Origin of the sequence: Pedobacter antarcticus (assembly GCF_900103515.1) — a bacterium.
GTDB classification, from domain to species: domain Bacteria; phylum Bacteroidota; class Bacteroidia; order Sphingobacteriales; family Sphingobacteriaceae; genus Pedobacter; species Pedobacter antarcticus.
Genome location: NZ_FNGZ01000003.1, coordinates 525,686 through 583,356, shown reverse-complemented (window position 1 = coordinate 583,356; position 57,671 = coordinate 525,686). Strand labels below are relative to the sequence as shown.

49 protein-coding genes (2 of these 49 running past the window's edge) are annotated in these 57,671 nt (G+C 40.9%); 24 read left to right on the top strand and 25 right to left on the bottom strand.

Annotation, left to right across the window (positions count from 1 at the left end; translation table 11 throughout):
- A protein-coding gene (locus BLR53_RS09825) for a glycoside hydrolase family 15 protein (RefSeq protein ID WP_037437951.1) crosses the window boundary here: on the top strand, positions 1 to 862 show its end. It extends 920 nt beyond the left edge of the window; 862 of the gene's 1,782 nt are visible here — the last part of the coding sequence; its start codon lies off the left edge, out of view; its stop codon occupies positions 860 to 862.
- Between the two features lie 84 nt (positions 863 to 946).
- On the opposite strand, the gene BLR53_RS09820 is transcribed toward BLR53_RS09825, so the two are convergent.
- Complete coding sequence (locus BLR53_RS09820) at positions 947 to 3,136, bottom strand: bifunctional alpha,alpha-trehalose-phosphate synthase (UDP-forming)/trehalose-phosphatase (protein WP_037437935.1); 2,190 nt, start codon at positions 3,134 to 3,136, stop codon at positions 947 to 949.
- Positions 3,137 to 3,349: 213 nt separating this feature from the next.
- On the opposite strand from BLR53_RS09820, the gene BLR53_RS09815 reads away from it, so the two are divergent.
- Entirely contained in the window at positions 3,350 to 3,823 is a 474-nt protein-coding gene (locus BLR53_RS09815) for a ribonuclease H-like YkuK family protein (RefSeq protein ID WP_037437934.1), read from the top strand.
- Positions 3,824 to 3,870: 47 nt separating this feature from the next.
- Here BLR53_RS09815 and BLR53_RS09810 read toward each other — a convergent pair whose 3' ends face one another.
- Entirely contained in the window at positions 3,871 to 4,914 is a 1,044-nt protein-coding gene (locus BLR53_RS09810) for a porin (protein ID WP_074589228.1), read from the bottom strand.
- Positions 4,915 to 4,968: 54 nt separating this feature from the next.
- Entirely contained in the window at positions 4,969 to 6,348 is a 1,380-nt protein-coding gene (locus BLR53_RS09805; protein ID WP_037437932.1) for an ammonium transporter, read from the bottom strand.
- Positions 6,349 to 6,669: 321 nt separating this feature from the next.
- On the opposite strand from BLR53_RS09805, the gene BLR53_RS09800 reads away from it, so the two are divergent.
- The gene (locus tag BLR53_RS09800; RefSeq protein ID WP_037437930.1) at positions 6,670 to 7,146 is read left to right on the top strand and encodes an SRPBCC family protein; all 477 of its coding nucleotides are present in this window, start codon (positions 6,670 to 6,672) and stop codon (positions 7,144 to 7,146) included.
- A 4-nt stretch (positions 7,147 to 7,150) separates the two neighbouring features.
- Here BLR53_RS09800 and mnmL read toward each other — a convergent pair whose 3' ends face one another.
- Positions 7,151 to 8,116, bottom strand: a complete 966-nt coding sequence (gene mnmL, locus BLR53_RS09795; protein ID WP_037437928.1) for a tRNA modification radical SAM protein MnmL/YtqA — start codon at positions 8,114 to 8,116, stop codon at positions 7,151 to 7,153.
- Between the two features lie 116 nt (positions 8,117 to 8,232).
- Complete coding sequence (locus tag BLR53_RS09790; protein WP_074589225.1) at positions 8,233 to 9,651, bottom strand: APC family permease; 1,419 nt, start codon at positions 9,649 to 9,651, stop codon at positions 8,233 to 8,235.
- A 153-nt stretch (positions 9,652 to 9,804) separates the two neighbouring features.
- Between BLR53_RS09790 and BLR53_RS09785 the strand changes: the two genes are divergently transcribed.
- The 3 genes from BLR53_RS09785 (at position 9,805) to BLR53_RS09775 (ending at position 14,332) form a co-directional block, all read left to right on the top strand.
- Positions 9,805 to 12,057 (top strand): sodium-translocating pyrophosphatase, encoded by a 2,253-nt coding sequence (locus tag BLR53_RS09785; protein ID WP_037437926.1) that lies wholly within the window; start codon positions 9,805 to 9,807, stop codon positions 12,055 to 12,057.
- 134 nt (positions 12,058 to 12,191) lie between these two features.
- Complete coding sequence (locus BLR53_RS09780) at positions 12,192 to 13,676, top strand: amino acid permease (protein WP_074589223.1); 1,485 nt, start codon at positions 12,192 to 12,194, stop codon at positions 13,674 to 13,676.
- Between the two features lie 89 nt (positions 13,677 to 13,765).
- Positions 13,766 to 14,332, top strand: a complete 567-nt coding sequence (locus BLR53_RS09775) for a MarC family protein (protein WP_037437922.1) — start codon at positions 13,766 to 13,768, stop codon at positions 14,330 to 14,332.
- Positions 14,333 to 14,355: 23 nt separating this feature from the next.
- On the opposite strand, the gene BLR53_RS09770 is transcribed toward BLR53_RS09775, so the two are convergent.
- Genes BLR53_RS09770 through BLR53_RS09755 form a run of 4 tightly spaced genes read right to left on the bottom strand, consistent with a single transcriptional unit; the run spans position 14,356 to position 18,659 of the window.
- Positions 14,356 to 15,519, bottom strand: a complete 1,164-nt coding sequence (locus BLR53_RS09770; RefSeq protein WP_074589220.1) for an RsmB/NOP family class I SAM-dependent RNA methyltransferase — start codon at positions 15,517 to 15,519, stop codon at positions 14,356 to 14,358.
- Positions 15,516 to 16,745 carry a type 1 periplasmic-binding domain-containing protein gene (locus tag BLR53_RS09765; RefSeq protein ID WP_074589218.1) on the bottom strand — a complete coding sequence of 410 codons (1,230 nt, stop codon included), beginning with the start codon at positions 16,743 to 16,745 and terminating at the stop codon, positions 15,516 to 15,518. The genes BLR53_RS09770 and BLR53_RS09765 overlap by 4 nt, the downstream gene beginning before the upstream one ends.
- A complete protein-coding gene (gene guaA / locus BLR53_RS09760) occupies positions 16,702 to 18,231 on the bottom strand; it encodes a glutamine-hydrolyzing GMP synthase (protein WP_037437919.1) in 1,530 nt (509 codons plus the stop codon). The genes BLR53_RS09765 and guaA overlap by 44 nt, the downstream gene beginning before the upstream one ends.
- Before the next feature lie 8 nt (positions 18,232 to 18,239).
- A complete protein-coding gene (locus tag BLR53_RS09755) occupies positions 18,240 to 18,659 on the bottom strand; it encodes a deoxycytidylate deaminase (protein WP_037437950.1) in 420 nt (139 codons plus the stop codon).
- A 250-nt stretch (positions 18,660 to 18,909) separates the two neighbouring features.
- On the opposite strand from BLR53_RS09755, the gene BLR53_RS09750 reads away from it, so the two are divergent.
- Positions 18,910 to 19,536: a LysE family translocator gene (locus BLR53_RS09750; RefSeq protein WP_037437918.1), complete on the top strand. Its 627-nt coding sequence runs from the start codon at positions 18,910 to 18,912 to the stop codon at positions 19,534 to 19,536.
- Between the two features lie 105 nt (positions 19,537 to 19,641).
- Here BLR53_RS09750 and BLR53_RS09745 read toward each other — a convergent pair whose 3' ends face one another.
- The 12 genes from BLR53_RS09745 to ubiE all read right to left on the bottom strand — a co-directional run bounded on the left by BLR53_RS09745 (position 19,642) and on the right by ubiE (position 32,117).
- The gene (locus BLR53_RS09745; RefSeq protein WP_074589216.1) at positions 19,642 to 21,543 is read right to left on the bottom strand and encodes an amidophosphoribosyltransferase; all 1,902 of its coding nucleotides are present in this window, start codon (positions 21,541 to 21,543) and stop codon (positions 19,642 to 19,644) included.
- 63 nt (positions 21,544 to 21,606) lie between these two features.
- Positions 21,607 to 22,437 carry a glutamate racemase gene (gene murI, locus BLR53_RS09740; RefSeq protein ID WP_074589213.1) on the bottom strand — a complete coding sequence of 277 codons (831 nt, stop codon included), beginning with the start codon at positions 22,435 to 22,437 and terminating at the stop codon, positions 21,607 to 21,609.
- Positions 22,438 to 22,520: 83 nt separating this feature from the next.
- On the bottom strand, positions 22,521 to 23,090 hold the full coding sequence (locus tag BLR53_RS09735; RefSeq protein WP_037439803.1) for an OmpH/Skp family outer membrane protein: 570 nt from the start codon (positions 23,088 to 23,090) through the stop codon (positions 22,521 to 22,523).
- A 44-nt stretch (positions 23,091 to 23,134) separates the two neighbouring features.
- Positions 23,135 to 23,665 carry an OmpH/Skp family outer membrane protein gene (locus tag BLR53_RS09730; RefSeq protein WP_037439804.1) on the bottom strand — a complete coding sequence of 177 codons (531 nt, stop codon included), beginning with the start codon at positions 23,663 to 23,665 and terminating at the stop codon, positions 23,135 to 23,137.
- Positions 23,666 to 23,829: 164 nt separating this feature from the next.
- Positions 23,830 to 26,382: an outer membrane protein assembly factor BamA gene (gene bamA, locus BLR53_RS09725; protein ID WP_074589211.1), complete on the bottom strand. Its 2,553-nt coding sequence runs from the start codon at positions 26,380 to 26,382 to the stop codon at positions 23,830 to 23,832.
- Positions 26,383 to 26,445: 63 nt separating this feature from the next.
- Complete coding sequence (locus tag BLR53_RS09720; protein WP_037439808.1) at positions 26,446 to 27,186, bottom strand: undecaprenyl pyrophosphate synthase; 741 nt, start codon at positions 27,184 to 27,186, stop codon at positions 26,446 to 26,448.
- Between the two features lie 315 nt (positions 27,187 to 27,501).
- Positions 27,502 to 28,383 (bottom strand): NAD kinase, encoded by an 882-nt coding sequence (locus BLR53_RS09715; protein WP_037439810.1) that lies wholly within the window; start codon positions 28,381 to 28,383, stop codon positions 27,502 to 27,504.
- 65 nt (positions 28,384 to 28,448) lie between these two features.
- The gene (locus BLR53_RS09710; RefSeq protein WP_074589208.1) at positions 28,449 to 29,105 is read right to left on the bottom strand and encodes a CBS domain-containing protein; all 657 of its coding nucleotides are present in this window, start codon (positions 29,103 to 29,105) and stop codon (positions 28,449 to 28,451) included.
- Positions 29,105 to 29,869, bottom strand: a complete 765-nt coding sequence (locus BLR53_RS09705; RefSeq protein WP_037439814.1) for an alpha/beta fold hydrolase — start codon at positions 29,867 to 29,869, stop codon at positions 29,105 to 29,107. Before BLR53_RS09705 ends, BLR53_RS09710 begins: the two co-directional genes overlap by 1 nt.
- 180 nt (positions 29,870 to 30,049) lie before the next feature.
- A complete protein-coding gene (locus tag BLR53_RS09700) occupies positions 30,050 to 30,496 on the bottom strand; it encodes a GatB/YqeY domain-containing protein (protein ID WP_037439815.1) in 447 nt (148 codons plus the stop codon).
- Between the two features lie 9 nt (positions 30,497 to 30,505).
- Positions 30,506 to 31,261, bottom strand: a complete 756-nt coding sequence (locus BLR53_RS09695; protein ID WP_074589206.1) for an SDR family NAD(P)-dependent oxidoreductase — start codon at positions 31,259 to 31,261, stop codon at positions 30,506 to 30,508.
- 121 nt (positions 31,262 to 31,382) lie between these two features.
- Positions 31,383 to 32,117: a bifunctional demethylmenaquinone methyltransferase/2-methoxy-6-polyprenyl-1,4-benzoquinol methylase UbiE gene (ubiE, locus tag BLR53_RS09690; protein WP_037439817.1), complete on the bottom strand. Its 735-nt coding sequence runs from the start codon at positions 32,115 to 32,117 to the stop codon at positions 31,383 to 31,385.
- 52 nt (positions 32,118 to 32,169) lie between these two features.
- On the opposite strand from ubiE, the gene yihA reads away from it, so the two are divergent.
- From yihA to BLR53_RS09660, 6 genes are all read left to right on the top strand, one after another.
- Positions 32,170 to 32,799, top strand: coding sequence for a ribosome biogenesis GTP-binding protein YihA/YsxC (gene yihA, locus BLR53_RS09685; RefSeq protein ID WP_074589204.1), 630 nt, complete (start codon positions 32,170 to 32,172; stop codon positions 32,797 to 32,799).
- A gap of 7 nt (positions 32,800 to 32,806) precedes the next feature.
- Positions 32,807 to 33,673, top strand: coding sequence for a UbiA-like polyprenyltransferase (locus BLR53_RS09680; RefSeq protein ID WP_037439821.1), 867 nt, complete (start codon positions 32,807 to 32,809; stop codon positions 33,671 to 33,673).
- A 3-nt stretch (positions 33,674 to 33,676) separates the two neighbouring features.
- On the top strand, positions 33,677 to 35,392 hold the full coding sequence (locus BLR53_RS09675; RefSeq protein WP_074589202.1) for a M3 family oligoendopeptidase: 1,716 nt from the start codon (positions 33,677 to 33,679) through the stop codon (positions 35,390 to 35,392).
- Positions 35,393 to 35,447: 55 nt separating this feature from the next.
- Complete coding sequence (locus BLR53_RS09670) at positions 35,448 to 37,409, top strand: amino acid permease (protein WP_037439825.1); 1,962 nt, start codon at positions 35,448 to 35,450, stop codon at positions 37,407 to 37,409.
- A 445-nt stretch (positions 37,410 to 37,854) separates the two neighbouring features.
- Positions 37,855 to 39,018, top strand: coding sequence for an ATP-binding protein (locus BLR53_RS09665; protein ID WP_051759780.1), 1,164 nt, complete (start codon positions 37,855 to 37,857; stop codon positions 39,016 to 39,018).
- A 134-nt stretch (positions 39,019 to 39,152) separates the two neighbouring features.
- Positions 39,153 to 40,028 (top strand): hypothetical protein, encoded by an 876-nt coding sequence (locus BLR53_RS09660; protein WP_037439827.1) that lies wholly within the window; start codon positions 39,153 to 39,155, stop codon positions 40,026 to 40,028.
- Positions 40,029 to 40,035: 7 nt separating this feature from the next.
- Here the strand turns inward: BLR53_RS09660 and BLR53_RS09655 are convergent, their stop codons facing one another.
- On the bottom strand, positions 40,036 to 41,988 hold the full coding sequence (locus BLR53_RS09655) for a KUP/HAK/KT family potassium transporter (RefSeq protein WP_037439829.1): 1,953 nt from the start codon (positions 41,986 to 41,988) through the stop codon (positions 40,036 to 40,038).
- Positions 41,989 to 42,272: 284 nt separating this feature from the next.
- On the opposite strand from BLR53_RS09655, the gene BLR53_RS09650 reads away from it, so the two are divergent.
- The 11 genes from BLR53_RS09650 (at position 42,273) to BLR53_RS09600 (ending at position 52,543) form a co-directional block, all read left to right on the top strand.
- Entirely contained in the window at positions 42,273 to 42,734 is a 462-nt protein-coding gene (locus tag BLR53_RS09650; RefSeq protein ID WP_074589200.1) for a T9SS type A sorting domain-containing protein, read from the top strand.
- Between the two features lie 91 nt (positions 42,735 to 42,825).
- The gene (locus BLR53_RS09645; protein ID WP_074589198.1) at positions 42,826 to 43,437 is read left to right on the top strand and encodes a fumarylacetoacetate hydrolase family protein; all 612 of its coding nucleotides are present in this window, start codon (positions 42,826 to 42,828) and stop codon (positions 43,435 to 43,437) included.
- 6 nt (positions 43,438 to 43,443) lie between these two features.
- A complete protein-coding gene (locus BLR53_RS09640; RefSeq protein ID WP_074589196.1) occupies positions 43,444 to 45,165 on the top strand; it encodes a M23 family metallopeptidase in 1,722 nt (573 codons plus the stop codon).
- An 86-nt stretch (positions 45,166 to 45,251) separates the two neighbouring features.
- Positions 45,252 to 45,728, top strand: coding sequence for a thioredoxin-dependent thiol peroxidase (gene bcp, locus BLR53_RS09635; protein ID WP_037439838.1), 477 nt, complete (start codon positions 45,252 to 45,254; stop codon positions 45,726 to 45,728).
- A gap of 28 nt (positions 45,729 to 45,756) precedes the next feature.
- A complete protein-coding gene (locus tag BLR53_RS09630) occupies positions 45,757 to 46,602 on the top strand; it encodes a transketolase (RefSeq protein WP_037439840.1) in 846 nt (281 codons plus the stop codon).
- Positions 46,603 to 46,705: 103 nt separating this feature from the next.
- Positions 46,706 to 47,662, top strand: a complete 957-nt coding sequence (locus tag BLR53_RS09625) for a transketolase family protein (RefSeq protein WP_037439863.1) — start codon at positions 46,706 to 46,708, stop codon at positions 47,660 to 47,662.
- A 3-nt stretch (positions 47,663 to 47,665) separates the two neighbouring features.
- Positions 47,666 to 48,226: an RNA polymerase sigma factor gene (locus BLR53_RS09620; protein ID WP_037439842.1), complete on the top strand. Its 561-nt coding sequence runs from the start codon at positions 47,666 to 47,668 to the stop codon at positions 48,224 to 48,226.
- Between the two features lie 111 nt (positions 48,227 to 48,337).
- Positions 48,338 to 49,036: a hypothetical protein gene (locus tag BLR53_RS09615; RefSeq protein WP_074589194.1), complete on the top strand. Its 699-nt coding sequence runs from the start codon at positions 48,338 to 48,340 to the stop codon at positions 49,034 to 49,036.
- A 52-nt stretch (positions 49,037 to 49,088) separates the two neighbouring features.
- Positions 49,089 to 49,535 carry a hypothetical protein gene (locus BLR53_RS09610; RefSeq protein ID WP_037439845.1) on the top strand — a complete coding sequence of 149 codons (447 nt, stop codon included), beginning with the start codon at positions 49,089 to 49,091 and terminating at the stop codon, positions 49,533 to 49,535.
- Positions 49,519 to 50,001 (top strand): hypothetical protein, encoded by a 483-nt coding sequence (locus BLR53_RS09605; RefSeq protein WP_037439847.1) that lies wholly within the window; start codon positions 49,519 to 49,521, stop codon positions 49,999 to 50,001. Before BLR53_RS09610 ends, BLR53_RS09605 begins: the two co-directional genes overlap by 17 nt.
- Positions 50,002 to 50,197: 196 nt before the next feature.
- A complete protein-coding gene (locus BLR53_RS09600) occupies positions 50,198 to 52,543 on the top strand; it encodes a glycoside hydrolase family 127 protein (protein ID WP_074589191.1) in 2,346 nt (781 codons plus the stop codon).
- Between the two features lie 63 nt (positions 52,544 to 52,606).
- Here the strand turns inward: BLR53_RS09600 and trxA are convergent, their stop codons facing one another.
- The 3 genes from trxA to BLR53_RS09585 form a co-directional block, all read right to left on the bottom strand.
- On the bottom strand, positions 52,607 to 52,924 hold the full coding sequence (trxA, locus tag BLR53_RS09595) for a thioredoxin (RefSeq protein WP_037439851.1): 318 nt from the start codon (positions 52,922 to 52,924) through the stop codon (positions 52,607 to 52,609).
- A gap of 71 nt (positions 52,925 to 52,995) precedes the next feature.
- Positions 52,996 to 57,429, bottom strand: a complete 4,434-nt coding sequence (dnaE, locus tag BLR53_RS09590; protein ID WP_074589189.1) for a DNA polymerase III subunit alpha — start codon at positions 57,427 to 57,429, stop codon at positions 52,996 to 52,998.
- Positions 57,430 to 57,579: 150 nt separating this feature from the next.
- On the bottom strand, positions 57,580 to 57,671 hold the final stretch of the coding sequence (locus tag BLR53_RS09585) for a lipocalin family protein (RefSeq protein WP_244889474.1). The gene runs 292 nt beyond the window's last position; the window shows 92 of its 384 coding nt (coding positions 293–384); its start codon lies off the right edge, out of view; it ends in the stop codon at positions 57,580 to 57,582.

Here is a 57,671-nt window from a genome sequence, read left to right as displayed (position 1 = left end):
AGGTGAAAGAGTACTGACTGAACATATTTTAAAACACCTTAAAGGTTATATGGGCAATCAACCGGTCCGTATCGGAAATCAGGCATTTGAACATATCCAAAATGACATCTATGGTCAGGTTTTAATTTCGATGTTACCGCTGTATACAGATAATCGCTTTATTTATTCAGAACGTAAAGACTCTGCGATCTGGCTGGATTATCTTCTTTCTAAAATTGAACGTACTATAGATGAGAAAGATGCGGGTATCTGGGAGTTCAGAAATCTAGCGAACAACCATTGTTATACAAACTTGTTTCAATGGGCAGGTGCTAAAGCGGCATTGAAGATGGCCACCAAAATCGGAAATGCGGAGTATGAAGAGCGGGCCAATATACTTATCGACAAAGCAGCAGCACATATAGAAGCGTGTTATGATCCTGAACGCAAAGTTTACAATCACGCAGTTGGCAGCGAGCATCTGGACGCAAGCACACTGCAGCTGATTCTTATGAATTATCTTGACCCTGAATCTGACCGTGCAAAGGATCATTTGATTGCCCTGGAAAAAGAACTTAAAGCAGCAAACGGCTTATTTTATAGATATCGCCATACTGATGATTTCGGGAAACCAAAAACAACTTTTTTAATTTGTGCTTTCTGGTATGTGGAGGCGCTGGCGATGGTTGGCAGGATCGATGATGCAGTTGAAGCATTTGAATCATTAACCGGTTATGGTAATCATCTAGATCTGTTTGCAGAAGATATTGACGAACACGATGGTAGTCAGTGGGGCAATTTCCCTCAGGCATACAGTCACGTCGGGTTGATGAATGCGGCGCACAGAATAGCCATAAAACTCGACAAACCTGGTTTTCTATAACCAAACCTTTCAAAATCAAAAGCGGCAATACCTATTATATAAGTATTGCCGCTTTTGATTTTGAATCGGTGTATCCGTTTATAACTAATGATCCGGCGTATGCAATGAAAGCGTATTCAGCAAATCTCTCACTTCCGTTGGATTGCGCAGATAATACCTTGCAGCAGATATATTACTACCCACTTTGATAGTGAATGCCTCCGGACTAAGCGCCTTGAAAATATCTTCATCGGTATGGTCATCTCCAAGTGCCAGAATAAAGTCCGGCTCCTCTTCATGCAACCAGCTTAACGTCGCTTTTCCTTTATTGACTTCGACATTTTTAAACTCTATCACTTTATTGCCAGGCATTAACTGAAGTCCCTTGTCGGCGATTGTCACTTTGAGGTGGTTAATAATCTCGTTTGCACGAAGCTCACCCAGTCCCTTTTCGACTTTGCGGTAATGCCATACCAGCGAATAGCTTTTGTCCTCTATGAAAGATCCTGGAGTACGGTCTGTATAGGTATCCAGTACCGTTCTAACCTCCTGCTTCCAGCGATCGGTAAGTAATGGTAAGGATTTCCAGTCTTGTTCAAAATGTTTATGCCAGGCGCCATGTTCTGCGATCAGATCCAGCTTCAGATGTCCGAACCATTTTTCAAGTGTTTCGTGCCTTCTGCCACTTACGATTACTATTTTATTTGAAGGATCTGCCGATAACCGCTCTAATAACTGATATAGCTCCGGATCTGGTGAAGCCTGATCTATATCGCCCTGAAAACCGACAAGCGTTCCGTCATAATCCAGAAATAAATATCTGTCTTTAGACCTCGTATAGGCATCTTCAATCTGTGTTCTTATTCCTTTAACTGCGTATTTAGTACGCAATGATTCTTGTAAAACTTTAACTTCTTCCAACTTCTCCATAAAATTCTTCACCCAAAGGTGTATATTAAACTTGCTGACGACAGCTCTCATTTGCTTCATCCTAAAGATCTGCTCTGTTTCAGGCATCTGAATAGCTTGCAAAATTGCCCGCATGACCTCTCCAATATTATTGGGGTTAACGATTATCGCATCATTCAATTCCTTTGAGGCACCTGCCATTTCACTAAGAATAAGCACACCGGTATCCTCTGTGCGGCTTGCGACGTATTCTTTACTAACCAGATTCATCCCGTCACGCATTGGGGTAACAAGACACACATCTGCAGTACGGTACAATGCGGAAAGGAATTCGATAGTAAAGGAACGGTAGAAATAATAAACAGGCTGCCAGCTCATTGTCCGGTAACTTGAATTTATATTTCCGACAAGCTGATCAATCTGATCCCGCAGCTCTTTGTATCTCGGAACGGTGTCCCTGGACGGCACGACAATCATATACAAAGAAATATGTCCGATTAGCTCGGGATGGGTTTGCAGCAGCAGTTCGTAAGCCTGTAACCTTTGCAAAATACCCTTACTGTAGTCAAGCCGGTCGATCGTCAGAATAACCTTCCTTTCTCCCATAGTCTTCCTGAACAAGCGCATATGCTCCCTCACCTGTGGTTCTGCAATTAACCCCTCAAATTTATCAGAATCTATTCCCATAGGGAATGACTCAACTACGATCTGCCTGTCTTTATAACTGACAATATTATCTGACACCTTAACCTGCGGTAAACGGGAGGCTGCGCTCAAAAAATGTCTTACGTCATCAAAAGTGTGGAAACCCAGCAAATCTGCGCCTAGCATTCCGGCAATGAGTTCATCTCTCCAGGGAATGAGCCTGAATATTTCATAAGATGGAAAAGGGATATGCTGAAAGAAACCGATCAGAACCTGAGGCTGTATTTCTCTGATCAATGCAGAGAGTAACAATAACTGATAGTCGTGTACCCATACTGTGTCGCCTTCTTGCAGGTGACTGGCTACGATATGACTGAATTTTTCATTAACCTGCTGATAGGAATCCCTGTAACTCTGGTCAAAATTTGCGTAAGTAACCATGTAATGGAATACCGGCCACAATACTTCATTAGAAAAGCCTTCGTAATAGAGATTAATTTCGTCGGCTGTAAGAAATACAGGGATAAGATTGAGTTCTGCAAGTTTTTCAGTAACCTCTGCCTGCCGCTCTTCGGGCACTTCAATTCCAGGCCAGCCGACCCAGATATTATCACCTTTTTTATATACTGAACCTAATCCTGTTGCCAGGCCGCCTTCACTTGGACTTAGGCGGTATTCCCCCTGATGCTCTACTATTTTTACGGGTAATCGATTTGATACTATAATTGTTTTGTTAACCATATTATGTATTAGACAACGTCTGCAATTACATATTGTTTTAATTTTCTTAGTTTAAAGAAAGGACATCGGCGATTAAAAGCGCTAAAAAAAAGACAAGTACATGTTTATAACAGATTGATTGTTAGTAAATAAACAACATTATTTTCACGTATATTTAACACTAACAACTTAATTTTAAGAAACCTGTTTCGGGTTGTGATAAATGAGAAGCTTATGACCTGGAAAAAATTCAATGGAGAGATCATCCATCAACCAATTCTTGATGAAGTCGAAAATGCAATTATCAGAGAAACCGAAAAAGGCTATCACTTGAAGGTGTGTATAGGGACAGATTCTCAGGTAAAAGGCCCTTACACAGATTTTGCGACGGTCATTGTACTGTTACGTGAGCAACATGGTGGCTTTATGTACATCCATCAGGAAAAAAGCCAGCAAATTATGAGCATTAAAGAAAGAATGCTGATCGAAGTACAAAAATCTATCGAGACCGCCTACGCTGTATGTGATTTACTGGACCTCTACGATGTAGACCTGGAAGTACATGCTGACATTAATACGAACCCTATGTTTAAATCAAACAAAGCACTCAATGAGGCAATGGGGTACATATTAAGTATGGGCTTTATTTTCAAAGCGAAACCTGAAGCATTTGCAAGTTCTACCTGTGCCGATAAAATGGTCCATTAAAACGGATTAAAATCAGGCTTTTCAAAAGAAAAGCCTGATTTTTAAATTTATTCCTCAAAAGCATATACCGCAGCCAGGGAGAACTGTGATGCCGTTTTTGTAGGGTCTAAGTTGTTTTTGACAAACCTTGAAGTGTTGCCGTTATCCAGACGGATTTCCGGAATAAATGTCAGTCCCCCGGATTTCAGGTTCGCAGACAAAGTTACTGAGCCCATTTTATATCCTTCCACATCCTCAGTAGCCTTAGACTCAAAATATTCAGTTCTCAGACCAAGCGACAAAGCTTCATTGAAAGCATGCAAGAAGTAAAGTGCCGCACCACTATAGCCTCCGCCATGGTTAGATACAGAGTAATCTGCAGCATTCAATCCGAGCTTAAACTTCTCCGTCAGCTGGTAGCTCGTCGTCAGATCATAAATCGACCCGGTTCCCGGCGCACCCACAGATTTTCCAGTTAACAGATTTAAATTCGCCGTCCATCCGGTAACAGGCGCTAAAGTTAATTGTGCTCCAAAATGCGAAACACCATTAACGTCTTTGTAAACGTTCCAGTCATCAAACAGACCGACCATTAAAGCTACCTTGTCTGAGAAGGTGTAATTCGCTTTAACTCCTGCATTTTGGAAAGGCCCGCTTGAAAACAAATAAGAGGTCGAATAATTCACATTGCCAACAGGAGAAATAACTTCATAACCAATAAAAGTACCCATGTATCCAGCAGTCATTGAAAATTTATCTGCAAAAGCATAGGTCACATAAAGATTCTGAATGTTAAAATTGTTATCGCCGTTAACTTCCGAACCATCACCATTTGGGAGGGAAGCGTATTGCCCTCTTGGCCCAAAAGAAACCTCTCCAACAAATGAAGCTTTACCCGTGGTTTTTTTTAATCCTATATCTATCATTCCCAACGACACTGAGTTTTGATCATTAGCAAAACTCGTTTGAATATTTGGCTTTCCGGAGAAATCGTATTTATAATAGGTGTCTACTGAACCGGTAATTTCCAGCTGATTGGATAATTTTACCTGCCCGTAAGTCGCAGAGCTTAATGTTAGTGCCGAGATAGTTAAGATAGAGCTGATTTTCATATGGATTAGTTTTATATGCCAGTAAAAAAGATTGCTCGTCTAATTTTTACCGGATCAGGCAGATATATGGTCTATTTCTATCCCTGATGATGCCACAATTAAAGTACCCTGCGAGTATTTTTCATTATGCTGACTAGCGTCCAGGCCTTCTTCTTCTTCTTGAGAAGTTACGCGGATCGGTTCAATTGCATTAACCAGTTTAAAAATCACATAAGAAACTGCGAAACTGAATACTGCTACTATTACAACCCCTTTTAGTTGTGTAAAGAAGAATTCAGGATTACCATAAAACAGACCATCCACGCCAGCCGCATTCACAGTTTTAGTAGCAAATACTCCGGTAAGCAACATACCAACTATACCACCAACTCCATGACAAGGAAATACATCCAGTGTATCATCCAGACTAGTTTTAGATTTCCAGACTACAGCAAGATTCGAAATAATCGCAGCAAAAGCACCTATAAAAATACTGTGAGGGATAGCTACAAAGCCGGCACCCGGTGTAATCGCTACCAATCCAACTACCGCCCCGATACAGAAACCGAGTACAGAAGGTTTTTTTCCTCTCAGGACGTCAAAAAACATCCATGACAGACCTGCTGCCCCCGCTGCGACGCTGGTTGTAGCCAATGCCGATACCGCAAGACTGTTAGCTCCCATTGCAGATCCGGCATTGAAACCAAACCAGCCAAACCATAATAAACCTGTTCCTATTAAAACGTAAGGAATATTGGCTGGAGGTATCTCTTGGTGATCAGCATGTACCTTTCTTCTTTTTAGAACTAATGCACCGGCCAAAGCAGCCATACCAGCCGAGATATGTACAACTGTACCACCTGCAAAATCGAGAACACCCATTTTAAACAGGATTCCCTCAGGATGCCAGGTCCAGTGCGCCAGCGGACTGTATACAAAAACCGCAAATAATACAATAAACAGAATATATGAAGTGAACCTGATTCTTTCTGCTACAGCACCTACAACCAGCCCGGGAGTAATAATAGCGAACATCAGTTGGAAGAATGCGAAAAGTGTTAAAGGTATTGTAGGTGCCATACTCCAGGGCTGACCAGAATTTACGCCCTGAAAAAACAGGAAAGTGCCGGGATTCCCGATAAAACCACCAATACTGTCCCCGAAAGCCAGGCTAAAACCAACTGTGACCCACAATACACTGATTACCCCTGCCGATACAATACTTTTGATCATTGTAGACAATACATTCTTACGATGTACCATACCACCGTAAAAGAAAGCCAGACCGGGGGTCATTAAGAAGACCAAAGCAGTTGCTGCAAGCATCCAGCCTACGTCTGCCGAATTGTATTTCCCTTCATCAAAATTAGCTTTAAGGGGAACAAATAAGGCAAGAACAGACACGATTGCCAGAATCGCGAACGGAAAGAACCGTTTTAACACTATTTTACTCATGATTGTAGATTTATTAGGTTAGATAAATATATTTTACTCGTTTTTTTACCTAAATTATTAAATAAATTCTAATTATATCATATAAATATTACAAACAATACTAAAATCACCAAAAACAAAAGACAAAAACACTAAAAAACAGGTTAAAATTTATAATTATAAAATATTAGAGCTGTTTTGATGTTTATTTTTTGATAAAAACCCATAAAAGAGAAAATATAATTGTCAAAAATGCATAAATGATAAATATTCATGTTTTTTTTTAATTCGTAATAAATGGACCTGATTTTGCCGTAACCAAAAGCAATCTTAAATTAAACCATGAAAGCTCATCAACTTCAATTCGTACAGAAAATGCCGGTTAGTCTTGAACAGGCTTGGGATTTTTTCTCATCTCCACTAAATCTCGCTAAAATCACCCCTGAAGAAATGGCTTTTAAAGTCACCTCGAACATAAACCCCATCGATAAAATGTATGCAGGGATGATCATCACGTATAAAGTTTCTCCGGTAGCGGGCATCAAATTAAACTGGATGACAGAAATTACACAGGTAGAAGAGCAGCGTTATTTTATTGATGAGCAAAGATTCGGTCCATATCAATTCTGGCACCATCAGCATCATTTCAAGAGTATACCAGGTGGTGTGGAAATGACAGATGTGCTTACCTACGGAATGCCCCTGGGTTTTTTGGGTACAATAGCAAACAGCCTGTTCGTGGCGAACAAGCTGCAGCAGATTTTTAAATACAGAAAAGAAAAGGTAGATGCTCTTTTCGGCAGTTATGAAATATTATAGGAATTTATACAGCCTGAGCATCTGCGACTACATAAGCGGAGCCTTGTACTACTCCCCTTTTTTCAATTTCTTTATCTATATAAGTCTGAATAGCGGATTTGTTTAACCCCCAGTTTGGAGCTATAAGTAAATCCCAGTCTGAAATACCGAATAAACGCTGAATAACAATATCCGGCCTGAGTAGCGGAATCAATTTACATAGCAGATCTGTATATTCTTCCAGACTGAATAAATGAAATGGTTCTTTTTTAAACTTGGCTCCCATAATCGAACCTTCTACGATATGCAGGTGGTGGAATTTAACGAATTTTATTTGCGGGAAACGGTTAATTTCATGAATGTAACCCAACATCATTTCTTCCGTTTCCCAGGGAAATCCAAAGATGGTATGTACGCAAAGATCTAACTTTGAATTTTCAAGCAATTTAACAGCTTCTACAAATTCTCCATGACTGCATCCACGGTTAATCTTTTCCAGGGTTTCATCATAAATAGATTCCATCCCCATCTCCAGATCCACATCAAACCGGTCTGAGTAGCTTTCCAGCAGCGCAACTTTCTCTGCATCTATACAATCTGGACGCGTACCCACTGAAAAACCAACAACGTCTTCAGGATTAATAGACAACGCTTCGTCATACATCATTTTCAGATAATGAACCGGAGCGTAAGTATTGGTATTAGGCTGGAAATAAACAATAAACTTATCGGCCTTATAAAAACCCTTACCTCTCTCCATACCCTGCTCCAGCTGCTCCCGAATAGTCGGCAGCTTCCTGGATAACTCAGGTGTAAAAGAATCGACATTACAATAAGTACAGCCACCATAGCCTTTACTTCCGTCCCTGTTAGGACAGGTAAAACCGCCATCAACGATAACTTTAAATACCCGCTGCCCTTTATACTTTTCCTTAAGGTGAGTACCGTAATTATTATAACCTTTTATTCCTGAATCTAGTGGAGTTCCCAATTGCTTTTTTTTTCACAAAAATACAGCTTTTAATTTATTCTTTTTGTCAGCAAAAATGCAGAAATGAAAAAGCCTGTACCCTGGTTAAGGATACAGGCATCAGCTAGAAATACTTTTTAATTTTCTGCTGCTGGTTTTGACAGGTAATAAACAGGAATACCCGCCAGCATAATTAACACTCCCCAGCCGCAGGTATCCAATCTGGTTAGTAATAAAGCAACACATATAGCACTGGCAAAGAGAATATATATCACTGGCAATACCGGATAACCGAAAGCTTTATAAGGCCGGACTGTGTCAGGTTGCTTCTTACGAAGAATGAAAATACCGGCTATTGTAAGTATGTAGAATATAATTACTATTATCATCACGTAGTCCAGCAGATCTCCATATTTACCTGTAAGACATAAAACAGAAGCCCATATGCATTGAAACCACAAGGCCCAGCCAGGAACACCCGAAGCATTCAGCCTGGATGCTTTTTTAAAGAACAAACCGTCCCCCGCCATCGTATAATACACTCTCGCTCCAGCCATAATCAGCCCGTTATTACAGGCAAATGTGGAAATCATAATCATTACGGCAATAATAATTGTTCCCGTATCCCCAAAAATATACTGTGCAGCGTCTACAGCTACCCTGTCGGACTTTGCAGTCGCAATCTCCTGCAGTGGCATCACCGCAACATACATCAGATTGGCCAGAATGTAAATTACACTCACGATAAACGTCCCCAGAAATAAACTTAATCCCACATTGCGCTCCGGCTTCCTGATCTCGCCCGCAATGAATGTAACGCCCACCCAGGCATCGCTGGAAAATAAAGACCCAACCATAGCCGCAGCTATTCCTGAGAGCAGCGCTGTACCGCCTATAGACATCCAGCTGCCGCTTGCCACATCAAACGCCCTGGTATTCCAGGCGTCAGACCAGTTTGCATCCCAGATCGCTGTATTAGCACCGAAAAAGAACCCACCCGCTACCAGTCCGAGCAAAGAGAGAATTTTCACTATCGTGAGAAAAGTCTGCAGAATCTTCCCATCTTTCACCCCCCTGCTATTTATATAAGTAAGTATAATAATGGTCACGATGGAAACTAGCTGGGCTGCATTTAGCTGAAAGCCCCCCAAATCCATCAGTATATTTTCATCACTGAATGGTTCATAGAGATATGCTGCGAACTTCGAAAATGCAACGCCCACTGCGGCTATAGTCCCGGTCTGAATAACCGCGAAGAAACTCCATCCGTACAAAAAGGCGATCAATTTATTATATGCCTCTTTCAGATAAACATACTGCCCCCCTGCCTTCGGGTACATTGCGCTCAGCTCACCGTAACTCACCGCAGCAATTACGGTGATTATCCCGGTAAGTACCCAGATCAGAATGAGCCAGCCAGCCGATCCAACCTGCCGGGCTATATCAGCCGATACGATAAAAATTCCTGATCCGATCATGGAGCCCACGACCAGCATGGTGCCATCTAATAAGCCAAGTTCCCTTCTGAAAGAGCCCTCTTCCTGTTCTTTATTCATATCGCTGGTTTTGGTGGGTTGTTTTTTACACTAATATAGGTTTTACATTCAGCAGAAACCAGGACATTAAATTTGGCAAAGTCGCAAACTCTCTTAAATTTGTATAGGAGCCCCTAATCTCCTGATGCTCAGCAACCAAATATCAAACCATATATGATTTTTTTACAGCAAAACCTAATCTATCTCATCCCCGTATTCGGGCTGATGGGAATTATTGTGATGGCGTTTCAACGTGCCTGGGTTAACCGGCAGGATGCCGGGGACAGCAAGATGTCAGAACTTGCAGGTTATATTGCAGATGGTGCAATGGCATTTCTTCGCGCCGAATGGAAAGTTCTAAGCTATTTTGTTATCATCGCCAGTATTCTGCTTGCCTGGTCCGGAACGTTAAAAGGAAGTCCGGAGAGCCCAATACATTCCAGTCCCGTAATCGCTATTGCTTTCATAATAGGGGCTGTATTCTCTGCTTTCGCCGGATTCATCGGTATGCGAATTGCAACCCGTGCCAACGTCAGAACCACACAGGCAGCAAGAACGAGTCTGCGCAAAGCGCTGCAAGTGGCCTTCACAGGAGGTACAGTAATGGGATTCGGCGTGGCTGGATTAGCAATTTTCGGATTGGGCAGTGTCTTTATTATACTATACCACAGCTTTGTTAACCCTGCGGGTCCCGATGCTTCAGCAGAATTAAAAAAGACAATCGAAGTACTGGCAGGATTTTCACTGGGAGCGGAGAGTATCGCTCTTTTTGCAAGAGTCGGAGGAGGCATTTATACTAAGGCAGCAGATGTCGGCGCCGATCTTGTAGGAAAGGTAGAAGCAGGTATTCCCGAAGACGACGTTAGAAACCCGGCCACCATAGCCGATAATGTAGGAGATAACGTTGGTGACGTAGCTGGTATGGGCGCAGATCTTTTCGGCTCATATGTGGCAACGATTCTTGCCACAATGGTTCTTGGACAGGAAATTGAATCTGCAGATGCATTTGGAGGAATGGCACCTGTACTTCTGCCAATGCTTATTGCGGGTCTCGGTTTGATCTTCTCTATGATATCTTCCGTATTTGTCAGGATTAAAACCGATAAAGACAGTGTACAGCAAGCCCTGAACATGGGAAACTGGATGTCTATCATGCTAACTGCTGTCGCTTCTTATTTTGCCGTACGCTGGTTATTGCCCCCGACCATGGTTATACGCGGGTTTGAATTTACACCTACCGCTGTCTATTACGCCATTCTTATCGGCCTGCTGGTTGGAACATTGATGAGCTTAATCACCGAGTACTATACCGCAATGGGCAAAAGACCCGTCAATTCGATCATACAGCAAAGTTCAACGGGACATGCTACCAACATAATCGGTGGACTCTCTGTCGGTATGGAATCAACAGTATTACCGATTCTTGTACTTGCAGGCGGAATTTACGGCTCCTATCATTTTGCAGGTTTTTATGGTGTGGCAATCGCAGCTGCAGGCATGATGGCCACTACTGCTATGCAACTGGCAATCGATGCCTTCGGTCCAATTGCCGATAATGCCGGAGGAATTGCAGAAATGAGCGGTTTACCTGCAGAAGTACGTGAACGGACGGACATACTTGATGCGGTTGGGAACACTACTGCTGCTACCGGAAAAGGATTCGCTATCGCATCTGCAGCACTTACTTCCCTGGCCCTTTTCGCAGCCTTCGCCGGAATTTCTGGAATTACAGCTATAGATATTTATAAAGCAGATGTACTTGCTGGTCTTTTCGTTGGCGGAATGATTCCTTTTATTTTTTCCGCCCTATGTATATCGGCCGTTGGAAGGGCTGCTATGGCTATGGTACGGGAAGTCAGACGGCAGTTTAAAGAGATCCCGGGCATTATGGAGTATAAAGCCAAGCCAGAATACGAGAAATGTGTGGCCATCTCGACGGAGGCTTCGATACGGGAAATGGTATTACCCGGTGCGATTGCTTTGCTCAGCCCTATAATCGTCGGCTTTATCTTCGGCCCTGAAGTGCTCGGCGGACTGCTGGCGGGTGTTACTGTATCTGGCGTACTGATGGGGATTTTTCAGTCTAATGCCGGTGGCGCCTGGGACAATGCGAAAAAATCATTTGAAAAAGGCGTGTTGATTAACGGAGAGATGGAATTCAAGGGATCTGACTCTCATAAAGCATCTGTAACAGGCGACACTGTTGGAGATCCGTTCAAAGACACCTCCGGACCGTCTATGAATATCCTTATTAAATTAATGTCTATTGTTTCTCTGGTCATTGCACCACATATTGCGGTACCTTTTGTGAAAAACGCAAAAACTGAGATCAGAAAAGAGATCCAAATTCAACAATCAACAGATTTAAACGGAGTAATCAAAAGAGACACTATCAAAAATGTTACCGATACATTGTTAATTCCATAAAAAATGGAATCAGTTTAGGGAATAAATGGTATTTCCAAAAAAAATCCCTTTTATTCTTAAATTTTTTTTAATTAGGTTTGAAACTGTATTAACCCACCAAGTAAATCAAAAAATTTAAACCATCAAATTAACTTATGTTATTTAAAAAATCTATTCCACAATTATTGGCTGAGGCTAATGAAAGTGGTGAGGGTACTTTACAACGCTCATTAACAAGTTTCAACCTCGTCGCGTTAGGCGTTGGTGCAATTATCGGAGCAGGGTTATTTTCCCTGACTGGGATAGCAGCGGCAGATAACGCTGGGCCGGCAGTAATCCTCTCCTTCATCATTGCAGCGATAGGATGTGGATTTGCTGGGCTATGTTACGCGGAATTTGCCTCCATGATTCCGGTAGCAGGAAGTGCCTACACCTACTCTTATGCTACAATGGGAGAATTTATGGCCTGGATTATTGGCTGGGATCTGGTCCTTGAGTATGCTTTAGGTGCTGCAACTGTAGCTGCCAGCTGGTCACAGTACTTTTCACAATTCCTTCTGGAGTTCGGTATCCATTTTCCACAACAGCTCCTGCATGGTCCCTGGGAGGGAGGCTTGATTAACCTGCCTGCTATAATAATTGTATGCTTGCTGTCAATGCTGTTAATCCGCGGTACTAAAGACTCCTCTACAGTTAATAACGTTCTTGTTATTGTAAAAGTAGCGGTTGTATTGATTTTTATTGCTTTAGGATGGAGCTTTATTGATCCGGCAAACCACACCCCGTTTATCCCGGCAAATGCTGGCGAAGAAGCTGTTAAAGCAGGTACTAAAGGATTCTTTGAATTCTTCGCAAGTGATGACTTTGGCCATTTCGGTATCAGCGGTGTTTTACGTGGAGCCGGAGTAGTTTTCTTTGCATTTATCGGTTTTGATGCCGTAAGTACTGCTGCACAGGAAGCAAAAAACCCACAAAAAGGTATGCCGATTGGTATTATCGGATCTTTGATCGTTTGTACATTACTTTACGTTCTGTTCTCTTATGTAATGACAGGATTAGAGAATTACACGAAATTTGCAGGTGACGCTAAACCAGTTGCAACTGCATTTGCACAGACCGGATACACCTTCCTTAATCGTTTCCTGATGGTTGCGATTCTTGCTGGTTACACTTCGGTAATCCTGGTTATGTTACTTGGACAAAGCCGTGTATTCTATAGTATGAGTAAAGATGGGTTGTTACCTAAAATCTTCTCTGACTTACACAAAACAAACCAGACGCCTTGGAAAACCAATCTGATGTTTATGGTCTTTGTAAGTATCTTCGCTGGTTTCGTACCGGTTTCTGACCTGGGTCATATGGTAAGTATAGGTACCCTGTTTGCCTTCTCACTGGTATGTATAGGTGTATTGATTCTTAGAAAAACTGATCCGGATCTGGTAAGACCTTTCCGTACACCATTAGTACCACTTGTACCTATTCTGGGTATTATTGTGTGCGTGCTGATGATGGCTTCCCTACCGATTGTAAGTTGGGAACGTTTAGGAATCTGGATGGCCTTAGGGGTCGCCATTTATTATGCGTATGGACGTAAACATAGTTATATCAGAAAAGCGCATCATGACTCATTGAAAAAATAAGTTATCCATTTTTATGAATAAATTAAAAAGCCACTTCACAGTGGCTTTTTAATTTTTAGAATTTCTACATTTACACAAAAAATGTTCTCATGGAATTCAAGTTCAGTCAAATTCTGTCTACCTCAATGGTCCTGTTTGCCATTATAGACATTCTAGGTTCCATCCCCGTAGTTATTCAGCTCCGCAAAAAAGCCGGTCATATCGAATCAGAGAAAGCGACATTGGTGGCTACAACGCTTATGATCATGTTTCTTTTTTTAGGCGAGTCCATGCTCAAGGTGATTGGACTAGATGTAGCATCATTTGCTATTGCCGGGTCTTTAGTAATTTTCTTTATTGCAATGGAGATGGTATTAGGACTGACAATATTTAAGGAAGAAGCACCCGAAACCATATCAATCGTACCACTTGCTTTCCCGCTTATTGCCGGAGCAGGTAGCATGACCACATTGCTTTCACTTAAAACAGAGTACGACACACAAAATATAGTCGTCGGAATCCTGATCAATATGTTATTTGTTTATTTCGTGCTGAAGAACACGGAGAGACTAGAAAAGCTATTTGGGAAATCTGGCCTGAATGTGATGCGGAAAGCATTTGGTGTGATCCTGCTCGCAATTGCCATTAAGCTGTTTAGAAACAATACCGGACTGTAAACACAATCCGGTATCGGTAATATTTATTTTTTAAGAAAGCGGGCCACAAACATACTGTCTGCTTTATGCTGGTATCCTGTAATTACACGCATTTCTACAAGTTCAAGCGGCAGTTCCTTTAAAAGAGCAGCGACAACATCTTCATTCTCCTTTCTGAAGACAGAACAAGTCATATAAATCAATGGCTTTCCTTTCTTCAGGTATTTTACAACATTTGTTGCAATACTTATCTGAAGGGCGGAGAAGTATGCTACTTTAGTTTCGTCGAACTGCACAAGCATTTCCGGGGTTCGGCCCCAAGTCCCTGATCCCGTACAAGGCGCATCCAGTAAAATACCGTCAAATGCATAATCATGTAAAACCTGATCATTATTTTGCAACAAATCCAGGGTTTTCTTCTGATATTTTTTGATACCTGCTGCCAGAAAGCGTTCATCCAGATTCCTAAGACTTGTTTCCCGGAGATCACTGACCATTAGCTGCACCTTAGGCTCCAATGCAGAAAGTAATAATGACTTTCCACCTGAAGCTGCACAGCAGTCCCACCAATAATCATAAGGCTGAGGTAAAAACAGCTCACCTGTAGCCTGCGAAGACAAATCCTGAACCTGATAATTCAGGCTTTCAGACAGTATATTCTCTAATTTGATTCCATTAGGCAGCGCTAGCGTCTCGTTACTTACATTCCTCACCGGAATCCCGGCTTCAGTAAGCTCTTCTGTAATCTTCAGATGATCCTTCTCCTGAATACGAATAAAAAGATCGGGTTGTACGAAAAAAGATTCAAGGAATGCCTGCTTATTAATTTCAGCAGAAAGCTCTTCACGGAACGCGAAAACATCTTCCAGCTTAAAATCAGGATAAGTATCCTCCACCAGTTTTATTTTGGCCTGAACAGGTAAAAGAAGATGTTCTGCCAGTTGTGGCAAATGTTCTGTGATCACCAGACTTCCGGACTGGCTGCAAAGAAAGTCTGCAACTGCCAACCTGGTAATCGTATCCCGTTGCGGAATTGCATTTCCCAAACGATAAAAACTATACAAATATCTGGAAGTCCATCTGCGATCTGCAGATCCCATCTGCTTATGTTGCTTATAATAAGTAACTAGATGCCGGTGCAGAGGGATTTTCCCTTCGTAGGAAGCTAAAACCTGTTCAAAAGAGCGGATCTGATAGATTAATTTCATTCAACAGGAGTTAAAGCGTAATTTTTGAATTCCAGCAGGAATAAACTGGTATTGATATAACCCAGTTTTTCATCTTTAATAAACTGAAATGAATTCTGTAATCCTTTATAGCTGGTTTTGGTTAGATACTTCAGATAAGATGATCCGTGCGAAGCGAAAAGCAGCCCGAAATAGTATCCTGTATCAAATCCTTTAAAGGCAAACTCGCCTGGTTCGAAATGGTTCAGCCTTCTGTAATTACGGACAAACCGGATCACATCCTGGCTTTTATAATCTACATAGTAAGAAGTCGTGATTCTTGTTTTCAAAGCCTGCAGCTTCTCCGTATTATAGTTTTGTTTACTCCAGTTCGGATGCCCAAAAAGCTCAAGCTGGCTTCCGTTCAGTTTCATCTTAGCAAGTTTATCAATCGTAGCTACAACGAATGCACGGTCGGCCGAAGTAACCAGTACCAGGTATTTCTTACCTTTAACCATTTGTGACTCCATACTAAATACAGAACTATATTCTGTAAAATGGAACAAATTACCGCGACCTTCAGTGAAATAATTTCTAATTGGCACCGCCAGTAATTCATCTGCCGGTTTTTTAGTACTAATCAGTACCACTTCCGTTCTGGAAGGTTCATAGTTTTTATTGATAAACTGTCCAATCTTTTCAGCGTGCAGATCTATGTTATTAACCAATGAGATCAGGTTAGGATTATTAAATTCAGCCGGCTGAGTAGCAGCCAGCGGAGAAACTACTGGCAGGTCATTCTTAATAGAATAGTCGGTCATGTACTTAAGCCCATCGGGAAACACAGGCCCTACGATAAGATTACTTCCTTTCAACTGATCTGAACCGATCAGATAACCAAGATGTTTGTCGTCGTCACGTGTATCTAGAACCGTTAACTTAAAATTCATTCCCTTTGCAGCGGCAGAATCAATTCCCATCTTAAATCCCTGATAAAAATCAAGGGACATCGCAGACTGTTCCAGGTCAGCTTTTGTTCCAGTTGTTGCCTTAACTGTATTCAGTTTTAAAGGCATCATCAGTGTAATTCCGGCTTCGGTAAATTTCTTTTCTTCTTTTTTATCCTGCGTAGTTTCCTTGGCAGGTTTCTTAGGTGATTTACCTGTTCTTACCCGCGGCGAACAAGCCGACAGACAAAAACAGGCAAATATTAAACACCAAAGTTTATTCCCACTCAATAGTCGCAGGTGGTTTTGAACTAATATCATACACTACCCTGTTTATACCTTTTACTTTATTAATAATTTCATTGGAAATTTTGGCGAGTACAGGATAAGGTAAATGGCACCAATCGGCAGTCATTCCATCTACAGATTCCACAGCACGAAGACAGATAACGTTTTCGTAAGTACGCTCGTCTCCCATTACTCCAACCGACTGAACCGGAAGGAAAATTGCTCCAGCCTGCCAAACCTGATCATATAACCCTGCTTCTCTCAGATTGTTTATATAAATAGCATCCGCTTCCTGCAGGATGGCTACTTTTTCCGCGGTAACATCGCCTAATATACGGATAGCAAGCCCTGGTCCGGGGAAAGGATGACGACCTAAAATAAAACTATCCAGCCCCAGTGTCTTCCCTACACGTCTCACTTCATCTTTAAACAATGTTTTTAAAGGCTCAACAACCTTTAACTTCATAAAGTCGGGTAGTCCACCCACATTATGATGAGATTTAATTGTTGCAGACGGACCGTTCACGGAGATTGATTCAATCACATCCGGATATATAGTACCCTGCGCAAGCCATTTTACATCCTGCACTTCATGCGCTGCATCATCAAACACCTCAATGAAAACACGTCCTATAGCTTTACGCTTCAATTCCGGATCTTTAAGCCCAGCCAGCTGACTTAAGAAACGTTCTTTAGCATCCACGCCTTTAATATTCAGACCAAGATGTTTATACTGTTCCAGAACAGCTTCATATTCATCCTTACGCAATAATCCATTATCAACGAAGATACAATGCAGATTAGCACCGATTGCTTTATGAAGCAGAATTGCTGCAACGCTAGAATCTACACCGCCTGAAAGGCCAAGTACCACTTTATCATTACCTAACTTTTCTTTCAGTTCAGCGATTGTACTGTCTACGAAAGCATCTGACGTCCAGCTCTGGCTTAACCCGCAGATATCAACCAGGAAATTCTCCAGTAATTGTTTTCCATCTGTACTATGTGTTACTTCCGGGTGAAACTGAATCGCATACGTATCAGAATCTTTCACGTGGTAAGCGGCAACGCGTACGTTGTCGGTACTTGCTATAATTTCAAAATTATCAGGTACCACAGTAATGGTATCACCATGTGACATCCACACCTGTGAATTTGTATTGATATTTTTAAATAACTTATTTTCGGAAACAACAAAATTCAGGTTTGCACGGCCATATTCTCTGGTAGAGGAAGGCTGCACATCGCCGCCGGAATACTGCGCAATATATTGTGCACCATAACAAACTGCCAGTACAGGATATTTCTGATGGAATTTAGCTAAGTCTATTTGAGGTGCATCTTCCTGGCGTACAGAGTATGGACTTCCTGAAAAGATGATACCTTTAACGTCTGAAGAGATTTCAGGAATATTATTAAATGGATGTATTTCGCAATACACATTTAATTCCCGAACCCTACGGGCTATCAACTGTGTATATTGAGATCCAAAATCGATAATGATGATTTTTTCTAGCATGGCCAAAGTTAGTATTTATTCACTTCAACACCGAATCTTTTTAAGAAATCAACGCCCTCATCACTCGGCAGCCCTTTATATGCCGCATAAGAATCTTTAAAGTATACAACCTTAATCCCGGAAGAAAGAATCAGTCTGGCACAGGCAATGCAGGGTGACAATGTGGTATAGAGGGTGGCGCCTTCTATCCTCGCCCCATTTCTGGAAGCATAAAGTATTGCATTCTCTTCTGCGTGTAAAGCTAGTGAACAACTTCCTCTGGAATCTCTGCTGCAACCTTGCCCGGGCCACTCTTCATCACAATTGTGAGTACCGGAAGGAGGTCCGTTATAGCCGATAGAGATAATTCGTGTTTCTTTGGTGAGTACTGCACCGACTTGTGCCCGTACACAATGAGATCTGCCAGCGAGCTTAACAGCCAGATCCATATAAATATCGTCAAATCCCGGTCTGGTATCCGGGGATTCCGGCTGGCCGGTACTTAGTTGTTCATTTACCATAACAATTTTTAATTCCTTATAATATGCCCCGATCCGAGCCCGGAAAAACAATAACAGGGTATAAACTTAAATAAAAATTGCGCCTTGCCGACAATCCCATACAATAAATGAAGCAAAAAAAAATATGGAGGTTTCCCCATTAAAATCGGATATTAGCAGCTTTATACAAACTGTTTGAATGATTGAAGCAATATTACACGGGATCGGTGCAGGTATTTTATTTTCATTCCTGACTGGCCCTGTTTTTTTCTCGATGATAAAAACCAGTATAGAAAAGGGATTCAAGGCTGGTTTTTCCCTGGCTGTAGGCGTAATTCTGGGTGACATTATTTTAATTAGTCTGACTATATTCAGCTCCCAGTTCGTGAACTACAATCCTAAATACAACACCTATATAGGCCTCATCGGAGGCCTGTTTTTATTAGGAGTAGGTATATTCTATCTGGTAAATAAAGTTAAAATGCATTATGAAACTAAGAAAATTGAAAAAGTTAGAAAAAGAGGATATGTCATAAAAGGATTTCTAATGTGTCTGCTTTCCCCCACAACTCTCATGTTCTGGATTATGGTTGGCGGCATAATTAGTGCACAATTGCATTATACGATGGATGAGAAGATTCTTTTCTTCATAGTGGCCATGTCCACTCAACTTTCCGTTGATTGCATGAAAACATTCTACGCTGCCAAACTACGCGAAAAGATTCAGGCAAAGAATCTTATTCTTTTAAACAGAGTCGCCGGGGCGGTAATCATTATTTTTGCAATCAGGCTATTTATTGAAGTATTCACGCAGAATTTTCATTAGTGTTTCAAAACCTGGCAATAGTCGGTCAGCCTATATTTATAACATAAAAAAAGGATAGCTTTCGCTATCCTTTTTTTATGTTATAAATGATCAAAAAAATCTTCTTTAATAAGCTCTCTGATCGCTTCCTTCTCTCCAGTTTACAAAAGCCTTGTTCACTACTCTATTACCGCCTGGTGTTGGATAGTTTCCTGAGAAATACCAATCACCTGTATGTTCAGGACAAGCAATATGCAGATTATCTAATGTCTGATAAATCACTTCGACTTCTGCAATTGTATCTTTTGGTGTAATGATCTTGGTAATCTGCGCTGAGATTTCCTCTTGCGTAAATGGTCTGTAGATATCCTTTACGTGATTAATAATCTCTTCCTTAGGTAACAGTAATGAAGCTTTACATTTAACATAAACCTCATCAATTATATTTTCCATACCACGCGCCTTCAACAACTGAATTGCAGCCTCAAATGCCACGAACTGTCCAAGTTTAGACATGTCAATACCATAACAATCCGGATAGCGAATCTGCGGCGCTGAAGAAACAATAATAATTTTCTTAGGGTGCAGCCTGTCTATGATTTTAATAATACTTTGTTTTAGCGTGGTTCCTCTTACAATAGAATCATCTACAGCAACAAGTGTATCAACATCATTTTTGATAACTACATAAGTGGTGTCATAAACATGGGCAACCATTTCTTTACGATCAGCGTCGGCGGTAATGAAAGTACGAAGCTTAACATCTTTAATAGCGAGCTTTTCTACTCTCGGAGCCATAGATAATAATTCATCTAGTTCCTGGTCAGATAACGCATCTTTCCGGCCAATTAAAGTGTCTTTCTGTACCTTTTTGATATACTTATGCAGCCCTTCTACCAAACCATAAAAAGAGATTTCTGCGGTATTAGGTATAAATGAGAATACTGTATTTTTCAGATCTGAGTTCACAGATTTAAGAATTTGGTCAATCAGCAAACGGCCTAATTGTTTTCTTTCCCTGTAAATTGCAGCGTCACTACCACGTGAGAAATAAATTCTTTCGAAAGAGCATGCTCTTTTTTCCTGAGGCTCGCGGAAAATTTCCTGAGTTACAGTTCCGTTCTTTTTAACAATCAGTGCATGACCAGGCTTAATTTCCTGCACCTCATTAAACCCAACATTAAAAGCAGTTTGAATAGCCGGTCTTTCGGAAGCAGCTACTACGATCTCGTCATCCTGATAAAAATATGCCGGGCGGATGCCAGAAGGATCACGCAGTACAAAAGCATCACCATTACCAACGATGCCAGAAATTGCATAACCTCCGTCCCAGGTTTTAGCCGAGCGGCGCAGGATATGCGCAATATTAAGATTTTCAGATATTTTGTGAGTAATCTCTACATTCGACAAACCTTCCTTTTTGTAAGTATCAAAAAGCTCCTGGTTTTCATCATCAAGGAAATGACCGATTTTCTCTAACACAGTAACAGTGTCCGCCTGTTCTTTAGGATGTTGCCCAAGCTCATACAACTGCTCCAGTAATTCATCAACATTAGTCATGTTAAAGTTCCCCGCAATAACAAGATTTCTGGTCATCCAGTTATTTTGGCGAAGGAATGGATGGCAATTTTCAATACTGTTTTTTCCGTGTGTACCATAACGCAGGTGTCCAAGGAGTACTTCGCCAATAAAGCTGACATTTTGTTTTAACCATTCCGCATCCTGCATTAGTTCCGGCGTATCATTCTGGATGTCCACAAATTTATTGTGAACGTAACCGAAGATATCAGCAACTGCATTCTGCGCCATTGACCTGTAACGGCTAATGTAGCGGTGGCCTGGTTTAACATCTAATTTAATGGTTGCAATCCCTGCTCCGTCCTGCCCTCTATTGTGCTGTTTTTCCATCAAAAGATAGAGTTTATTCAGTCCGTAAAGTGCTGTACCGTATTTTTCCTGGTAGTATGAGAGAGGTTTTAAAAGACGGATAAAAGCAATTCCGCATTCGTGTTTTATCTGGTCACTCATTATGTGTGGTTTGAGCCGCAAATTTACCTTTTATAATAGTTAGAACCTAGAAAGAAATATAAATCATGACAACAAACTGATTTGTTTTGCAACAACAGGCGCCTCGAAGAACAGAGAGCCGTTTCTGCAAAAAATACTGGCATCGCCCGTCGTGTAAAATTGCTTTTCACCGTCCCTGGCTAGCAATTGCTCCATTTCAGAATGGCGGGATAAATAAGCTTTCAAGCTCCCGGCGACAATATCTCCCTGTGAAACCAATCGTATTCCTTCAGATAACTGCGCTTCAATCTTTGGAATAAGTAATGGATAATGTGTACAGGCCAGCAATATGGTATCGATCTGGTCAGACTGTTCAAGCAGCGCCTGAATATATTTTGACACAAAGTAGTCCGCTCCCGGGCTCAGATGTTCATTGTTTTCTATTAACGGAACCCACATGGGGCAACTTTGCTGAACGACCTCCAACTCCGGATAAAAGTTATGGATCTCAATCGGATACGAACCGGATTTTACGGTTCCCCTGGTACCCATTACTCCGATGGTACCTGTGCGCGTATACTCACCGATCAGCTCTGCAGTAGGGCGAATCACCCCGAGCACTCTTTTTCCAGGATATTTAACAGGGAGAATACGCTGCTGAATTGACCGGAGCGCTTTGGCGGAGGCCGTATTACAAGCCAGGATAATTAATTCACAGCCTTGCGCAAACAACCATTCGACGCATTCCAGCGTATACTTATAGACGGTCTCAAAACTATGGTCGCCATAAGGAGAACGGGCGTTATCTCCAAGATAGATATAGTTATATTGCGGCAGCTCTGCTGCAATGGAACGGAAGACGGTAAGGCCACCATAACCCGAATCGAAAACACCAATAGATTTTGTCTGCTGCATAGACAAAACTAGCAAGAAAAAGCGGTCAAAAAAAAAGTGGAACCCGATAATCCGGATTCCACTTTTTATAAAATTTCTAAAAATTATTTCTTAGCAGCAGGCGCTGAAGCAGCGATGCCTAATTTAGCTTTTACAAGATCAGTAACATCTTCTCCACCTTCCCATGCAAGCATGTTATTTGCACCTTGTTGTGCAGAACTGTCAAAGACATAAGCAATACCTTTGTCTTTCGCTACAGCTTTAACTGCATTCTGAAATTTAGTGTTTAATGGTGCTAACAGTTCTCCTTGTTTAGTAGCAATATCCTGTTGTGCTTTTTGAGTTGCATCATTGATACGTTTCTCCATATCCTGTAACTCAACACCCATCTGCTGTAATTCTTTACCTACAGTTTCTTTGTTTGCTTCGCTCAGTGTTTTGTTTTTAGCAACTGCAGCCTCATACTTAGTAGTATATTCAGTCCTCATTTTTTCAATTTCGGCCTGTTTTTGTTTTTGAAGTGTTTCTAAAGTAGCAGTAGCAGTTTTAGCTTCAGGCATACTTGCGAAAACGACTTCAGAATCAAGGTGTCCAATTTTTTGCTGAGCATTGGCAACAGAAGCAGTAAACACTAAGCCAGCTGCTACAAAAAATACGTTAATTAACTTTCTCATTTCTATTGTTCTTAATAATTGTTTTTTAAAATTTATTTTGTGTGTTATTTTGCGAGGGTTCCAGGTTTGTAGCCAAGTTTAGTGACAACATCATTACTCAGATTATAATCGGGACCAGCGTAGATCATCGTAGTGGATTCGCTGCTTTTATCAAAGATAAAATCTAATGATTTTGACTTAGCCACATCATTTATCGCACCTGTTACTTTATCCTGAATAGGTTTCAATAATTTAGACCTGGTCTGAAAAAGTTCGCCTTCCGGGCCAAACTTCTGACGTTGGAAATCTTTAGCTGCCTTTTCTTTTTCTATAATATCATTTTCGCGGCGCTTGCGCATATCATCTGTTAATAATACCTGATCAGCCTGGTAAGCTTTATACATCTTGTCAATAGCCACAAAGTCCGCGTCGACCTCTTTCTGCCATTGCTGGGTAAGAACATTAAGCTGATTTTGTGAAGACTTATATTCTGGCAAATGTTTCAGAATATACTCTGTGTCCACATACGCGAATTTTTGTGCAAACGCACCAAATCCTGCAAAAACTAAAAATCCGATTAAAATAAACTTTTTCATGATCTCGCTCTCTTTATTAATCTTTAGACATAACCAAATGCAGATTTCCGGTCTTCTTAAACCATAAATCTGCATTTGTTGGGTGAATATATGTTTTATCCTTTATAACGTACATATTAGATTTTCATTTTACCTGAAATATATTTCGATTTCAAGAAGGAGAATTAATTGAATCCACCTAACTGCTGTGCGATACTAAACATAAACCTTTGTCTACCAAAATCCTGCACACCAGGGATCTTATCAAACGGAATACCATAATCAATTCCAAGCATACCAAATATCGGTAAAAAGATTCTTGCGCCAATACCAGCCGATCTTCTTACGTTAAACGGATTATAATCAGAAAACTTATTCCAGGTATTACCACCTTCAGCAAAACCAACAATAAACGCAGTTGCCTGCTGACTTGCAATAACCGGGTAACGCAGCTCCATTACGTATTTCGTATAGATAGGGCTACCTGACTGCTGTGCGATACTAACCTGACCAGCAGTTGTCGCTGAACTTGGAACAACTGCATTGTTAGCATAACCGCGCATCGTAATCAATTCAGATCCTTGCAGGAAGTCAAATCCCTGCATACCGTCACCACCTAATTTAAATCTTTCAAAAGCCGATTGTCCTACTGCCTCATTGTATGATCCCAGGAAGCCAAACTGTGCCTGTGCTTTAACCACAAGTTTACCTGCCAAACGCTGGAACCACTGTCCCTCGAATTTCCATTTATGGTATTCTGTAAAGGTATAACGTTTCTTATCAGAGGCAGTTTCATAATTCACATTATTCAATAACGAGTAAGGAGGAGTTGCCTGAATTGTAAACTTGAAGAATGAACCTTCTGTCGGGAAAATAGGCGAATTTCTTGAGTCCCTGCTTATTTCCTGAGTTAAGTTAAAGTTGTATGAAGTACCTGTTGAGAACAGATAACCTGAGTAATTATTCAGAATATATTGTTGTGCGTTGATCGAGTGCGTTAACTGGAAATAGTTATCCGGCCATTTTAACATACGACCCAAACTTACCGTTACACCATTCAAACGTATCTTTTGCAGATTGGCACTTCCGGCGCTTAATCCGTTGGAAGAAAGCGAAGTAAATGCACTAACACCAAAACTCACCGGCTTTTTACCACCTAACCATGGCTCAGAAAAACTGAAACTATAAGACTGGTAATATTTTGCATTAGTTTGTCCACGAATACTCAGTTTCTGACCATCTCCTTTAGGTAATGGTTTATAGGCTTTAGGATTCAGAATATTCCTTAAAGAGAAGTTATTAAAAGTTAAACCGATAGTACCGATTACACGGCCACCACCAAAACCTCCGGAAAGCTCCACCTGGTCGGAAGGTTTCTCTTCTACCGCATACTCAATATCTACGGTTCCGTCAGCAGGATTAGGCTTAGGTGTAGGGACAGTTTTCGATTCATCAAAATTACCCAGCTGACCGATATCACGTACCGTACGTATTAATTGTTCTTTAGAGAACTTATCACCTGGTCTTGTTCTAACCTGACGGAGTACAACACGGTCATTTGTGATGGTATTACCTTTAACAGTAATCCTGTTATTGGTATACTGCGGTCCTTCATAAATTCTGATCTCCAGATCGACAGTGTCATTATAAATTTTGGTTTGAACCGGCTCCACATTGAACGTCAGATAACCATCATTCAGGTAGATACTGGAAACGTCTTCACTTTCCGCGCCATTACCATGTAATTTTACACCCAGTTTTTCTTCACTGAAAATATCACCTTTTTCAATTCCCAATACTTTCGTCAAATCCTTGGTTGCATATTTGGCATTACCTGCCCAGGTAATGTTACCTACGTAATACTTAGGACCTTCATAAATATCAATATCAATCCCTACCGTCTTATCGCTGTTACGGTATACTGAATCTCTCAGAATAACCGCATCACGATAACCCTTGTCCTGCATTTTAGCGATCAGTTTCTCTTTATCTTCCTTGAATTTTTCCTGGCTGTATTTACCTGGTCCGAATATTTTATAGAAAGCGCGTTGCTTAGTCTTTTTCAAATATTTGCGTAACTGTGCAGCTTTAAATTCTTTGTTTCCCGTGAAATTAATTTTCTGGACTTTAACCTTTCTGCCACGCTCTACAAAAACCTGCAGTACCACACCATTTTCCATATTTGGATCTGGTTTGGTTTTGTAATCTATCTTAGTAAAGAAATAACCTTTTTCTGCCAGATATTTATCAATAACCGCTGTTGTACTATTATAAGTGTTCTCGTTTATAATTGTCTTTCCTGATTTCGAATTTAACTTCTCTGTAATGTCTGTTTTTTGAGATTTAGATAAGCCATTCAATTCAAATGAACTCAAACGCGGACGCTCGACCACTTTAATATCAAAATAAACCGTATCGTCTGTCAATTTGGAAATATTCAATTCGATATCATCAAAAAGTCCCTGCGACCAGAGTGTTTTAATTGCCGTTGAAGTAGCCTCACTAGGAAGCAAAATTGTTTCACCTTTAATTAATTTGGACAAAGTGATAATTACCTCCTTATCAATAAAACTGGCACCAGTCAGCGTTGTACCTCCAATGATATATTCCTTCGGCTGGAAATAGTCCAGGTCAGTGCCCTGAACCTTCAGACTTGGTGTAGCCTGCGGACGTGTTACTTGTGCCATTGCCGGTAAGCCGACAAAAAGCAATACTATAAGTTGGTATATTCTTTTCATTTACAATCTAAAAAACGTTGCTAAGTTAATTTAAACACATGTTAAAAAGTGTTAAATGTAAAATTAGTTCAACTGTTCACTAATTTTACCGAAACGACGTTCGCGCTTTTGGTAATCAACAATGGCTTCAAAAAGGTCCTCTCTTCTGAAATCAGGCCATAAGGTTTCTGTGAAATATAACTCTGTATAAGCGATCTGCCAAAGCAAAAAATTGCTCACCCGATGCTCTCCGCTTGTGCGGATAAGTAGCTCCGGATCGGGCATCCCGAAGGTCGTTAACTGAGACGAAAACTGAGCTTCCGTAATATCATCAGCCTGGAGCTGATTATCTGCGACCTGCGCAGCAAGTTTTTTAGCAGCTTGAAGAATCTCCCATTTTGCACTATAGCTTAAAGCAAGCGTTAGTGTACAGGAAGTATTACCAGCTGTTTTTTCCATCGCACTTTTCAAATCATCAATACATTTCTGAGGAAGAGAAGCTATATCTCCGATTGCATTAAGTCTGATATTGTTTTTATTAAGTCTGTCAGTTTCATTATTAATGGTCGCAATGAGCAGTTCCATTAATGCAGTGACTTCTTCTGGAGGTCTGTTCCAGTTCTCAGTTGAAAACGCATAAATAGTCAGGTATTTCACCCCTATATCTGCACAACCCTCCACTATATCCTTCACAGATAACACACCGCTTTCATGTCCGAAAGATCTGAATTTACCTTGATTTTTTGCCCATCTGCCATTGCCGTCCATTATAATTGCAATGTGTTCCGGCAGTCGGGTCGTATCGATTTGTTCTTTAAATCCCATTTATGTAAGCAAATATGGCTAAAATGTATAACATACAGAAGAATCAGGCTGCCATATTGCAGATATGCCTTTATGTAATACCCCCCAATGAATGCTAAACAAATCATTTTCAGGTACCTTCTGAATGAAGATGCCAAAGTTATAAGATATTTTGTTTATTTCTATCAATTTTAGAAGCTGAAACAATTTTCCGTTAGAAATACGCAAAATCTTTGTACCGGCATCATCTGCACTGTACCTCGTTTGGATTGCCGAAAGCTTAACGCACTCATTTGGTTAGGATAACGCAGATTTGATCCGGGCAGTATATTTGCACTAATAATTGCGTGTATCAATTCCCCAAAGAAGTTTATTACGCAAAGTAGTCAGATAACTTTCTTTATGAAGCCGAATAAGATTGACATGAAATTCTGCCTTTTTAACAGTGATCTTTACAGATCTGTCTACGGTTGCCGTTCTGGAATCACAAGAAACTAAAAACTTAGTACTTCTCGCTTCAACTTCAAAACGAAGTGTCACATTATCAGGAATTATAACCGGTCTGACATTCAGGTTGTGCGGCGCTATAGGCGTAATTACAAAATTCTGCGCGCTGGGAAATATGATCGGACCACCGCAGCTCAGGGAGTAGGCTGTTGAACCAGTCGGAGTCGCAATAATGAGACCGTCCGCCCAGTAGGAGTTGATAAACTCATCATCCATATAAGCATGAATAATCATCATCGCAGAATTGTCGCGGCGATGGATGGTAATATCATTCAATGCGAAATTTTCATCTCCAAAAAGATTGTATTTAGACTCAACATGTAATAATGTCCTTTGATCGAGGGAATAATCCTTTTGCATTAACGCCGCAATAGCTGCCTTAATATTGTCTTTATTAATACTAGCCAGGAAGCCCAGACGCCCGAAATTAATTCCGATAACCGGAATTGCTGAATCCCTTACTAAAGCCAGCGTATCCAGTAAAGTGCCGTCTCCACCCAAACTGATCAATACATCTGCTTGCTGACAAAGATCCTGATGTCCGGTAAAAGTCGATAGTCCCTCAGGAAGCCGCACTTTTTCTGCTATAAATTCGAAATAATCGCGGAAAACAAGGATTTCTATCCCATAAAATTCAAGGGCATCAAACACATCCTGAACATAGGGTAAGACTGTATTGTTAAATTCCCTTCCGTATATGGCAAACTTCATTGAAAAAAAATAATTGAGGGTGGGTAACCGGAATGTTTCTATTAAACTTATGCAGCAAAGGCTGTTTACACATTCAGATAACTCATTAATAAGTTATATCTGTCTGCCGTCCCATTGTCTGCAACAGTTCCATTATAAACAGCTTTGACCAAATAATTATATCTTTCAAAGGAAGCGATAATTCCGGATAGTTCTGTCTTGTTTATTTTAAGTATGACCTCCATCCTGGTAGAATCAGGAAAATCCTGCACATAGGAGGAGAGAATCTGCGCATTGTCGGCTTCCACAATCTGCGCCATATGAGCGAGGGAATTATTACGATTGCTGATCTCCAGCACGATAATACCCCCCGGATCGCGTAAAGCGAACATAGCTGAGACTGCAGGCAACAATTCTTGAAAGGAAACCACACCAAGATATTGCTGATTCATGTCGAGCACAGGCAACAGATCAACCTGGAGTTTATTCATGAGCATAATCAACTCATAAATATGCACCCCTTCGGAAACAAAGACCTGAAGCAGTTCTTTGTCCAGTGTAGTTAGCTGGTCGCCGGCAGGATGAAGAAGCTGTTCTTCTCTAATTAACCCGCAAAACTGACCTTCCCGCAACACAGGAAGCTGAGTTACTTTGAACTCAGTCATCCTTTCCTGAGCAGACTGAACCGTGTCAGTAATCTGCAAAGGGAGTATAAGGTGTGATATGAGTTCAGCTGCTGTCATTACTTCAATAATATGCGGTCCAGAAATGTATTCAGATATTTATTGAACTCCTCAGGGTGTTCCATCATTGGGGCATGCCCGCAATGATCTACCCAGTTAAGCTCTGCATTCGGTAGTAAATTATAGAACTCTTCGGCCACCTCAGGCGGCGTGACTTTGTCTTGTTTACCCCAGATCAGTGAAACAGGAATTGTAATCTTAGACAATTCCTTTGACATATTATGCCTGATCGCAGACTTAGCCAGCGCAAGGATACGGATTACCCTGGATCTCTCATTGACCGTTTTATAAACCTCGTCAACCAGTTCCTTGGTTGCCGTTTTTGGGTCGTAGAAAGTAAACTCAACCTTTTCGCGGATATAGTCATAGCTTTCACGTCTGGGAAAAGAACCACCGAAAGCGTTTTCATAGAGGCCTGAACTACCTGTCAGTACCAGTGCTTTAACACTTTCCTGATGTGCGCCCGTAACGACCAGACCAACATGTCCTCCCAAAGAGTTCCCAATAAGGACTACCTGCCCCAGTTTTTTATATTTAATAAATTTATGCACATATTTTGCCAGACTTTTTACGCCCAGTGTTAAAAGGGGAAGTTCATAAATAGGCAAAATAGGAACCAGTACATGGTAACGGTCCTTAAAATAGTCTATCACTGGCTCCCAATTACTCAGTTCGCCCATCAGGCCATGAAGTAATACCAGGGTTTCGCCTTTACCGGCTTCTATAAAATTAAACCCATCTTCTTCTATTACTTCGTATTTCATTGCGTCTTTTTTAATTGATATGTACCGGTTATCCTTACCAGCAGGAGCAGAAAAACATGCCGGAATTTCCGTCCATGTATACCCTGCTTTAGGCTACTAAGTTAGTAGCCTAAATTTAATTTTAAACATTATCCTTTATTAAATTTGAAAATAATGTTCTGTAAAAGGCAACTACACAATTTATGCCAATTGAGCTTTCACGATCTCCGCAATCAGTTTACCGTCTGCTTTACCAGCTAAATCTTTATTGGCCAGTCCCATCACTTTTCCCATATCCTTTACAGAAGTCGCCCCTGCCCCTGCTATAATGTCCGCTATCAATTTTTCAACTGCCTCACGATCCAGCTGTGCCGGCATAAATTGAGCAATCACTGCAATTTCTTCTTCTTCGACAACCGCAAGATCCTGTCTGCCCTGCTGGTTGTAAATATCAGCAGACTCTTTACGCTGCTTAACGAGACGTTGTAAAATTTTCAATTCTCCGTCAGCTGTAATTTCTTCAGCCTGCCCCTTTTCAGTTCTTGCCAGTAACAAAGCTGCTTTAATAGCACGCAAACCACGTAACCTGGCCTGGTCTTTGGCTAACATAGCTTGTTTAATTTCCTGATCTATAGTATTTGATATCATAATTTTTTTTTATTTTCTGTTAACCAGAGTTCCCGACGCCTGGGCAGTCGGCATAATTAACATATCGTTGATGTTTACATGTTTTGGACGGCTTACTGCGTACCAGATTGCATCAGCAATATCATCAGCAAAAAGCGGTGTCATCCCTTCATAAACCTGTTCCGCTCTGGATGCATCTCCTTTAAAACGAACCAACGAAAATTCTGTCTCGACCATTCCCGGGTTTATTGCTGTGACTTTGATACCATGCGGCAGCAGATCCATACGCATTCCTTTATTTAGCGCATCTACTGCGTGTTTTGTAGCACAATATACATTTCCATTCGGATATACTTCTTTTCCCGCGATAGAGCCGATATTTATGATATGTCCTTCACCAGCTGAAACCATCCAGCCCGAAACAATCTTGGTTACATATAAAAGACCTTTAATATTAGTGTCAATCATGGCGTCCCAATCGCTAAAGCTACCTTCATTAATTGGATCCAATCCCTGACTAAGACCGGCATTATTAACCAGGACGTCTACTTTTTTCCATTCTTGAGGCAGACTGTTCAATATATCCGTTACTGCATTCTGGTCTCTCACGTCCGCAACCAGGGTTTTCACCTCAACAGCATATTTATCACTTAAATGGTGTGCGGCATCTGCCAATTTTTGCGCCCTTCTTGCGATTAAAATCAAACGGTAACCTTCTTTGGCGAACTGATGGGCGCAGGCTGCTCCGATACCAGAGGTTGCACCTGTAATTAATGCAGTTTTCATAAATGTAAGTTTATCTTTCAGAACTGAATTAGCCGTTAAAGCTTAACAGTCACTCCACAAAGCTAAAATATTTTACATGGCATACCCTATTCAAAGCATAAACTGAATATCACATGACGTATTAAGCTTTCCTACCTGTATATATAGACGAAATACCGAAAGTCAGTGAACGGTGCGTTGTTTCTCCATATCCTACTTTATCCATTAGCGTGATAAAATCTTTTCCATCCGGAAAGGCAACTACCGATTCGTTAAGGTAAGTATAAGCCCTTGCATCCTTAGAGAAAATTCTCCCAAAAACCGGGAGGAGATATTTAAAGTAAAAATTGTAACCCTGTTTAACCGGAAATACTGTTGGCTTGGAGAACTCAAGAATAACGATCTTTCCACCCGGCTTTAATACCCGAAGCATATCTGCCAGTCCTTTTTCCAGATGTTCGTAATTCCTTACGCCAAAAGCAACAGTGATCGCATCAAAATAGTTATCATCAAAATGCAGTCCCTCTGAATCTCCGGTCTGTACACTAAAAACATGCTCCATTTTTCGCTCTGCAATTTTCTTTCTCGCTACATCGAGCATGCCGACAGAAATATCAACACCGATTATTTTTTTCGGTTTCAGAATTTTTATAGCCTCGAATGCAAAATCACCTGTACCGGTTGCCACATCAAGCATCAGTTGTGGTTTCAAGTCAGACAATTCACGAATTGCCTTTTTGCGCCAGATAATATCAATTCCGGCAGATAAAAAATGATTAAGGAAATCATACGTGCCGGATATATTATTGAACATATTGGCCACTTGATCCTTCTTGGTAACCTCGGCTGACTGGTATGGTGTGATTTTTTCGTTCATGGTACACTGCAAAGATAAGTATTGTTGAAAACTAATTTTCTACCTTTGTCAAATGATTATAAAATCAGCAACATTTATTTGCAGCAATACTAAGATTTCTGCACTACCTGCTCCCAACATGCCGGAATATGCATTTATCGGGAGATCGAACGTGGGGAAATCTTCCCTGATCAATATGCTGGTGAATCAGCACGGATTGGCAAAAACATCACAAAGACCTGGAAAAACGCAGTTAATTAACCATTTTCTGATCAACGAGAAATGGTATATAGTTGATTTACCTGGATATGGTTATGCTAAAGTATCTAAAAACAGCAGGGAGTCCTGGGAAAAATTTATCAGGAATTATATAATTAAAAGGGAAAGTCTTCAATGTGTTTTTGTCTTGATTGACAGCAGACTGACTCCTCAGAAAATCGATGTCGAGTTTTGCTGCTGGATGGGTGAAATTCAAATTCCATTCGTTCTAGCCTTTACAAAAGCAGATAAACAATCTGTAATGAAGACAAACCAGAACATAGCACTCTTTAAAAAGGAATTATCCGGTTGGTTTGAGGAAACCCCTCCAGTGTTTGTTACTTCGGCAGAAAAAAATGCAGGGCGTGATGAGATTCTGAATTTTATTGACCAGACCAATCTGGACTTTGCAATGCCTGTATTTACACCGGCAGACAATTTTTAAGAGAAACATGAAAAAGTATTTTTCACTGGTGCTTTTTGCCCATTCCATTTTTGCACTGCCCTTCGCAATGATCGGCTTTTTTCTGGGTGTAACGACTACAACAAATCCATTTAACTGGCTGATCCTGGTACTGGTTTTACTCTGCATGGTATTTGCAAGAAATGCAGCAATGGCCTTTAACCGTTATCTGGACAGGGATATTGATGCGAAAAATCCCAGAACTCAAATGCGGGATATTCCTTCAGGTAAAGTATCTGCCAGGGAAGCCCTGTTATTTGTGATTTTTAATTGTGTACTTTTTGTATTGACAACGGCTTTTATTAATCCGCTTTGTCTGTATTTATCTCCTGTGGCATTATTCGTTGTGCTTTTTTACAGTTATACCAAAAGGTTTACAGCACTTTGCCATCTCGTTCTTGGCTTGGGGCTCTCACTAGCTCCTATAGGTGCTTATATCGCTGTTACGGGAGCTTTTAATATTGTACCACTACTTTATTCATTTGCCGTACTTTTCTGGGTAAGTGGGTTTGATATTATTTATGCACTTCAGGATGAAGAGTTCGACAAATCGGAAAATCTGCATTCTATTCCATCTATTCTTGGGGCAAAACGCGCACTCCGTTTGTCTGAAATACTACATGTATTTTCAGCGATTTGTGTGATTTTGCCAATTCTGCTTACACCTTTCAGCTGGGCATATTACTTTGGCGTCACGTTCTTCTGTTCGATGCTTATTTATCAGCATATGCTGGTTAAACCAAATGACCTGAGCAAAGTGAACAGGGCTTTTGCTACAACTAATGGTATCGCATCCGTAATTTTCGCCTTGTGCTTTTTATTGGATGCCTTTTTAAGGACCTATTTAAAATTCTAGACCATGACTGATCTTAAAATTCAAAAAAAACAAAGAAAATATATTCCACAGGATCTGGTAATAACCTGGGAAAATCTATCTCCCGTTACAGACGAATTATTGCAAAGGCAAATAAACAGTGCGGCTGAACTTGAGACCTGGTTAAAAGATAAAAGTGAACTGGAAGCTGCATTGGAAGAAAACTTTGCCTGGAGATATATTCGCATGAGCTGCGATACAGCAAATGAAGAACTGGTTAAAGACTTTCAATATTTCGCTACGGAGATTGAACCGAAAATTTCTCCTGTTGCGAATTTGCTCAACCGGAAATTAGTTGATTCCGATTATATAGATGACCTGGATCAGGACAAATATTTCGTCTACCTGCGGGCTGTGAGAAAAGCACTGGAACTCTACCGTGAAGAAAACGTTCCTTTATTTACAGAATTACAGGTTACGCAGCAAAAATATCAGGCGACTACCGGCGCCATGAGTGTCGAAATTAATGGCCAGGAATACACACTCGAACAAGCCGCTAACTTTATTAAAGATATTAATCGCGAACTGCGTCAGACTGCGTGGCAAACCATTCAGCAAAGAAGGCTTGTCGATAAAGACAACCTGAATATCGTTTTCGATGAATTAATTAAAATGCGCCATCAGGTAGCGTTAAATGCTGGATTTGAGAATTACAGGGATTACATGTTCCAGGCGATGGGCAGATTTGATTATACTCCTCAGGACTGTTATGCATTTCACGACGCAATTGCACAAGAAATTGTTCCTATTTTAAAAGAGCAGGCTGCAAACCGTGCCGGCGCTTTAGGCCTGGAAGTTTTGAAACCGTGGGATATGGAAGTCAGTACCTCGGGGAAACCAGCTCTTAAGCCTTTTAATAGTGGTGAAGAATTAATCGACAAAACTATCTCGGCATTCTCTGCAATCTCAGAAGACCTTGGTCATATGCTAAAGGTAATGAAGGCCAACAGCCTTTTCGACGTAGAGAGCCGTAAAGGTAAAGCACCCGGTGGTTATAATTATCCACTTGCAGAAACCGGCGCTCCATTTATTTTCATGAACTCGGCAGGCTCTTTAAGAGATCTGACTACGATGGTCCACGAAGGCGGTCATGCCATCCACACGTTTTTAACAGCCAACCTGGAACTGAATGATTTTAAACATTGTCCTTCAGAAGTGGCTGAGCTGGCCTCAATGAGTATGGAATTAATTTCCATGGATAAATGGGCCATCTATTTTGATAACCCTGCAGATCTGGTGAGAGCTAGGAAAGAACAACTTCTAGACGTATTGAAAACCTTGCCATGGGTTGCTGTTATTGATAAATTCCAACACTGGATTTATACCAACCCGGAACATAATGCTGCTGATCGTGAAGAAGCATTTAAACAAATTTATACACTTTTCGGTGCTGGATTTACCAACTGGGATGGGCTAGAACAGGAACTGGGAAATTTATGGCAGAAACAGCTCCACCTTTTCGAGGTTCCTTTTTATTATATTGAATACGCAATTGCCCAGCTTGGTGCTATTGCAATATGGAAAAACTACAGGGAAAATCCAGAGAAGGCATTACAGCAATATCTTGCTGCACTTGCGCTGGGTTATACCAAACCGATGAAAGAAATCTACGAGACTGCCGGAATAAAATTCGACTTCAGCAGTGCTTATATCGCTGAGCTTGCCGCCTTTGTCAGGGAAGAATTGGAGAAATTAGATTAGTTTTACCTTAATTCTTAAAAAATAAAAGCCATACAATCTCAAGATTACGCCATCTATGTTTGAAAACCTTTTTAGAAAAAAGTCTGTCGCCAAAATTCTAGAGGATGCGGAAAAAGGTTATGGTGACCACGAGTCATCATTACACAAAACGCTTACCGTCAGGGACCTGACAGCCTTTGGTATCGCCGCGATTATTGGCGCCGGTATTTTCAGTACAATTGGCAAGGCCAGTGCCGATGGTGGCCCGGCCGTCATCTTTCTGTTCATTTTTACAGCAATAGCCTGTAGTTTTGCCGCATTTGCTTATGCAGAGTTCGCCTCCATGGTCCCTGTATCTGGTAGTGCTTATACCTACAGTTACGTTGCATTCGGTGAAATTGTAGCCTGGATTATTGGCTGGTCTCTGATCATGGAGTATGCTATCGGAAATATTACAGTAGCAATATCCTGGTCCGATTACCTCACCGGGTTACTCTCTTCCATTCACATCCCAGCCCTTGGCATCAAGGGCATTCACCTGCCCGACTGGATGACCATGGATTATCTCAGCGCCTATAACGGTCACCAGCATGCCGAAGCATTAATCAATGCGGGGAAAAGTTATGCCAACCTTGATGACGCAACACGACTGGCCAACAACGCATGGATCACAGCTCCAAGAATAGGTAATTTTCACATAGTCGCTGATCTTCCCGCACTTTTCATTATTATATTAATTACCTGGCTGGTATACAGGGGAATGAAAGAATCTAAAAATGCCAGTAATGCGATGGTCGTTGTTAAACTTGCAGTTATTATGCTTGTGCTCGCCGTAGGTGTGTTTTATGTAGATACAGCGAACTGGGACCCTTTCGCGCCAAATGGTGTATCAGGAGTACTAAAAGGAGTATCTGCTGTCTTTTTTGCCTATATCGGTTTTGATGCAATTTCTACCACCGCCGAAGAATGTAAAGATCCGCAGCGTGATTTACCAAGAGGTATGATGTGGGCAATTATTATATGCACTGTTTTATATGTAGCAATTGCCCTGGTACTGACAGGTATTGTCAAATATGATACTTTGGCTGTTGGAGATCCGCTGGCTTTTGTGTTTGATCAGATCGATATGAAAGTAATGAGTGGAATTATCGCAGTCAGTGCTGTATTTGCAATGGCCAGTGTACTGCTCGTTTTTCAGATGGGACAGCCGAGAATCTGGATGAGTATGAGCCGTGACGGTTTACTGCCTAAAAGATTCAGTAAAATCCATCCTGTTTATAAAACTCCTTCTTTTGCTACCATTGTAGTTGGTTTCGTAGTCGCAGTTCCCTCCCTGTTTATGAATCTGACAATCGTAACCGACCTTTGTTCCATAGGTACTTTATTTGCGTTTGTTCTGGTATGTGCAGGGGTTTTAGTGCTACAGAACAGACCGGATGTGCAACGCGGAAAATTCAGAATTCCATATGTTAATTCTAAATTTATAATTCCGGTGGTTTTTATCGCATTGATCGTATTGGGCTTCACACGCTTTAAAGAACAAACCACAGAATTTGTAACAAATAAGGCAAGAGTCTTCGATCCTGTAAGCTTTATTACCTCGCTTGATAAAAATGAATTGAATAATGTTCAGCTCCAGATCCGCGAAAATCAGCAATTGCAGCATTTACCGCAGCAGAGTATAGATACAGAAGCTTATCTGGCAGAACTTTCAGAAACAGAATACCAGTCTTTTGTAAGCCAGAGCAAGGTAGCTGATTCTAAAAAAATAGAAAGCGGATGGGGCTTGTTTAAACACAAGATTCCAATGTATATATTTTTAATTATTTGTGTCTTCGTAACCTATTACTGCATTACTAAAAACCTATCCCTGATTCCAGTATTAGGCCTGCTATCTTGCTTATATATGATGTGTGAGCTGGGTATTTCCAACTGGATTGGATTTGGGATCTGGCTGTTTATCGGCCTTATTGTATACTTCCTTTACGGAGCAAAGCACAGTAAACTTAATGCGGCTTATAAAGCGGAAAAACAGTAATATTTTTGGACTATGCCATTCTTACTGGCACAAAAAAAAGGATGCAATCAGCTTGGGGCATCCTTTTTTTGTGCCCTCACCTTAATCATGTCGCCTATTCCTGAAATGAGTTTACCTGTTATTACACCGGTTAGCTCGCTTTGCACTAAAAGGCTATTGAGCCGGTATTGATATGGTGTTGAAAGGGTATTCAGTCGGTGTTGATATACCCGATGACCGACTGAACACCGTATCAATACCCTATCAACACCGCTTTAACCTTTAACGTTAGCCGGGTGTCCTATACTGGAATTAGATTACAGTTTGTACACTTTTAGAAAAGCTGACTCCTGATATTTCAAAATTTATATACAGATATTCCAAAATAAAAATATAGATAATCCAAAATCCAACATTATATATTCCAAAATATATCTACATTTATTTAATATTAAATAGTTGAGTTATGTCTGAATGGATTAAGAGAACGATGGCAAAGGAGATAAGGGCGCGGATTAAACAATATCCGATATTGGCAGTGACCGGCCCAAGACAATCTGGCAAAACGACTTTGCTTAAAACCTTGTTTCCCGATTATGAGTATCTATCTCTCGAAAATCTGGATAATAGGGATTTTGCCAAAGAGGATCCAAATGGTTTTCTTCAGCAATATCGTACTAAAACAATATTCGATGAAGTTCAGCGTGTACCGGAATTATTTTCTTATTTGCAAACAGCAGTTGATAAGTCCGGAGAAATGGGGCAATATATCCTTTCGGGGTCACAAAATTTTCATTTACTTAAGCACATTACGCAGTCATTGGCAGGGCGCGTTGCACTCTTTCGACTCTTGCCTTTAGACACCCAAGAATTAGAACACGCTAAAAAACTGCCTGCAAATTATCTAGATGCCTGTATTCAGGGAGGATACCCTGCTGTTTATCATAGAGATTTAGATCCAACGGATTTTTACGCCAACTACATACGTACTTATATTGAAAAAGACGTGACAGAGTTAATCCATATTCGTGACGTAAATACCTTCCGAACATTCCTGGGCTTATGCGCAGCTAGGGCAGGGCAACTTTTGAACTTGACGGCTCTGGCTAATGATTGTAATATTTCGCAGCCTACCGCAAAGGCTTGGTTGTCTGTTCTAGAAAGTAGTTACCTTGTATTCTTACTACACCCTTATCATGAGAACTTTAATAAACGTTTGGTGAAAACACCTAAACTCTATTTTTATGATGTTGGTTTATTGAACCATTTATTACAAATTCGTAAACCTGAAGAATTAGCTATAAATAGACTCAAGGGAAATATATTTGAGAATTTTGTGATCGCTAATTTCCAAAAGTTCAATGAGAATCGATACCAGCATCTCAATTATTATTTTTGGCAAGATCACAACGGGCTGGAAATTGATCTTCTGCTTAAAAATGCAAATGCATTTGATGTATATGAGATCAAATCTACTCAGACATTGGGCAGCGCTCTTTTTAAAAATCTGAAACATTTTATCGAGTTGGTAGATCCACAATCTGTTCGTCCGCATCTCGTGTATGGTGGTGAGCAAGCTTTAATTCGAAGTAACGTACAGGTTTTACCTTGGAAAATGCTCGAGCAATAATGAAAAAGCTGAGATAACTGCCTTCTTGAAAAAGATTCTTTAATCAGATAATTATCATTAAACATTTGTGATTCAGTAAAAGATATCGTGAAAAAGTGTATTTTGGGTAAATCGTTGTTAAAAAAATTTCAGTTATGAAAGATCTACAATTAGTATTAGCCGAGCCCTGTTTAGAACAATGGAATGACATGAAACAAACAGACGATGGGCGTTATTGTGATCGCTGTGAAAAAACCATTTTGGATCTCACTGACAAATCCGATGCGGAACTGCTCCGGTTTTTCAAAAACAAACAGGAAAATGTCTGCGGACGTCTGCTTTCCACTCAGCTCAATCGAAAACTGGTACAACCTTCTTCAGATTTAAGGTGGCATTGGTTGATGCCCCTGGCAATGGGTGCCGCAATAATTACCCCGGCACAGGCACAAAACCTGAAACCACTAATAGTAAACGCTGATAAAATGGCAGCTTCGGCTCCGGTTTCGGTAGATTCAGTGGCAAAAACATCCGTAGTACGAGATACTCTTAACGGAATGGTAGTAGATAATTTCACTGGGAAACCTTTGACCGGAGTAAAGGTCAGGCAAAAACATTTCGAAAACGTGCTGGCCATAACAGACAGCACCGGTAGATTTGAGATTGGTACAACTAATAAGGACATTGCAGCTCCGTTTATTTTCGAATTAGATGGCTATTCCGCGGTGGAGACATCTCTAAATGATAACATAATAGTTAAGCTGACTACTGTGATTACAATTAGGTTAGGCGGAGTATCTACTGTAGCTTTAGATAAAAAGCCTTTGCTCGTGGTCTATGCCGGTAAGGATAGCTGTACCATCGATGTCTCGAGAATGAAGGAGATACCACCAGAATGGATAGAGAAACTAGAAGTATTAAAAGATGCAAAAGCAGCAGTTGCAGTTTACGGGTCTAAAGCCGCCTATGGCGTCATAATAATAGAGATTAAAGAAGCCCACGCAAAGAAATTCGATTTCTCACAGAAAAATTAACGTGCACTTACACGGGCAGCCTATTGAGTTCAATATCATCTGGCGTTACAAAAATGAGCGGTACCTTCTCTACATCTACATAACTGGAATCAAGGCCAAAACTCTTCTCTTCTGAAAGACTTAATTTTTTAAGAATGAAATAATAGTTCATAATCGTTTTTTCATAGAAACTCAATTTGGAGAAGCGCGATAAATGTTTCTCCAGCAGCACAAACCGGAAATCACCAGCAATCTTGTGTTTGTTTAAAGAAGTGTATTGACTGGTAATATCAACTTCTCCGTTTTTCACCAGTTCTTCAATCACCTTACGGTACAGCAGATTTACACTCTGCTCCACACGGAACCCTAATCGGAAATCAATCCGTATTAATTTGCCAGGTATCAGAAACTCCACTTTATAATCCCTTGTAAAAGGCTCATCAACAACATCGACATGAACCAGCCAGTAAATATCGGCACGCTTTGGTTCTTTCTGAATTATGGAGTAAATAATCTTGGATTCTATTTCGGTCTTGAAATTAGCACTGGTCAGATAAACAAGCTGTGATGAATATTTCGGCACACTGATATCATCGCTTAATTCTGAAATCAGCTGGTAATAGTCTTCGATCTCTACATATTTAACAAACCTGTTTTTAATCTTCCTGGATACAAACCAGCTCCACATTACCGTGAATAAAGTCGCTCCGATCAGCACGGTAACAAATCCGCCATGAAAGAATTTAGTCATATTTCCCGCAAGAAAAGCCAGTTCAAGCATCCCATAGACTAACAGAAAGATAGCGATAATATATCGTGGTACTTTTTTCGTTCGCATATAAACTGCAACAAGAATAGTGGTGGCCAGAAAGGTCATATTGATCGCCAGTCCATAAGCACCTTCCATGTTAATGGATTTTTTGAAGATCAATACAATAGTAATACACCCGGCACAAAGTAACCAGTTAATTGAAGGCACATAAATCTGTCCTTTCTGATTACTTGGATAATTGATTCTGACTTTAGGCCACAAATTAAGTCTTACGGCTTCCGCAATTAAGGTGAATGATCCGGTGATCATTGCCTGGCTTGCTATAACTGCTGCAATAGTCGCGAGCGCCACCATATATAACAGAAAGGGTGCAGGAACCAATTCATAGAAAGGATTCAGTGTTTTATCATAATGCGGGTGCTGCAACAGCCATACCCCCTGCCCCAGATAATTGATGATCAATGTTAATTTCACAAAAATCCAGCTGACCCTGATATTTTTTCTCCCACAATGCCCGAGATCAGAATAAAGCGCTTCTGCCCCCGTTGTACAAAGAAATACACCTCCCAGAATAATGAGTGCCATTGGGTTAGTCACAATCAGGTGTCCGGCGTAGTAGGGATTTAAGGCTTTCAGTATAGTGAAATCCTGTACCACGTAATGAACGCCTAATACGCCCAAAGCAGTGAACCAAAGAAACATGACCGGCCCGAAAAGTTTGCCAACCAGGCTGGTTCCAAATTGCTGAATTATAAAAAGAAGGGTAATAATAACTAAGACGATAGGAATAACCTGCACATGTGGAAACTTAACCTGAAGTCCTTCAATAGCAGTTGTGACGGTTATACTAGGTGTAATAATTCCATCTGCCAGCAATGCACAGCCCCCGATCACTGCAGGTATAACAAGCCACCTGGCTTTTTTCCGGACAAGTGAGTATAAAGAGAAGATCCCGCCCTCTCCTTTATTATCTGCCCGGAGCGTAATTACTACATATTTTATTGTAGTCTGCAGGGTAAGTGTCCAGATAATACAGGAAAGCGCTCCCAGTACAAGATCTGTAGAGATTTGCTGACCACCATCACTGACGGTATTAAATATTGCCCGTAGTGTGTATAAGGGTGATGTACCGATATCACCATACACAATTCCTAAACTGATAAGCAGGCCTGCCGCCGAGAGTTTGCTTAAATTCTTTTGATCTGACACTTTTTTCTATTGTATATTATAAATATTCGAAGTAAATTAAGGCGCTGTTAAATATGTGTAACATTTATTATAGATTTACACAAATGACAGCGCCGAATATAAATTTGACAGGTTAAAAATAGCATTGAGTATGATTTAAACAGCAACAACTGTTAAATTGTGTTAAATATTGTCCTTATGCCTGAATCTTTGATTATTCTGTAGAATTATTTCTACTTTTGAAGCGACAGATGAACATAAAAACTAAAACGGTCTCACTTATTTATATACTCAGCATTACATGCATGAGTGTACTGTGCAGCGTTTCTGTTTTTGCCCAGCGTTCTGACAGTATATCAAATAATGCCAAATACAAACGTATTGTAAAAACCCCGCAAATTAAAGGTGATGTTCCTAGTTACAAACCCAGCTATATGCCTGGTTCGTCCTTCAACCCCAATAACAGCGTAGTTTCTTCCAATAAGCAAAATGGCAAACAGGATAAGATCCTCTCTGTGATGAGAGTTTATCCTAACCCGGTTGATGACCAGATTAACTTGACTATCAGACTGGAGCGCGAAAGTAATCTGACCATAAAGATTATGGACCTGCTCGGTAATGAAGTGGTTACTCTTTCTAATGAACGTCTCTCCGCCGGAGAGCAAACCAAAACCTTCACTATTCCCAACCGTCTGAACAGTGGAATCTATTTTCTGCGTTTTGTTGCAGGTTCAGAAACCGTCGTGAAGCGGATCTCCGTATTATAATTTTCGGGAAGCAATCTTTTTTTTAATGGATATCGTTTACTTTTACGGTTGAGGCATCCTGTATGCTTATTTTTAATCCAATAATCCGCACATGAAAATAATTGCTATCGGCCGCAACTATGCCGCCCACGCTAAAGAACTCAATAATCCCGTTCCTTCCACACCGGTAATTTTTATGAAACCGGATACCGCAGTCCTTAAAGATAACCGTCCTTTTTATATTCCTGATTTTTCCAGTGATATCCATTATGAACTTGAGGTAGTTCTAAAAATCTGTAAAGAGGGTAAACATATTGCCGAGAAATTCGCTGCCAGCTATTTCGATGAGGTTGGTCTTGGGATAGATTTCACAGCAAGAGACCTCCAGGCACAGCATAAAGAAAAGGGATTACCCTGGGAATTGGCTAAAGCTTTTGACAACTCCGCCGCCCTGAGCCGTTTTATCCCTAAAGAACAAATCGAAGATTTGGGAAACCTGGATTTTGAATTAAAAATTAACGGAGAAACCCGCCAACATGGTAATACCCGTGATATCTTATTTTCATTTGAAAAAATCATCTCATTTGTATCTGGTTATATCACGCTTAAAAAAGGTGATCTGATTTTTACCGGCACCCCGGAAGGTGTAGGTCGCGTAGAAAAAGGTGACAAACTGGAAGCCTGGATGGCAAATGAACAATTTCTGAATTTTGATATTAAATAAGTGTTGATGATAAAAAAAGGATTGCTATTATTCTGCTTTGGACTCTCGGTCCTTTCCGCCGGAGCACAGCAGATATACAGTAACAACAAATACCCCCTGGTAGATTTCCGTCAGCCACTTGATATTACACCCGTCGCACTTTCTGGTTCTTTCGGAGAAATCCGGGGTAACCATTTTCATTCGGGAATGGACTTTAGGACTAATCAGCGGGAAGGTTATCCGGTGTATGCGATAGCTGATGGCTATGTCTCCAGAATGCGTGTACAAAATAGCGGTTTCGGATTGGCGTTATACCTCACACACCCTAACGGATACACTTCAGTATACGGGCACTTGTCAAGGTTCGCGCCTCAGATTGATCGGGCTGTGAAGGACCTGGAATACCAGAAAAAGACATTTGAACTGGATGAATTTCCGGATGCAGCAGCTTTCCCGGTACACAAGGGAGACATCATAGCTTATTCTGGTAACCGGGGTAGTTCCGGCGGGCCGCACCTGCATTTCGAAATCAGAGACAGTAAAACAGAGCAGACCATTAATCCGCAATTATTCGGTATTCAGGTTCCAGATAATATCCCACCTGTTATTTCGGCATTATACGTCTATCAAACAAATCAAAAATCTTTTAACGAATTTACTCCGAAAAAGGGATTGCCTATAACGGGTGCAAATGGAAGTTATAAACTAACGCAGCAAACTGTTGTACCGGTAAGTGGAGAAATTGGTTTCGGAATCTCTGCAAATGACCGCCACAATGGTGCTTCGGGCAACAATGGCGTTTATGCAATCAGACTGGAGCTGGATGGTAAAATAATTTACACTTCTGCTGTAGAACGCTTTGCATTTGAGAACAGTAAGGCTATTAATTCCCATATTGATTATCCTGCCTTCATGACAACTCGCAGAACTATTCAAAAAAGCTTTGTTGACCCTGGAAATCCTTTGCAGATCTACAGCAGCCTGATTAATAATGGCCGGATACTGCTTGGAGATACCAATGTGCATCAGGTAAGATACCTGGTTAGTGATGCGAAAGGTAATGAAAGTATATTAGCCTTCCAGATCAGATCTGACGGAAGGTCTGCTATTCAAACACCTGAAGCGCCTGAAGGTGTATCAATGTCATATGGAAAAGATAATGATTTCAGTGCCGAAGGAATGAAGCTTCGCCTGGCTAAGGGCACACTTTACAATGATCTGAAACTTACCTATAAAGTACGTCCCAAACCAGCTACGGGAGCCTATTCGCGAATACATCAGATCCATAATAACCTGGTTCCGCTGCATACGGGGTTTGAACTCTGGATTAAACCGGATGTAGACATGGGTATGCTTAAAGATAAGGCTGTGATTGTAAGTACTTCCGGCGGATCACAGGGCGGAGTTTACGATCAGGGCTATATAAAAGGAACTCCACGGGCTTTTGGAAGTTATTATATCGCTGTTGACACTGTAGCACCCACGATTGCACCGCTTAACATTGCTGAAGGCAAAAATATGAAGGGAATTGCCCGGATGAATTTCAGACTCAGGGATAATCTTTCCGGCATTAAAAGCTTTAATGGCTATATTGATGGTGCATGGGTCTTAATGGAGTTCGACACGAAAACAGCGACACTCTGGCATACTTTTGATGAGCGCACAGCCAGCGGTAAACACGATTTTAAACTGATTGTGGAAGATATGAAAGGAAACTCCAGAACCTATACCGCGAATTTTTATCGTTAAGTATTATACGTGGATTTGACGCGTTATTGTAATAATCGGGGGCATTGTAAGTCCTTGTATAGAGAAATTAGTTATATTTAAAGACGATGAATATATTGACAGAGGGCCAGAAGGCTCCGGACTTTAAAGTGGCCGACCAGGATGGAAATCAGGTTAGCCTGAAAGACTTCCAGGGAAAAACTGTGGTATTGTATTTTTATCCTAAAGACAATACTCCTGGTTGTACAGCCGAAGCTTGTGACTTCAGAGATAATTACGCCGGTTTAGTGTCCAAAGGCATAGCTGTACTCGGTGTAAGTACCGATCCTGAACTTTCTCACCAAAAATTTGCAGCAAAATATCAGCTTCCCTTCCCCCTGCTTGCCGACACCGATCAGCAACTGGTTCAGGCCTATGGCGTCTGGGGTGAAAAAAACATGTACGGCAAAAAATATATGGGTATCAACAGGACAACCTTTATTATTTCCGGAGACGGTACTATCGCACATATTATCCAAAAAGTAGATACGAAAAATGCAACTGCACAGGTTCTGGCACTTCTGGACCAGCCCGCAGGTGCATGATTATAAATAGTCAAACAATCCCAATTAAATGAAACATACAATCAATGAATTAGAGGACATTGTTTCTCAGGTACGAAGAGATATCGTCAGAATGGTACACAGCTGTCAGTCAGGTCACCCGGGCGGTTCACTGGGCTGTGCTGAGTTTTTAACTGCACTGTATTTTGAAACCATGAACCATTCTAAGGATTTTAACATGGATGGCGCAGGAGAAGATTTATTCTTCCTGTCTAACGGACATATTTCCCCTGTATTTTACAGCGTACTGGCACGTTCGGGTTATTTCCCGATTGCAGAACTTGCAACTTTCAGAAAATTAAATTCACGTGTTCAGGGTCACCCAACAACACACGAAGGTTTACCCGGTATAAGAATTGCTTCAGGCTCATTAGGACAAGGAATGTCTGTGGCAATTGGTGCTGCATTAACTAAAAAACTAAATAAAGATCACTCCCTGATTTTTAGTCTTCATGGCGATGGTGAATTACAGGAAGGTCAGAACTGGGAAGCTATTATGTTTGCCCCACACAATAAAGTTGACAACCTGATTGCCACTATTGATTATAACGGACAACAGATCGACGGTCCGGTAGAACAGGTTCTTTCCCTGGAAAACCTGCAAACCAAATTTGAAGCATTCGGATGGCATGTAATTACTTCCAATGGAAATAACATGGAAGATATCGTAAAATCTCTGGAGTATGCTAAATCACTTACCGGTAAAGGTAAACCGATTTTAAATTTGATGAGCACACAAATGGGACACGGTGTCGATTTCATGGTAGGTTCACATAAATGGCATGGTACGGCGCCAAATGATGAGCAGCTTGCTTCTGCACTGAACCAGAATAAAGAAACTTTAGGAGATTACTAATCTTTTAAAAAACTATTGATGTATCCCTGAAGGATTCAGATTTTATGCTCACCAAAGCGATGAGATGACGATAAATCATACACGCTTAAGACAAAAGATTCTAATGAAAAAATATACTTATACAGAGAAAAAAGACACACGTTCCGGCTTTGGAGTCGGTCTGCATGAAGCCGGTCAGAAAAACCCGAATGTAGTTGCTTTGTGTGCAGATTTAAAAGGTTCATTGAAAATGGACGCATTTGCAAACGAATTTCCTGAAAGATTTATCCAGATCGGTATCGCGGAAGCAAATATGATCGGTATCGCAGCCGGTATGACTATCGGTGGAAAAATTCCTTTTACCGGAACTTTCGCTAATTTCTCTACTGGCCGTGTTTATGACCAGATCAGACAATCTGTAGCTTACTCAGATAAAAACGTAAAGATCTGTGCTTCCCATGCTGGATTAACTTTAGGTGAAGATGGTGCAACCCACCAGATTCTGGAAGATATAGGTTTAATGAAGATGTTACCAGGTATGGTTGTTATTAATCCTTGCGATTATAACCAGACTAAGGCCGCAACTCTTGCAATCGCTGAATATGAAGGTCCGGTTTATCTGCGTTTTGGAAGACCCAGCATTCCTGTATTTACTGATCCTGATCAAAAATTTGAAATCGGTAAAGCCTGGATGGTTAACGAAGGTACTGATGTAACAATCATTGCAACCGGACATATGGTTTGGAAAGCAATTGAAGCAGGTGAACAACTGGAGGCAATGGGTATTGATGCCGAAATCATTAATATTCATACAATTAAGCCCCTTGACGAAGAAGCTATTCTAAAATCGTTGCGTAAAACGGGATGTGTGGTAACTTGTGAAGAACATAACAAATTTGGTGGACTGGGTGAAAGTGTGGCCCGCTTATTGTCCACTGAATTGCCATCTCCTCAGGAATTTGTAGCTGTAAATGATAGTTTCGGTGAAAGTGGTACTCCTGATGAATTGATGACCAAATACGGCCTTGACACTATTAATATTGTCGAAGCTGTCCAAAAAGTAATTAAACGTAAAAAATAGTGAATGAAGCAGGTTGAAGACCAAGAGATATTAGCGAAGTTTTCTGTAGAAGGGACCCGTAACGAAGCCTTCAACCTGCTTATTTCTGCTTACCAGGAGAAGATCTACTGGCATATCAGAAGGTTGGTTATAAACCATGACGATGCAGATGATCTGGTTCAGGAAGTCTTTATAAAAGTCTGGAAGAATCTCGATAAGTTCCGCAGTGACTCCAAACTATACACCTGGATCTACCGGATCGCAAGTAATGAATCCATAACTTTTCTGAATAAAAAAAAGCAGCAGAATAATACGCCGCTTGATGAGGTATCCGAAGAATTAAAAGAAAGCCTGGTGGCTGCTTCTTATTTCAATGGCGACCAGATTCAGCTTAAATTACAACAGGCTATCCTCAGCCTTCCGGAGAAACAAAGACTCATTTTTAATATGAAATATTACGATGAGCTAAAATATGAGGAAATTTCTCAAATTCTGGGCACCACTGTAGGTGCATTAAAAGCATCCTTTCACATTGCTGTAAAAAAAATTGAAACTTTTATGCTGAATGAGGATATCAGCTATTAAACCTTTTGCCATTTTTTCAATCCATATACCATATAATTATAAGAATGGAATTCAGCTGGATGAAAAGCGATTCTATCCAACAGCATAATTAAAACCAGGAAACAAAAAAAAATGAAATACGAGGCAGATCACAAGGACTGGCAAATGGATGCACCTTATCTGGCATCATTGCCAAAGATAAATCCCTTTGTAGTTCCTGAAGGTTATTTTCGGGAGATACCACAATACATCAATGCTATGGTAAGAATTGATGCAATACATGCAGCAGACCCTCATAGTGGGTTTATTGTTCCTGAGCATTACTTTCAGTTGCTCCATTCAAACCTGTCGTCCCGCATTTTTTCTTCAGACCCTGCTTTTTCTATAAAATTTTCGGGAGATAAAAATGTATTCGCCACACCTGATGGCTATTTTGATCAGTTGCGTTCCAGAATTGAAAACCGCATCCAGCAGGAAGAGCAAATCCAGACCTCACCGTTAAAGGTCGTTGAAGAACAGGATCTATCTGAAGGAGTGAAAGTCCCGGTAAAAAAATTATGGCAGAGTGATTTCTTGAAGTATGTCTCTGCAGCCTGTATTATCCTGGTGACTGCTTTCGGATTATTTATAAATCAGCAGCAAAACTTAACAGTAAGTTCGGCTAGTGATGTAGCAAATGAACAGATGCTGTATGATATGGACGAGCAGGATATCATAAATAATATTGTTGGTGACTATCCTGATCAGCATGTATTAAACGCGGCACACACTGACCTGGAAAGCTATCTGATCAATAATTATTCTCAAAGCGATCTTAGTGTTGACCTTTAGCTTGTAAATGAGCCATATTTGTCCTGCAAAAGGACCTGAATAAATTAAATTTATGAAACCTATACTTGTATTTCTCTTTTTATCTTTTACATCCTGTTTTGCATTTGCCCAAAATCATCAGGGTAATCACCAGGATATTGAAAATTATAAAATTACTTATTTGAAGGAAAAGCTGGACCTCACTGCTGCTGAAGATAAAATATTCTGGCCTATCTACAATTCATGGCAATCAGAGCAGGGTGCACTGCGCAAAGAGCGGAAGGGAAAAATGATCAGTTTCCGCAAAAGCACCGATATCGAATCCCTTTCTGATACAGAGGTACAACAGCTGATTCAAAATGAACTCAACTTTAAACAAAGGGACTTAGACATTGAGAAAAAATACTATAATAAACTCAAATCAAGTCTGCCTATTAAAACTGTAGGTAAATACTACAGGGCACAGGAAACATTCAAAAGAGAATTACTGAGCAGATACAGGGATGGAAGAAAATCCTGATCTAAATTTCTTCCGTAAAATATGCCTCCGGTTTATTATTCTGATTTATCTATCACTTTTTGCTATGGCCGCTATCTCTTCTATTTACCTATTGAAAAACGCGATGCAGCAGCCTCCGGTTTCTGCAGTGGTTTTCTTTAAGTATATCCTGTTGGTCATAGTTTTTAGTCTGCTCTTTTTACGTGCTTTTTTTGCTGTATCATTACGTATTGAAAAGATAAGAGCGTTCGCAACGTCCACCCGAAATTTCAAGTGGTTATTTGGTATTTCTGCTTTGCTGGCTATCGGGGCAAATTTTGGCTGGTTTGATCAAACTGCAATCAAAAGAATTCATATACCGGCTGAACAGCTGATTATTCTGGTCCTGCTAGCCTTATTTGCTTTTGGGACCGACTGGTTTTTAAATAGTGTTTTTCCTGTTCAAGAAGAAACGGAAGAAGAAGCCGAACATGCAGACCTGAATTAAAATCACAAACACACCATATCATTGATCGGGAATACCCCTTGAAGTAAAATCTTCAAGGGGTATTCCCATTTTTAGCCGTTTTGAATCTCTACCAGGAGCAGGATTCAGTTATACCAACGGCGAATCACACCGTATTTTTTAAATGTTGATTAGACGTTTAATATAATATCTATATATTGTATTCTTATAGCCGAATATGAAAAGAACCTGTATCATTATTATATGCCTCCTGAGAATTTTTACGACGCATGGCCAATCACAAAAATTAAACAGCTTCCCTCTTTCTGCTGTCAGGATCCTCAATGGTCCTTTTTTGCAAGCACAGCAAACGGATATGAAATATATGCTGGACCTGGATCCGGACAGATTACTCGCCCCCTATTTAAGAGAGGCCGGTATTGAACCACAAAAACCTACTTACGGAAACTGGGAAAATACAGGTCTGGACGGGCATACAGCTGGTCATTATCTATCTGCACTTTCAAACATGTACGCAGCAACCGGTGATCAGCAGATACTGGACCGGCTAAACTATATGCTTGATTGGCTGGAAAAATGTCAGCATAAAAGTGGAGATGGTTATATCGGTGGCGTACCGGGAGGGAAAGCGATGTGGAAAGAAATTGCAGCAGGAAAAATTAATGCAGGCAGCTTTTCTTTAAATGACAAATGGGTTCCCCTATATAATATCCATAAACCATTTGCTGGCCTGATAGATGCATACCAGCTCACAGGTAGTCAGAAAGCGAAGGAAATATTACAGAAATACGCCGCCTGGGCCTATCAGCTTACGGCCGGTTTAACAGACGCGCAGATTCAGGAGATGCTGAGAAGTGAACATGGCGGAATGAATGAAGTGTTTGCCGATGTGTCAGCTATTACAGGCGATTCCAGATATCTTGCACTCGCCCGTAAGTTCTCTCATCACGTGATATTAGAACCATTACTTCAAAAAAAAGATGTTTTAACAGGAATGCATGCTAACACGCAAATCCCTAAGGTGATTGGCTTTATGCGTGTCGCAGAGCTTTCAAATGATAAAAGCTGGGAGGCTGCGGCCGGTTTCTTCTGGGAGACGGTAGTTAAGAACCGCACTGTTTCTATTGGCGGTAATAGCGTAAGTGAACATTTTAATCCTTCAGAAGATTTCTCGTCGATGATGGAATCCAGAGAGGGTCCGGAAACATGCAATTCTTATAATATGCTCAAACTGACACGCCATTTATTCCTGGCTCATCCTGCGGCATCTTATATTGATTACTATGAGCGTACTTTATATAACCATATTCTATCTTCGCAAAGTCCTACAGGAGGATTCGTCTATTTTACACCAATGCGGCCCGGCCACTATAAGGTATACTCAAAGCCACAGGAAGGTTTCTGGTGCTGCGTAGGTTCAGGCCTGGAAAATCATGGTAAGTATGGAGAATTAATCTATGCGCATAATGAGAAAGACCTTTTTGTTAACCTATTCATGGCTTCTAAGCTGGAATGGAAAGAAAAGAAAATGAGCCTGGTACAACAGACAACTTTTCCCGAGCAAGACCATACGTCGCTTTCTTTAAAACTGGCCAAATCCGAAACGTTCACAATTCATTTCAGGTACCCTGGATGGTTAGCGAAAAATGAAATGACCGTTAAAGTAAATGGGAAAAAGCAGTTAGTAGAGGTCGACAGTGCTTCTTATATAAGTTTAAACCGGAAGTGGAAGTCGGGAGATGTGATTGACATCCATCTACCTATGCATACGCAGGCGGAATTTCTGCCTGACGGGTCTGATTACGTCTCTTTTGTGCACGGCCCTATCGTACTCGCCGCATCAATGGGAACAGCAGATCTGGCTGGTTTAAAGGCAAACGGAGACAGGATGGCACATATCGCCAATGGCCCGTTATTGTCTGTGGAGGATGCCCCTTTAATGATCGCTGACAGAAACAGCATAGCAAAAGGGATTACAGATGAAAACCCGCCCATGACTTTTAAGGCCGCCAACATGATTTACCAGCAAGAATATAAAGGGCTGGAGCTGGTTCCCTTCTACAAGCTTAATGAAACCAGATATATGGTGTACTGGCCATTTACTAACCCGGAAAACCTTCCGGCATTATTAAATGCAAGAAAGGAAAAAGCTGCCGCAGCATTTGCTCTAGATGCAATAACGGTTGATAAAGTAAGTACCGGCGAACAGCAACCGGAATCTGATCACGGTTTTAAAGGAGAGAATACCTGGGAAGGTGTATTCAAAGACCGGCATTTCCGGACAGGCACAGGCTGGTTTAGTTATATCCTTAAAAATCCGGAATCTAAGGCTTCTGGTATACGGCTAACTTATTTCGGAAAAGAAAGTGACCGGAATTTTGAGATCTATGCAAACGATGTATTATTGGAGACAGTTAAGCTTGAAGGCAACAGGGGCGATCATTTTTATGATGTGACCTACGCCTTACCCGACGATAAAAAACAGCTGGAAATAGTGATTAAGCTGGTAGCCAGGCCTGGTTCTTCAATAGCTGCGATATACGAACTCAGACTGCTCAAATAGTGACAAAAAAAAAGCCTGTAATAATTATTACAGGCTTTTTCTATATATTAAGAAAAACTAAGCTTACAGTTGTTTATCTAATTTACCGGCTAATACCGATTTAGGAACTGCTCCTACTTGTTTATCAACTACTTCACCGTTTTTAAAGAATAACAAAGCCGGGATATTACGGATTCCGAATTGAGTAGAGATCTGCGGATTGTTATCCACGTTCACTTTACCTACAACCGCTTTTCCTTCGTATTCTTTTGATATTTCATCTACTACAGGACCTACCATGCGACATGGACCACACCATTCTGCCCAAAAGTCTACTAAAACGGGTTTATCTGATTTCAACACAACTTCCTCGAAGTTGGCATCTGTGATTTCTAAAGCCATAATTATTTTTTTATTTACACAAAGATATAATCAATTGTAATGCCACCACGTTTTACCGTGCCAAAATGACATTAGTTCAACTTACAATGGACAACATTCAAACTCTTAATTTGTTCTAGAAATTGATTAGTAGGATTGATCTTCAGCGACTTAGAAGGCAATTCAAGACTAACCTGCTGCTCTCTGTCGTATACCGTAAAATTAAGCATACAATTTTGCTGCTCGGTATTCTCCTGATTTTCGGCAATCAATTCGTAAATCTGACTAATGATCTGATCACTAATGCCCTGAATAGGTATCTGCAGCGTAATACTCTTAGCCAACTTCTCTCTCAGGTCAGACAGCAATGCAATGGACGTGATCTTAAACTCCCAGTCGCCTTCTTTTCTGAAGCGTTCAGCTACCCTGCCCCTAATCTGCAGAAAGTAACCTTCCGTCATAAACTGTTTAAACTTGACAAAATCTTCGCCAAACAAAGCCAATTCACAACTGTCATTGTAGTCTTCGAACGTAATGGTACCAAATGGCTTACCTGTTTTTGTCATTCTCTGTGCTGACAATACGACAAGTCCTCCCACACAGAGTTCCCTGTTCTTCACCTGTTCAAACTCTGCCAGAACTTCTTCATTGGTATCGCCCATTCTAACTTTATTCACCATCGACAGCTGACGTACTGTATGCTGACAGAACTCGTCAAGTTCCAGTTTATAGTTATCAAGTGGGTGTCCGCTCAAAAATATACCGATAGCATCTTTTTCATATTTCAGCCGGTCTATCAGACTCCATTCTGCTGCCACAGGCAACACCGGTTCCTGGATCATATCTGCAATAGTACCACCGAAAAGTGAGGATTGTGTAGAAGATTCACTATTCTGGAAATCATTGGAATATTTGATCAGCTTCTCAATCCCATTCATCTTGTCATTCATTCCAACAAAAAAGTATTGCGCACGATGATAGCCGAAGCTGTCAAAAGCTCCGCTGTAAACAAAACTTTCATAGGCTTTTTTGTTTACTGTACGGGTATTGGAGCGGCGTGAAAAATCGTGTATAGTCAGATATTTACCGCTCTTATTTCTTTCTTCTATAATACTCTCGACCGCTTTCTCTCCCACCCCTTTAATACCGGAAAGGCCAAAACGGACTTCCCCTTTATTATTCACGGAAAATTTCAGAATGGATTCATTCACATCTGGCCCAAGCACCTGAACGCCCATCTGTTTACATTCTTCCATGAAAAAGGCTACCTGCTTGATATCGCTCATATTATTCGTTAATACCGCAGCCATATATTCGGCCGGATAGTGGGCTTTGAGATAAGCGGTTTGATAAGCGATCCATGCATAACAAGTAGAGTGAGATTTGTTGAAGGCATAGGACGCAAATGCCTCCCAGTCTTTCCATATTTTCTCCAGTGTAGCTGGTGCATGCCCCTTCTCTGCAGCTTGTGCTACAAACTTAGGCTTCATCTTGTCCAGTACATCTTTTTGTTTTTTACCCATTGCTTTACGCAGAACGTCAGCCTCACCTTTGGTAAAGCCAGCCAATTTCTGCGACAGCAACATCACCTGCTCCTGGTAAACGGTAATTCCATAGGTCTCCTGCAGGTATTCTTCACAAGCATCAAGATCATACTTAATTTCTTCCTCCCCATTTTTTCTGCGGACAAAACTTGGAATATACTCCAGCGGACCCGGCCTGTATAATGCATTCATTGCAATTAAATCTCCGAATACAGTTGGCTTCAGTTCTTTCATGTATTTCTGCATTCCACTGGACTCGTACTGGAAAATACCAATGGTTTCCCCGCGCTGGAAAAGCTCGTAAGTTTTAACGTCATCAATCGGAAAATGATCGGGATCGAGCTGAATACCCGTACGAAGACGAACCAGTTTAACGGTATCTTTAATCAGGGTTAATGTCTTTAGCCCCAAAAAGTCCATTTTCAGCAAACCGGCACTTTCAACAACTGAGTTGTCAAACTGAGTCACATACAGGTCTGAATCCTTGGCCATAGCCACAGGAACATAATTGGTAATATCATCGGGAGTAATAATTACGCCACAGGCATGGATACCTGTATTTCTTAAAGAACCTTCCAAAATTCTGGCCTGCTGTATAGTCTCTGCACTCAGACTTTTAGACTCCGCAAGATCTTTCAGTTCTACAACCCTTTCGTATTCGTCCGCACGCAATACCCCTTTAAGCGCCTTTTCATCCAGGTTAAAAATCTTAGCCAGCTTCAGATTCGGAATCAGTTTGGCAATCTTATCTGCCTCAAAAAGTGGTAGATCAAGCACCCTGGCCGTATCTTTAATGGACGATTTTGCAGCCATTGTACCATAGGTGATGATCTGCGCAACCTGATTAGCACCGTATTTATTGATTACATAATCCATAACACGGCCACGTCCCTCATCATCAAAATCAATATCTATATCGGGCATGGATACCCGATCCGGATTCAGGAAACGCTCAAACAGGAGATCATATTTAATGGGATCTATATTCGTGATCCAAAGACAATAAGCAACTACAGAGCCCGCAGCGGAACCCCTTCCCGGACCTACAGACACATCCAGATTCCTGGCTTCCCTGATAAAATCCTGTACAATCAGGAAGTAACCCGGATAACCGGTCTTTTCAATAGTCTGAAGTTCAAAATCCAGCCGCTCTATAATATCAGCTGATAATTCACCGTATCTCTTTTTCGCACCCTCATAGGTCAGATGACGCAAGTAAAGGTTCTCTCCCCTCTTTCCACCATCATTTGCATCTTCTGCGACAATAAACTGTTCAGGAATATCAAACTTAGGTAAGAGTACCTCCCTGGCCAGTTTGTAAATTTCGATCTTATCTACGATTTCCTGAATATTAAAGATGGCTTCTGGCAGGTCTGCAAACAACTTTTTCATTTCTGCTGAAGATTTGAAATAGTATTCCTGATTTGGCAGACCATAACGATAACCACGGCCACGGCCAATTGGCGTGGCCTGCTTCTCCGCGTCTTTTACACACAATAAAATATCATGCGCATTCGCATCCTTCTTATTAATATAATAGGTGTTATTGCTAGCTATAATTTTCACTTCGTGCTTACGGGCGAGGCCAACCAGTGCTTTGTTCACGACATCTTCATCTTCCTGATTATGCCGCATTACCTCTATATAGAAATCGTCACCGAATTTCTCTTTCCACCAGAGCAGTGCTTCCTCTGCCTGATTTTCCCCCATATTCAATAACTTACTGGGCACTTCGCCGTACAAGTTACCTGACAACACTATGATATCATCTTTATACTGTTCGATAACCGCTTTATCTATTCGCGGCACATAATAGAACCCTTTGGTATAGGCGATAGATGACATCTTCGCAAGGTTGTGATAACCTCTTTTATTCTTGGCCAGCAATACCACCTGGTAGCCATTATCCTTCCTTGATTTATCGAGATGATTTTCGCAAACAAAAAATTCACAACCTACAATAGGCGTTATTGCTTGTTCTGATCCGGCTTCTCCCTTCTCAATCGCAGCCTTATTTCTGGCCTCAACACCTTTGTTATGATTTAGAACCTGATTTACAAAGTGAAATGCGCCCATCATGTTCGCATGATCAGTCATCGCAACTGCAGGCATACAGTCTGCCGCTGCAGCAGCAATTAAACCGGGAATATTTATGGTAGATTGTAATACAGAGAACTGGGTGTGGTTGTGCAGATGCACATAATTAGCCTCCTGAAGTTCTTTCTGATTATCCTGAAGTGCTTGTTTTGTAATCCCCGGACCTTCGGCTTTAGCTTGTCTTTTACGAATTTCGTCAGAAGCGGCCTTCAGGTTAATATGTTGCAGACCTACTCCCGGAATAACACCCGGATTGATCGTTCTGAACTGTTCGAGGTAATCTGGTGCAGCCTGTAACTGAGCGGTACTGAATGTACCCATTTTCAACAGCTGCAGGAAACAGCGTGTAGTAGCCTCTACGTCGGCAGTAGCATTATGCGCTTCTGCAAAGGGAATACCAAACAAATAATTATGGAGTTCGGTTAGCGTCGGCAATTTGAAACGCCCCCCCCTTCCTCCAGGGATTTTTAACAGGTCTGCAGTAACTTCTGTACAGGTATCCAGCACAGGCATAGTCGCCATCGGACTCTCTATACCCAGTCTGTAGAACTCAGCCCCCATAATGTTAACGTCAAAACCAACGTTCTGACCGACTATGAACTTCGCTTTGGATAATACTGTATTGAATCGCTCCAATGCATCAGCCAGCTCAATCCCCTGTTCTGTAGCTAATTCTGTAGAAATACCATGAATACGCTCTGCATCATAAGGGATATTAAAACCATCGGGTCTAACCAGAAAATCCTGATGCTCTATGAGTTTTCCGGATTCATCATGTAACTGCCAGGCCAATTGTATACACCTGGGCCAGTTATTACTGTCAGATACGGGTGCATTATAATTAGCAGGTAGTCCGGTGGTTTCGGTATCAAAAATTAAATACATAGATGGGTAATTAAGAATCCTGGCTGATTAAGCCTGATAGACAAAATTACGTTTTTTTAAATCGCGAATAAAGGATTTTTAAGAAATGGCATTACTAACGCCGGATATGCTTTGGTAGAATGCGCCAAACACATTAATGAGATTTAAGATTTAATTTGAGTTCCAGGAAGCATCTTGATGAGAAGATTTCCCAGCGTGTGGATTGACATGAGGCTGACGAACGAGTTTCGCTATCTCATACC

Bases quoted from the DNA above. Each gene is read 5' to 3' on its own strand.
- BLR53_RS09820 (WP_037437935.1), bottom strand. From the start codon at position 3,136: ATGGTTAACAAAACAATTATAGTATCAAATCGATTACCCGTAAAAATA.
- BLR53_RS09815 (WP_037437934.1), top strand. From the start codon at position 3,350: ATGACCTGGAAAAAATTCAATGGAGAGATCATCCATCAACCAATTCTT.
- BLR53_RS09810 (WP_074589228.1), bottom strand. From the start codon at position 4,914: ATGAAAATCAGCTCTATCTTAACTATCTCGGCACTAACATTAAGCTCT.
- BLR53_RS09805 (WP_037437932.1), bottom strand. From the start codon at position 6,348: ATGAGTAAAATAGTGTTAAAACGGTTCTTTCCGTTCGCGATTCTGGCA.
- BLR53_RS09800 (WP_037437930.1), top strand. From the start codon at position 6,670: ATGAAAGCTCATCAACTTCAATTCGTACAGAAAATGCCGGTTAGTCTT.
- BLR53_RS09790 (WP_074589225.1), bottom strand. From the start codon at position 9,651: ATGAATAAAGAACAGGAAGAGGGCTCTTTCAGAAGGGAACTTGGCTTA.
- BLR53_RS09785 (WP_037437926.1), top strand. From the start codon at position 9,805: ATGATTTTTTTACAGCAAAACCTAATCTATCTCATCCCCGTATTCGGG.
- BLR53_RS09780 (WP_074589223.1), top strand. From the start codon at position 12,192: ATGTTATTTAAAAAATCTATTCCACAATTATTGGCTGAGGCTAATGAA.
- BLR53_RS09775 (WP_037437922.1), top strand. From the start codon at position 13,766: ATGGAATTCAAGTTCAGTCAAATTCTGTCTACCTCAATGGTCCTGTTT.
- BLR53_RS09770 (WP_074589220.1), bottom strand. From the start codon at position 15,519: ATGAAATTAATCTATCAGATCCGCTCTTTTGAACAGGTTTTAGCTTCC.
- BLR53_RS09765 (WP_074589218.1), bottom strand. From the start codon at position 16,745: ATGATATTAGTTCAAAACCACCTGCGACTATTGAGTGGGAATAAACTT.
- guaA (WP_037437919.1), bottom strand. From the start codon at position 18,231: ATGCTAGAAAAAATCATCATTATCGATTTTGGATCTCAATATACACAG.
- BLR53_RS09755 (WP_037437950.1), bottom strand. From the start codon at position 18,659: ATGGATCTGGCTGTTAAGCTCGCTGGCAGATCTCATTGTGTACGGGCA.
- BLR53_RS09750 (WP_037437918.1), top strand. From the start codon at position 18,910: ATGATTGAAGCAATATTACACGGGATCGGTGCAGGTATTTTATTTTCA.
- BLR53_RS09745 (WP_074589216.1), bottom strand. From the start codon at position 21,543: ATGAGTGACCAGATAAAACACGAATGCGGAATTGCTTTTATCCGTCTT.
- murI (WP_074589213.1), bottom strand. From the start codon at position 22,437: ATGCAGCAGACAAAATCTATTGGTGTTTTCGATTCGGGTTATGGTGGC.
- BLR53_RS09735 (WP_037439803.1), bottom strand. From the start codon at position 23,090: ATGAGAAAGTTAATTAACGTATTTTTTGTAGCAGCTGGCTTAGTGTTT.
- BLR53_RS09730 (WP_037439804.1), bottom strand. From the start codon at position 23,665: ATGAAAAAGTTTATTTTAATCGGATTTTTAGTTTTTGCAGGATTTGGT.
- bamA (WP_074589211.1), bottom strand. From the start codon at position 26,382: ATGAAAAGAATATACCAACTTATAGTATTGCTTTTTGTCGGCTTACCG.
- BLR53_RS09720 (WP_037439808.1), bottom strand. From the start codon at position 27,186: ATGGGATTTAAAGAACAAATCGATACGACCCGACTGCCGGAACACATT.
- BLR53_RS09715 (WP_037439810.1), bottom strand. From the start codon at position 28,383: ATGAAGTTTGCCATATACGGAAGGGAATTTAACAATACAGTCTTACCC.
- BLR53_RS09710 (WP_074589208.1), bottom strand. From the start codon at position 29,105: ATGACAGCAGCTGAACTCATATCACACCTTATACTCCCTTTGCAGATT.
- BLR53_RS09705 (WP_037439814.1), bottom strand. From the start codon at position 29,869: ATGAAATACGAAGTAATAGAAGAAGATGGGTTTAATTTTATAGAAGCC.
- BLR53_RS09700 (WP_037439815.1), bottom strand. From the start codon at position 30,496: ATGATATCAAATACTATAGATCAGGAAATTAAACAAGCTATGTTAGCC.
- BLR53_RS09695 (WP_074589206.1), bottom strand. From the start codon at position 31,261: ATGAAAACTGCATTAATTACAGGTGCAACCTCTGGTATCGGAGCAGCC.
- ubiE (WP_037439817.1), bottom strand. From the start codon at position 32,117: ATGAACGAAAAAATCACACCATACCAGTCAGCCGAGGTTACCAAGAAG.
- yihA (WP_074589204.1), top strand. From the start codon at position 32,170: ATGATTATAAAATCAGCAACATTTATTTGCAGCAATACTAAGATTTCT.
- BLR53_RS09680 (WP_037439821.1), top strand. From the start codon at position 32,807: ATGAAAAAGTATTTTTCACTGGTGCTTTTTGCCCATTCCATTTTTGCA.
- BLR53_RS09675 (WP_074589202.1), top strand. From the start codon at position 33,677: ATGACTGATCTTAAAATTCAAAAAAAACAAAGAAAATATATTCCACAG.
- BLR53_RS09670 (WP_037439825.1), top strand. From the start codon at position 35,448: ATGTTTGAAAACCTTTTTAGAAAAAAGTCTGTCGCCAAAATTCTAGAG.
- BLR53_RS09665 (WP_051759780.1), top strand. From the start codon at position 37,855: ATGTCTGAATGGATTAAGAGAACGATGGCAAAGGAGATAAGGGCGCGG.
- BLR53_RS09660 (WP_037439827.1), top strand. From the start codon at position 39,153: ATGAAAGATCTACAATTAGTATTAGCCGAGCCCTGTTTAGAACAATGG.
- BLR53_RS09650 (WP_074589200.1), top strand. From the start codon at position 42,273: ATGAGTGTACTGTGCAGCGTTTCTGTTTTTGCCCAGCGTTCTGACAGT.
- BLR53_RS09645 (WP_074589198.1), top strand. From the start codon at position 42,826: ATGAAAATAATTGCTATCGGCCGCAACTATGCCGCCCACGCTAAAGAA.
- BLR53_RS09640 (WP_074589196.1), top strand. From the start codon at position 43,444: ATGATAAAAAAAGGATTGCTATTATTCTGCTTTGGACTCTCGGTCCTT.
- bcp (WP_037439838.1), top strand. From the start codon at position 45,252: ATGAATATATTGACAGAGGGCCAGAAGGCTCCGGACTTTAAAGTGGCC.
- BLR53_RS09630 (WP_037439840.1), top strand. From the start codon at position 45,757: ATGAAACATACAATCAATGAATTAGAGGACATTGTTTCTCAGGTACGA.
- BLR53_RS09625 (WP_037439863.1), top strand. From the start codon at position 46,706: ATGAAAAAATATACTTATACAGAGAAAAAAGACACACGTTCCGGCTTT.
- BLR53_RS09620 (WP_037439842.1), top strand. From the start codon at position 47,666: ATGAAGCAGGTTGAAGACCAAGAGATATTAGCGAAGTTTTCTGTAGAA.
- BLR53_RS09615 (WP_074589194.1), top strand. From the start codon at position 48,338: ATGAAATACGAGGCAGATCACAAGGACTGGCAAATGGATGCACCTTAT.
- BLR53_RS09610 (WP_037439845.1), top strand. From the start codon at position 49,089: ATGAAACCTATACTTGTATTTCTCTTTTTATCTTTTACATCCTGTTTT.
- BLR53_RS09605 (WP_037439847.1), top strand. From the start codon at position 49,519: ATGGAAGAAAATCCTGATCTAAATTTCTTCCGTAAAATATGCCTCCGG.
- BLR53_RS09600 (WP_074589191.1), top strand. From the start codon at position 50,198: ATGAAAAGAACCTGTATCATTATTATATGCCTCCTGAGAATTTTTACG.
- trxA (WP_037439851.1), bottom strand. From the start codon at position 52,924: ATGGCTTTAGAAATCACAGATGCCAACTTCGAGGAAGTTGTGTTGAAA.
- dnaE (WP_074589189.1), bottom strand. From the start codon at position 57,429: ATGTATTTAATTTTTGATACCGAAACCACCGGACTACCTGCTAATTAT.